Annotated in this window: 54 protein-coding genes and 1 pseudogene (1 of these 55 cut by a window edge); 11 read left to right on the top strand and 44 right to left on the bottom strand. The window is 54.8% G+C overall.

Annotated elements, in window-relative coordinates; translation table 11 throughout:
- Positions 1-84 precede the first annotated feature (84 nt).
- Positions 85-1,128, bottom strand: a complete 1,044-nt coding sequence (locus XYCOK13_RS06835; protein ID WP_213411123.1) for a GerMN domain-containing protein — start codon at positions 1,126-1,128, stop codon at positions 85-87.
- 133 nt (positions 1,129-1,261) lie between these two features.
- Between XYCOK13_RS06835 and XYCOK13_RS06830 the strand changes: the two genes are divergently transcribed.
- Entirely contained in the window at positions 1,262-1,762 is a 501-nt protein-coding gene (locus XYCOK13_RS06830; protein ID WP_213411122.1) for a phosphatidylglycerophosphatase A family protein, read from the top strand.
- Between the two features lie 38 nt (positions 1,763-1,800).
- Here XYCOK13_RS06830 and XYCOK13_RS06825 read toward each other — a convergent pair whose 3' ends face one another.
- From XYCOK13_RS06825 to XYCOK13_RS06805, 5 genes are all read right to left on the bottom strand, one after another.
- Positions 1,801-2,745, bottom strand: coding sequence for an MBL fold metallo-hydrolase (locus XYCOK13_RS06825; RefSeq protein WP_213411121.1), 945 nt, complete (start codon positions 2,743-2,745; stop codon positions 1,801-1,803).
- A gap of 16 nt (positions 2,746-2,761) precedes the next feature.
- The gene (locus XYCOK13_RS06820) at positions 2,762-3,565 is read right to left on the bottom strand and encodes a class I SAM-dependent methyltransferase (RefSeq protein ID WP_244865042.1); all 804 of its coding nucleotides are present in this window, start codon (positions 3,563-3,565) and stop codon (positions 2,762-2,764) included.
- 123 nt (positions 3,566-3,688) lie between these two features.
- A complete protein-coding gene (locus tag XYCOK13_RS06815; protein WP_213411120.1) occupies positions 3,689-5,269 on the bottom strand; it encodes a GMC family oxidoreductase in 1,581 nt (526 codons plus the stop codon).
- Between the two features lie 42 nt (positions 5,270-5,311).
- A complete protein-coding gene (locus XYCOK13_RS06810; RefSeq protein WP_213411119.1) occupies positions 5,312-5,905 on the bottom strand; it encodes a gluconate 2-dehydrogenase subunit 3 family protein in 594 nt (197 codons plus the stop codon).
- 15 nt (positions 5,906-5,920) lie between these two features.
- Positions 5,921-6,319, bottom strand: coding sequence for a hypothetical protein (locus XYCOK13_RS06805; RefSeq protein WP_213411118.1), 399 nt, complete (start codon positions 6,317-6,319; stop codon positions 5,921-5,923).
- A 107-nt stretch (positions 6,320-6,426) separates the two neighbouring features.
- Here XYCOK13_RS06805 and XYCOK13_RS06800 point away from each other — a divergent pair, with 107 nt between their 5' ends.
- The gene (locus tag XYCOK13_RS06800; protein WP_213411117.1) at positions 6,427-7,545 is read left to right on the top strand and encodes a mandelate racemase/muconate lactonizing enzyme family protein; all 1,119 of its coding nucleotides are present in this window, start codon (positions 6,427-6,429) and stop codon (positions 7,543-7,545) included.
- Positions 7,546-8,009: 464 nt separating this feature from the next.
- On the opposite strand, the gene XYCOK13_RS06795 is transcribed toward XYCOK13_RS06800, so the two are convergent.
- The 3 genes from XYCOK13_RS06795 to XYCOK13_RS06785 form a co-directional block, all read right to left on the bottom strand.
- Positions 8,010-8,234, bottom strand: coding sequence for a helix-turn-helix domain-containing protein (locus tag XYCOK13_RS06795; protein ID WP_213411116.1), 225 nt, complete (start codon positions 8,232-8,234; stop codon positions 8,010-8,012).
- 192 nt (positions 8,235-8,426) lie between these two features.
- Positions 8,427-10,064 (bottom strand): MDR family MFS transporter, encoded by a 1,638-nt coding sequence (locus XYCOK13_RS06790; RefSeq protein WP_213411115.1) that lies wholly within the window; start codon positions 10,062-10,064, stop codon positions 8,427-8,429.
- A gap of 5 nt (positions 10,065-10,069) precedes the next feature.
- A complete protein-coding gene (locus tag XYCOK13_RS06785) occupies positions 10,070-10,504 on the bottom strand; it encodes a MarR family winged helix-turn-helix transcriptional regulator (RefSeq protein WP_213411114.1) in 435 nt (144 codons plus the stop codon).
- Positions 10,505-10,966: 462 nt separating this feature from the next.
- Here XYCOK13_RS06785 and XYCOK13_RS06780 point away from each other — a divergent pair, with 462 nt between their 5' ends.
- Entirely contained in the window at positions 10,967-11,680 is a 714-nt protein-coding gene (locus XYCOK13_RS06780) for a YceI family protein (protein WP_213411113.1), read from the top strand.
- 175 nt (positions 11,681-11,855) lie between these two features.
- Here XYCOK13_RS06780 and XYCOK13_RS06775 read toward each other — a convergent pair whose 3' ends face one another.
- The gene (locus XYCOK13_RS06775) at positions 11,856-12,629 is read right to left on the bottom strand and encodes a YhcN/YlaJ family sporulation lipoprotein (protein WP_213411112.1); all 774 of its coding nucleotides are present in this window, start codon (positions 12,627-12,629) and stop codon (positions 11,856-11,858) included.
- Positions 12,630-12,733: 104 nt separating this feature from the next.
- Positions 12,734-13,474: a peptidoglycan-binding protein gene (locus XYCOK13_RS06770; protein ID WP_213411111.1), complete on the bottom strand. Its 741-nt coding sequence runs from the start codon at positions 13,472-13,474 to the stop codon at positions 12,734-12,736.
- Positions 13,475-13,697: 223 nt separating this feature from the next.
- Here XYCOK13_RS06770 and XYCOK13_RS06765 point away from each other — a divergent pair, with 223 nt between their 5' ends.
- A complete protein-coding gene (locus XYCOK13_RS06765; RefSeq protein WP_213411110.1) occupies positions 13,698-14,669 on the top strand; it encodes a ketoacyl-ACP synthase III in 972 nt (323 codons plus the stop codon).
- Positions 14,670-15,521: 852 nt separating this feature from the next.
- Here XYCOK13_RS06765 and urtE read toward each other — a convergent pair.
- From urtE to urtA, 5 genes are all read right to left on the bottom strand, one after another.
- Positions 15,522-16,217, bottom strand: a complete 696-nt coding sequence (urtE, locus tag XYCOK13_RS06760; protein WP_213411109.1) for an urea ABC transporter ATP-binding subunit UrtE — start codon at positions 16,215-16,217, stop codon at positions 15,522-15,524.
- A gap of 3 nt (positions 16,218-16,220) precedes the next feature.
- Positions 16,221-16,901, bottom strand: a complete 681-nt coding sequence (gene urtD, locus XYCOK13_RS06755; protein WP_444545986.1) for an urea ABC transporter ATP-binding protein UrtD — start codon at positions 16,899-16,901, stop codon at positions 16,221-16,223.
- A 28-nt stretch (positions 16,902-16,929) separates the two neighbouring features.
- The gene (urtC, locus tag XYCOK13_RS06750) at positions 16,930-18,066 is read right to left on the bottom strand and encodes an urea ABC transporter permease subunit UrtC (RefSeq protein ID WP_213411107.1); all 1,137 of its coding nucleotides are present in this window, start codon (positions 18,064-18,066) and stop codon (positions 16,930-16,932) included.
- A gap of 23 nt (positions 18,067-18,089) precedes the next feature.
- Positions 18,090-18,989 carry an urea ABC transporter permease subunit UrtB gene (urtB, locus tag XYCOK13_RS06745; protein ID WP_213411106.1) on the bottom strand — a complete coding sequence of 300 codons (900 nt, stop codon included), beginning with the start codon at positions 18,987-18,989 and terminating at the stop codon, positions 18,090-18,092.
- 73 nt (positions 18,990-19,062) lie between these two features.
- The gene (gene urtA, locus XYCOK13_RS06740; RefSeq protein WP_244865041.1) at positions 19,063-20,340 is read right to left on the bottom strand and encodes an urea ABC transporter substrate-binding protein; all 1,278 of its coding nucleotides are present in this window, start codon (positions 20,338-20,340) and stop codon (positions 19,063-19,065) included.
- A 284-nt stretch (positions 20,341-20,624) separates the two neighbouring features.
- On the opposite strand from urtA, the gene XYCOK13_RS06735 reads away from it, so the two are divergent.
- Genes XYCOK13_RS06735 through XYCOK13_RS06710 form a run of 6 tightly spaced genes read left to right on the top strand, consistent with a single transcriptional unit; the run spans position 20,625 to position 25,552 of the window.
- Positions 20,625-20,927, top strand: a complete 303-nt coding sequence (locus XYCOK13_RS06735; RefSeq protein WP_213411105.1) for an urease subunit gamma — start codon at positions 20,625-20,627, stop codon at positions 20,925-20,927.
- Positions 20,928-20,964: 37 nt separating this feature from the next.
- Positions 20,965-21,348, top strand: coding sequence for an urease subunit beta (gene ureB, locus XYCOK13_RS06730; RefSeq protein ID WP_213411104.1), 384 nt, complete (start codon positions 20,965-20,967; stop codon positions 21,346-21,348).
- A complete protein-coding gene (gene ureC / locus XYCOK13_RS06725) occupies positions 21,332-23,062 on the top strand; it encodes an urease subunit alpha (protein WP_213411103.1) in 1,731 nt (576 codons plus the stop codon). The genes ureB and ureC overlap by 17 nt, the downstream gene beginning before the upstream one ends.
- A 46-nt stretch (positions 23,063-23,108) precedes the next feature.
- Complete coding sequence (locus XYCOK13_RS06720; RefSeq protein ID WP_213411102.1) at positions 23,109-23,801, top strand: urease accessory protein UreF; 693 nt, start codon at positions 23,109-23,111, stop codon at positions 23,799-23,801.
- Positions 23,802-23,859: 58 nt separating this feature from the next.
- Positions 23,860-24,588, top strand: coding sequence for an urease accessory protein UreG (ureG, locus tag XYCOK13_RS06715; RefSeq protein ID WP_213411101.1), 729 nt, complete (start codon positions 23,860-23,862; stop codon positions 24,586-24,588).
- The gene (locus XYCOK13_RS06710) at positions 24,575-25,552 is read left to right on the top strand and encodes an urease accessory protein UreD (RefSeq protein WP_213411100.1); all 978 of its coding nucleotides are present in this window, start codon (positions 24,575-24,577) and stop codon (positions 25,550-25,552) included. The genes ureG and XYCOK13_RS06710 overlap by 14 nt, the downstream gene beginning before the upstream one ends.
- A 147-nt stretch (positions 25,553-25,699) precedes the next feature.
- On the opposite strand, the gene XYCOK13_RS06705 is transcribed toward XYCOK13_RS06710, so the two are convergent.
- The 23 genes from XYCOK13_RS06705 to XYCOK13_RS06595 all read right to left on the bottom strand — a co-directional run bounded on the left by XYCOK13_RS06705 (position 25,700) and on the right by XYCOK13_RS06595 (position 48,288).
- Positions 25,700-26,650 (bottom strand): aldolase catalytic domain-containing protein, encoded by a 951-nt coding sequence (locus XYCOK13_RS06705; protein WP_213411099.1) that lies wholly within the window; start codon positions 26,648-26,650, stop codon positions 25,700-25,702.
- 236 nt (positions 26,651-26,886) lie between these two features.
- Positions 26,887-27,837, bottom strand: coding sequence for a glycosyltransferase family protein (locus XYCOK13_RS06700; protein ID WP_213411098.1), 951 nt, complete (start codon positions 27,835-27,837; stop codon positions 26,887-26,889).
- 45 nt (positions 27,838-27,882) lie between these two features.
- On the bottom strand, positions 27,883-28,767 hold the full coding sequence (locus tag XYCOK13_RS06695; protein ID WP_213411097.1) for a DUF4855 domain-containing protein: 885 nt from the start codon (positions 28,765-28,767) through the stop codon (positions 27,883-27,885).
- A gap of 12 nt (positions 28,768-28,779) precedes the next feature.
- On the bottom strand, positions 28,780-29,787 hold the full coding sequence (locus XYCOK13_RS06690; RefSeq protein WP_213411096.1) for a glycosyltransferase family protein: 1,008 nt from the start codon (positions 29,785-29,787) through the stop codon (positions 28,780-28,782).
- Between the two features lie 24 nt (positions 29,788-29,811).
- The gene (locus tag XYCOK13_RS06685; RefSeq protein ID WP_213411095.1) at positions 29,812-30,750 is read right to left on the bottom strand and encodes a DUF4855 domain-containing protein; all 939 of its coding nucleotides are present in this window, start codon (positions 30,748-30,750) and stop codon (positions 29,812-29,814) included.
- A gap of 97 nt (positions 30,751-30,847) precedes the next feature.
- On the bottom strand, positions 30,848-31,858 hold the full coding sequence (locus tag XYCOK13_RS06680; RefSeq protein ID WP_213411094.1) for a glycosyltransferase: 1,011 nt from the start codon (positions 31,856-31,858) through the stop codon (positions 30,848-30,850).
- A gap of 3 nt (positions 31,859-31,861) precedes the next feature.
- Complete coding sequence (locus tag XYCOK13_RS06675) at positions 31,862-32,863, bottom strand: glycosyltransferase family protein (protein ID WP_213411093.1); 1,002 nt, start codon at positions 32,861-32,863, stop codon at positions 31,862-31,864.
- A complete protein-coding gene (locus XYCOK13_RS06670; RefSeq protein WP_213411092.1) occupies positions 32,844-33,854 on the bottom strand; it encodes a DUF4855 domain-containing protein in 1,011 nt (336 codons plus the stop codon). Before XYCOK13_RS06670 ends, XYCOK13_RS06675 begins: the two co-directional genes overlap by 20 nt.
- A 17-nt stretch (positions 33,855-33,871) precedes the next feature.
- Positions 33,872-34,888, bottom strand: coding sequence for a glycosyltransferase family 4 protein (locus tag XYCOK13_RS06665; protein ID WP_213411091.1), 1,017 nt, complete (start codon positions 34,886-34,888; stop codon positions 33,872-33,874).
- Positions 34,889-35,058: 170 nt separating this feature from the next.
- Positions 35,059-36,612, bottom strand: coding sequence for a DNRLRE domain-containing protein (locus tag XYCOK13_RS06660; protein ID WP_213411090.1), 1,554 nt, complete (start codon positions 36,610-36,612; stop codon positions 35,059-35,061).
- Between the two features lie 15 nt (positions 36,613-36,627).
- The gene (locus XYCOK13_RS06655; protein ID WP_213411089.1) at positions 36,628-37,941 is read right to left on the bottom strand and encodes a nucleotide sugar dehydrogenase; all 1,314 of its coding nucleotides are present in this window, start codon (positions 37,939-37,941) and stop codon (positions 36,628-36,630) included.
- Between the two features lie 5 nt (positions 37,942-37,946).
- Positions 37,947-39,056: a DegT/DnrJ/EryC1/StrS family aminotransferase gene (locus XYCOK13_RS06650; RefSeq protein WP_213411088.1), complete on the bottom strand. Its 1,110-nt coding sequence runs from the start codon at positions 39,054-39,056 to the stop codon at positions 37,947-37,949.
- Entirely contained in the window at positions 39,049-40,038 is a 990-nt protein-coding gene (locus XYCOK13_RS06645; protein WP_213411087.1) for a CgeB family protein, read from the bottom strand. Before XYCOK13_RS06645 ends, XYCOK13_RS06650 begins: the two co-directional genes overlap by 8 nt.
- Positions 40,039-40,040: 2 nt before the next feature.
- Entirely contained in the window at positions 40,041-40,775 is a 735-nt protein-coding gene (locus XYCOK13_RS06640; RefSeq protein ID WP_213411086.1) for an acyltransferase, read from the bottom strand.
- Positions 40,772-41,791 carry an NAD-dependent epimerase/dehydratase family protein gene (locus tag XYCOK13_RS06635; protein WP_213411085.1) on the bottom strand — a complete coding sequence of 340 codons (1,020 nt, stop codon included), beginning with the start codon at positions 41,789-41,791 and terminating at the stop codon, positions 40,772-40,774. The genes XYCOK13_RS06640 and XYCOK13_RS06635 overlap by 4 nt, the downstream gene beginning before the upstream one ends.
- Positions 41,788-42,828 (bottom strand): Gfo/Idh/MocA family protein, encoded by a 1,041-nt coding sequence (locus XYCOK13_RS06630; protein ID WP_213411084.1) that lies wholly within the window; start codon positions 42,826-42,828, stop codon positions 41,788-41,790. Before XYCOK13_RS06630 ends, XYCOK13_RS06635 begins: the two co-directional genes overlap by 4 nt.
- Before the next feature lie 257 nt (positions 42,829-43,085).
- Positions 43,086-43,424 (bottom strand): hypothetical protein, encoded by a 339-nt coding sequence (locus XYCOK13_RS06625; protein WP_213411083.1) that lies wholly within the window; start codon positions 43,422-43,424, stop codon positions 43,086-43,088.
- Entirely contained in the window at positions 43,421-43,726 is a 306-nt protein-coding gene (locus tag XYCOK13_RS06620) for an alpha-helical endospore appendage domain-containing protein (protein ID WP_213411082.1), read from the bottom strand. Before XYCOK13_RS06620 ends, XYCOK13_RS06625 begins: the two co-directional genes overlap by 4 nt.
- 17 nt (positions 43,727-43,743) lie before the next feature.
- Positions 43,744-44,040, bottom strand: coding sequence for a hypothetical protein (locus tag XYCOK13_RS06615; protein ID WP_213411081.1), 297 nt, complete (start codon positions 44,038-44,040; stop codon positions 43,744-43,746).
- Positions 44,037-45,086: a GT-D fold domain-containing protein gene (locus XYCOK13_RS06610; RefSeq protein WP_213411080.1), complete on the bottom strand. Its 1,050-nt coding sequence runs from the start codon at positions 45,084-45,086 to the stop codon at positions 44,037-44,039. Before XYCOK13_RS06610 ends, XYCOK13_RS06615 begins: the two co-directional genes overlap by 4 nt.
- A gap of 12 nt (positions 45,087-45,098) precedes the next feature.
- On the bottom strand, positions 45,099-46,280 hold the full coding sequence (locus tag XYCOK13_RS06605; RefSeq protein ID WP_244865040.1) for a glycosyltransferase family 2 protein: 1,182 nt from the start codon (positions 46,278-46,280) through the stop codon (positions 45,099-45,101).
- Positions 46,277-47,041, bottom strand: coding sequence for a glycosyltransferase family 2 protein (locus tag XYCOK13_RS06600; RefSeq protein WP_244865039.1), 765 nt, complete (start codon positions 47,039-47,041; stop codon positions 46,277-46,279). Before XYCOK13_RS06600 ends, XYCOK13_RS06605 begins: the two co-directional genes overlap by 4 nt.
- A gap of 95 nt (positions 47,042-47,136) precedes the next feature.
- On the bottom strand, positions 47,137-48,288 hold the full coding sequence (locus XYCOK13_RS06595; protein ID WP_213411079.1) for a glycosyltransferase family 4 protein: 1,152 nt from the start codon (positions 48,286-48,288) through the stop codon (positions 47,137-47,139).
- Between the two features lie 242 nt (positions 48,289-48,530).
- On the opposite strand from XYCOK13_RS06595, the gene XYCOK13_RS06590 reads away from it, so the two are divergent.
- Positions 48,531-49,634, top strand: a complete 1,104-nt coding sequence (locus tag XYCOK13_RS06590; RefSeq protein ID WP_213411078.1) for a YheC/YheD family endospore coat-associated protein — start codon at positions 48,531-48,533, stop codon at positions 49,632-49,634.
- Between the two features lie 67 nt (positions 49,635-49,701).
- On the opposite strand, the gene pflA is transcribed toward XYCOK13_RS06590, so the two are convergent.
- The 5 genes and pseudogenes from pflA to XYCOK13_RS06565 all read right to left on the bottom strand — a co-directional run.
- A complete protein-coding gene (pflA, locus tag XYCOK13_RS06585) occupies positions 49,702-50,469 on the bottom strand; it encodes a pyruvate formate-lyase-activating protein (RefSeq protein ID WP_213411077.1) in 768 nt (255 codons plus the stop codon).
- A 130-nt stretch (positions 50,470-50,599) separates the two neighbouring features.
- Entirely contained in the window at positions 50,600-52,852 is a 2,253-nt protein-coding gene (pflB, locus tag XYCOK13_RS06580; RefSeq protein ID WP_213411076.1) for a formate C-acetyltransferase, read from the bottom strand.
- A gap of 64 nt (positions 52,853-52,916) precedes the next feature.
- Positions 52,917-55,539: pseudogene (gene adhE / locus XYCOK13_RS06575) on the bottom strand (bifunctional acetaldehyde-CoA/alcohol dehydrogenase).
- Between the two features lie 333 nt (positions 55,540-55,872).
- A complete protein-coding gene (locus tag XYCOK13_RS06570; protein WP_213411075.1) occupies positions 55,873-57,522 on the bottom strand; it encodes a b(o/a)3-type cytochrome-c oxidase subunit 1 in 1,650 nt (549 codons plus the stop codon).
- Between the two features lie 18 nt (positions 57,523-57,540).
- A protein-coding gene (locus tag XYCOK13_RS06565) for a cytochrome c oxidase subunit II (protein WP_213411074.1) crosses the window boundary here: on the bottom strand, positions 57,541-57,671 show its end. 337 nt of this gene lie beyond the right edge of the window; the window shows 131 of its 468 coding nt (coding positions 338-468); its start codon lies beyond the right edge, outside the window; its stop codon occupies positions 57,541-57,543.

Raw genomic sequence — 57,671 nt, 5'->3', positions numbered from 1 at the left:
CTCCTATTGTAACAAACTGATCCGGAAAGCAAAAGAGAGCGCCCTTCCCTTAACGGGCATGCAGCGCTCCCTCTAATATCCCAATCAAAATTCCAGCTTATTCAAATGAACAGGGCGGTTGACAGGCAACGTATATGCCTCTTCCTCGGTGCTGATGACTTGCGTGCTGCCGGCCACCATGATTTGCACCTGCTCCGCCTCCAAGGAATCGGACAGCGACATGACTACGGCGCGCAAGCTTTCGGCCGGCACCCGCTCATCCGGACCGCGCACCTCTTCGCTCAAATCTACGGTTACGAGCCCATCTTGAACCATCAGGTCAAGCACTTCGACGTCCGGCAGCATCACCGCCGACAAGTTGCTGTTCTCGGCGGGTCCCGCAATCAGCTGCTGCATGACGGCTTCAGCCAAATTGTCCGTTCTCGGGATCAGTCGCGTAACCGGAACCAGATAGCGATAGTCTCCTGCCGCCCCTTCGAAGTATACGGTTACCGGCGTGGCCTGACCGACGCTTACGCCCGGACTGCGCTCGAGGTTAATGCCCATTATCCTCGACAGCGGAGCATCGAGCGGCGTCCCCGCAACCGGCATCTGCTTCAACGGGTGCCCCTCTACCCAAAGTTCAACCTTATCGATCGTAGGGAAGCTCGTCAGTGTCCAAGTAATGGCCTCCAGGATTTTGCGCTCATCCTCTTTTGCATATTGCTCGAACGCTTGCGAGAAATTGACAGTAGCCAATTTCTGCTCAGCGTCAATATTCATGCCTTTCACTTCCGTTCCGGCCGGCAGCAGCGACCGAAACCCGGCTGGCAGTGCGGCTTCGCCGGGACCGCCTTCCACCATGTATGATAGTGCCTGTTTGCCTACCCACTCGACCTTCGGCAAATTCATGGTCACCGGCGCAACGAAGCCGTTCGCATCTTCAAAATACAGGGTAACCTGCTGCTGTTCCTGCGCTTCCTCAACCTGTGCTGCCGTCGGGGTCACGCTGTCCAGCGGCGTCGGCTCCCCTGCGGGCGGCGGGTCGATCGCGCCGGAATTCCCGGAGCCGCCGAGCGAGCAGCCTGTCGCCGTCATGCCGATCAGCGCGATCGCCAGCGTCAAGCGAATCCATTTGGAACGTTTCATGGTTCATTTCCTCCCCACATGTTTTGTACTACTATGTATACGAGCCCGGACTTGTTTTATAACTACTTTTTCCCTGTGCCGGACATACTAATGCCTGCCCCAATAGGACAGGAGAAAAAGGAGCGAAACGACCATGAATTATCGTTTGAACAGCGAGGCAGTAACCGCCGCCACATTCCGCTTGCTGGATCAACGGGGAGTCCGGCTTGAGGGTATTGCCGAACTCGTCTATTTCTTGCAGAAGGATTATGTGGAAGGATTAACCATGGACATCTGCTTGGACAACGTGAAGCGTGTCCTGAAGAAGCGTGAGGTGCAGAACGCCGTGCTGACTGGCATCCAGCTCGACATGCTGGCGGAGGAAGGGAAGCTGCTCGATCCGCTGCAGGATATGATCAAGCACGATGAGAGCTTGTACGGGGTTGATGAGGTGCTGGCGTTCTCGATCGTCAATGTGTATGGCAGCATCGGGTTCACCAATTTTGGCTACATCGACAAGCTGAAGCCGGGGATTCTGGAGTGGCTGAATGACAAGCAGGACGGGCACATCCATACGTTTCTCGATGATATTGTGGGCGCGATCGCAGCGGCGGCATCCAGCCGTATAGCCCATGCCCATGCAGGCACCAGCTAGCTCCCATGGCGCCGCCCGAACTGCTTTTCTTGCACCCGTTACTGGGGTTCCGGGCGCTTGTCCAGATAGACCAGATGCGCAATCGTCTCGCCCATTGCAAATCGCAGCTGGTGAATCGATAACCGCGTGCCGAACAGCTCCCGGCAAAGTTCATACGCCGTCATGCCGGACTTTCGCAGCGCTGCGATGTGCGCCAGCCGCTCCTCATGGTGACCGATCAGCTCCAGCGTCCGCTCCCGGAAATGCTGGAACGGGTCCCGATGTCCGGGGAATGCTTGCCGCACCTGCAACGCAGCCATGCGCTGCAAGCTCTCCATAAAGGAAAGCAGCGGATTCTCATCCAGCCCCGGCAAATAACTGACGTTGGGGGTGATGACGGGAAGTACATGGTCGCCGCAGAACAGCGCCTGGTGCTCACGCTGATAGAAGCTGAGATGTCCATAGGCGTGTCCATGTGTCTCCATCAGCTCGTAGACGTGATCGCCAAGCATCAGCGTCTGTCCTGGCTCCAGCAGCTCCACCTTTCCCGGCTGCGGGGTTACTTGATCGATAAATCCGCGCATATTGGCCTCAACCTGTTCGAGGGTAGCCTCATCCATCCCATGCTCCCTGTAGCAAGCGAGCAGCCCGGCATTCATGGGGTAAGGCTCGTGCCAAAGCTGCTTCACCTGATTATAGCCCTTGCCGGACATGTAAACAGGCGCCCCGCTTGCCTCCTGAAACCATCCGCTCAGACCGTAATGGTCAGGATGGTGATGGGTCAGCACGATTTGGCGAATATCGCGCATGGCGATGCGCTGCTCCTTCAACCAGGCTTGCCATGCTTCACGCGCAGCCTCTGTATGCAAGCCGGGATCCAATATCGTGTAGCCCTCTTGTCCGCGAATGATGTAGCTGTTCACCCATCTAAGCGGAAAAGGCACGGGCACTTTCAAGCGCTGAATCTGACGAAAAAATGTATCGGCGGTTGTCGCGGTGCTCATCGGAACGCCTCCCCTCTCATTCGGCTTGCTTGTGCCCGATCATAATCATGCGCGGCGACCGGAGGCGATCATATGCCGTCTGATCCGGTCCGCCATATACGGCATCCAGTACCAGACCGGCCTCCTTGAGCATGCGTTTGAAATCATCAAGCTCATACAGCCTAACTTTCTCCTCATAACGGCGTTCCTTGCTCCCGGGCTCCCGCAAAATGATGGACTTGCGGACATAGCCTGCCGCAATCGTCCGAATTTCTTCAATTTGTGTGATGCCATCTGCCCGCACGGAATGCGGGACAAGGGTTTCCCGAACGTACGCCGGATTCAGAAAATCGATGATCCAGCGGCCTTTCGCATGCAGCAGCCTCGCTATTTCCATGAGCACCCGGGCGTTCTCCTCATGGTGGTCAAAATAGCCGAAGGATGTAAACAGGTTCACGACTGCGTCGAATGGGCCAGTGAGCGGCACCTGCCGCATATCGCCGCGAATCCAATTGACCCGCCGCCCCTCCTGCCCGCCATCGTCGTGCCGGATTGCCTCGGCGAGCAATGTCTTGGACAGATCCATGCCTGTCACATCATAGCCAAAATCGCGGAGCGCCATGGCATGTCTGCCCATGCCGCAGCATAAATCCAACACTTTGGCCCCCTGGGGCAAAGACAGCCACCCGACCATCGCCCGTACTTCCTCATAAGCGCCCGCCTTGTCCCGATGTTTGTAAACGAGCAGGTAGTCTTTGCCGAAGCTGCGATTGTACCAAGCTTCTTCCGGCTCGCCCGGGCTGTGCCCCGGGCCGTATGATGGCTCATGCGTTTCACCCACTGCGTCCAACTCCTCTCCAGCAGCACTGCGTTTTCTGTCTTCCTATATTGTACCTTCTCTGGAGAGATGCTGCCACTTGGAATGTCCATGTCCGCTTTCGGCAAGCCCCGGCCTGCTTCTTGTTTACAGTTCTTGGCGTTTGGCTTTATCGATGATATGCGCCGCAGTCCGTGCCGCCAAAGCCATGACGGTGTGGGTCGGGTTACTCCCGCTCGATGTGACGAAGATGCTTGCGTCACAGACATACAAGTTCGGAATATCATGGGATTGCCCGTAGGCGTTGACGACGGAGCGGTCCGGCTGATCCCCCATGCGGCAGCCGCCCATCAAGTGAGCCGTGTCTGGATGAACGAAAGCCACCTTGCCTTCCTCCGCCTCCAGAATAGCACTCATATTTTCCACAGCTTCCTTAATCAGCTTTCGGTCATTCTCTCCATAGCTGAACGTCACCTTGGCACGAGGCAGTCCGTATTCATCCTTTTCCTCAGCCAGCGTGACACGATTGTCCGGATGAGGGAGCACCTCGCCGACCATCGTAATTCTTCCATAATAATTGTAGTCCAGCATCGCTTCACGCAGCTGCTTGCCCCATACTGTCCCGCGTTCGTCGCCGATGATCCCCTTTACCGTCTCCAGCGGACGCGCGCCATGCGCATGCAAGCTGTAGCCGCGAGCAAATCCCCGCTCCTTCGGATTCGAAGCGTAAAATTCCTGCGTAGTCGCGAGTACCGGCGTTCCCTTGTAAATGCGAATTTCCTTATCGAATTTTGCCATGACATCATAGCTGGAATGCGGCATAATGGCTCTTCCCACCCAGCCGCTGCTGTTCGCAAGCCCGTCCGGGAACCGGGCATTGGCCGAATTGAGCAGCAGACGGGGCGTTTCCACAGCGTAGGCGCTCAGAATAACCACCCGCGCTTTTTGTACATGCGATTGGCCATCGTGCGTGAAGGCCACCCCCGAGACTTTCCCGTCAGGGGCCATCAGCACCTGTGTAGCCATACAATCAGGCAGCACTTCCGCTCCCGCAGCCACTGCCTTCGGAATATGCACAATCAGCGTGCTGAATTTGGAGTTCGGCATGCAGCCCTGGTTGCAGAACCCGCGGTTGATGCACGGCGGCCTGCCCTCGAAAGGCGCGGACAAGATGGCCAGCGGCGCCACCGTAGAGCGAATGCCCAGCTTTTCGCAGCCTTTGCGGAACAAGTAGGCGTTCGGACTCAGCGGCTCCCGCTCCGGATAAGGATAAGGGCCATGATATTCTCCCCAAGGGAAATGCTTGGGACCGGATACGGCAACCTCCTTCTCGATCTTATCGTAATACGGAGCAAGCTCCTCATAGGTAATCGGCCAATCCTCGCCTACTCCATCCGTCGAAAACGTGCGGAAATCGTCCGCATGAAAACGAAGAAAAACGCCGGTAAAATGAACCGTACCGCCGCCAACCGAACGCCCCGAATTGTTGTGCCCCATCGTCAGCGGGTCCAATCCGTCCACAATGCGGGTGTCCTGCCAGCCGAGTTTGCGCATCGTCAGCTCATCGCTGGCAAAGTCATGCTGCGGGTCCAGCATCGGGCCTGCCTCCAGCACCACCACTTTCATCCCGGCCTCGCTGAGCTCCTTGGCCAACACGCCGCCCGCAGCTCCAGCGCCAACGATGCAGACATCCACTTCATCCTGTGCATATTTCCGATGTAAAGTCATCTTGTCCTCCCCCTCATGTGGCCTTATTTGCGACCACGCAGCTTAATGCGCTTTCGGTTCCCAAGGATCTGTCTGCCCCAAATTCGCCCTTACATAACCGCGCGGATACGCAGGCCCGCCATAGCCAATTTCCGACCAGATGTCCGGATGGGAGTAATACCCGTCTGCAGCCATGGACAGCGCTGTATGAAAGAACGCTTGTTGATCGAAGCTTTCCCACACCTCGACGGGCTCTGCCCTCCCTTCATTCAGCTGCGACAGCAGCTGCTGAAGAACCGTCAGCTCTTGCGTATCCATGGCGGCAAAGTCGTGGAACAGCGAGCTCAGGCGTATCCGCTTCAGTCCTTCGCGAATCAGCCGCTTACGCGGGAACAGGCCCGCCTTCCGCTGCGATTCTCCAATCGGCGAAGCCAAAGCCTGATCCATATGCGCCACCACAAAAGCGATGATTTCGGAGCGGGTTTCATCCAGCAGCACACGGCAAACTGACCGAAGCAAATGCTGCTCGTCCACTTCCAGAAACTGCATGCTTGCCGTCTCCTCCAGCCTTCCTCGAACGATGCCGCGCGTATGCGGGTCCCATGCCTCTTGTTCATCCATCACGTTGTAAAACGGGTAGTGTGACTGGCTAGCCATCTTGCTTCCTCCTCCTTAAACCCAGTCCCATAGAGCTGCGAGCAATCCAAGCGCGCTGACGGCCGCGTACGTAAGCGGCAGCATAACAGGCGGGCCAATCATGAAATTTCTCAGCTTGTATCCCTCTACACGCTTGCCCACACCGCGCATATGCATATAGAAGCCAATCAGGCCGGATACCGTTCCGATGCCCATTAACAGCGCGAACAGAATGAGCAGCCAGTCGGCGTAGACCCAGACCAGAATCAGCCCGATCAGCGCAAACAATGGGGACTGCACGACAGGCAGCCACATGGACTTGTCATGGAAGTTTTGCCGATAGTGAAACAGCGTCACCTGTATGCCGATCAAAATGAAAGCCAGCGCAGTAAACAAAATCAATATGCGGTCTAGCGACCACGACTCCCAATGCATCTTGGCATAAATTCCTTCCTGTCATAAATTTCTTCCTGCATTATTCAGATTTTCCCGGCAACACTTGTAACATACCCGTGAAAAGCCAAAAGGAGCGAAAAGAAGCCGTGCCCAAAATTAAGAGCGTAGATCTGTTTCCTGTTTTTTGTAAATTAAAGCGCCCTTACGGAGACGCTAACGGATGGAAGACGCACCGTGCGGCACTGCTTATCCGAATTCGGACCGAATCCGGCATCACCGGCTGGGGAGAAGCGGTAGACTGGTTGCCCGCTTTGGTGCCCTTGTTTGAAAACAGAATTGTGCCGGAGCTGACCGGACTAGATGCGAGACAAATACAGACAGCGGTACAGCAGGTAGCAAAGTGGAACCAGAGAGCCGCGTCTGCAGTCAGCATGGCGCTGACTGAAATTGCAGCGAAGCAGGCGGGATGCTCGGTATGTGAATGGTGGGGCGGCGAGCAGCATGCGCAAGTGCCGGTATACGCCTCCTATCAATCCTATGCCCCAGACGCCCAATGGGAAAGATTGGCGGTAGACCGGGTGCTCGCCGCTTATGAGGCAGGATTTCGCCAATTTAAGGTCAAGGTTGGAGGAAAAACGTTGGAAGAGGATCAGCGGCATATCCGCTTGCTGCTAGGCGAGCTGCCGGCCGGAGTCCGGCTGGCGATCGATGCCAATGAAAGCTATGACGCGGCCACGACGAAAGCCTGGATTCCACTGCTTGCCCAAAGCGACGGGTGGATGTGGTTCGAGGAGCCGATGCCGGTCAAGCACGCTTCCGCCTACAGCGAACTGAAGCAGCAGCTTCCTGTTCCTGTTGCGGGCGGCGAAAATATAGCCCGGCCCGAGGAGTTTCTGCCGCTGCTGCAGCAGCGTGCCTTCGACATCATCCAGCCGGACCCGATGCATCTGGGAGGGATCGAGACTTACCGCCACATGCTGTCTATGGCGCGCACGCATGGCTTGCGGGTTTCGCCGCATACCTTCGACGGAGCCTTGAGCAGGCATTATGCCGTGCTTGCACAGGCTTGTCTGCCGGCATGGAGCAAGATGGAAGGGGAGGAGCTGGAGCCAGTGGAGTGGGATGCGATGGAGAATCCGCTCGGACAGCTGCTTTCCGTCAAGCCGAACCACGGGCATGTCACGATTTCTGGCGAGCCGGGAATCGGCGCGGATGTGGACGAACAGCTGCTTCAATCGCTTAGATGGGATGGCAGCGCTTATTAAGCAGAATTCGGCTGCTATTGACCGCAGCACTCCTTGTATTTCTTTCCGTTGCCGTACGCCTCCTATCCGCAAATAACGTCGCCATCTGCAAATGTCCGCTGCCATTATGGTAGCGGTACTATTCTTTAATGGTACAAAACTCATTATTATGGAGAACCCGAAGCGCAAATCGCTCCATTATTTACTTTCTTACTATAAACAGTTACACTGGCTTCCTCTAAAAATAGTAAAAGGGCGATAAATCCGCAACTTCAAGCGCAATCCCCTTGGGATTATTTACTTTTCGACGCATAATTAATGGTAGTCGGTCATAAAGCCCTCCCGGCGGGTGAAGCTTCCTGACACAGTGCGGATGCAAGCGACAGTCTGCATCCACTCAACTCAGGAAACCCTCTTCGCTGCCGAAGCGCTAGGACCGGCTGACGTTCGGCAGTAAGAGGGTTTGGACGAGTTTCGGATGGTGCTTAGATTGATAGTTCTCCGAGTCTGATTAGCTCGACAACCGCTTGAGAACGACCTTTCACGTTCAATTTTTGCATCACATTGGATATATGATTGCGAACGGTTTTTTCGCTAATAAACAATTGCTGCGCTATTTCCTTGGTCGTTTTGTCCTGCACCAATAATTCAAATACTTCGCGTTCGCGGTTTGTCAATAAAAATTTGTTATGATGGTCGCTACCCTTCAATTAGTCACCCCTCCTTGCTTCGGGCCTTATCGTGACAAGGTCAAGGGATACAGTCAAATTTAGTGTATGAAGGGGCGGAAGGGATGGTGCTTTAGCGGATGAAAATGGGCGTTCTTATTTCCCGGCTTCATTCATATACTTGTTGATTGCGATAAGAGTATGCCGCCGACGCGCAAGCGGTCTGTCCGATCTCTAACCTTCCGTCTTCAGAGGCGGCCGCAATTGCTTGTCACCGTCCTCTTCGGAGGAGGACGGCTGTTTGTTGGCAGTACGGAGCGGGATCTCTTTCAGCAAGAAGGTTAGGACAAAGGCCAGCGCAACAAGAACGGCGCCGAAGAGAAAAACGCCGGACAAAGCATAGCTCATCGCCTCGCGCAGCAACTCGACCATCTGCTCAAACAAACCGTGAAGCTCCGGCGCCAAGGATTGGCGGGCAGCCGCCATCTTATCCGGATCCATTAATATTTGCGGATTCGCCACCTCCGCAAGACTCTCCCCTGCTGCCTCTGACGGCATGGCGGAGCCAGCCCCCTCAGAGGACGCGGCCATCAGCTCCGCCATTCTCGTATTCATCCGGTTGGTCAAGATCGTTCCCATGATGGAAACGCCGATCGTCCCGCCCAATTGACGAAACAGCTGCGCAGAGGATGTGGCAACGCCAAGCTCGCGGTCAGGCACGGCATTCTGAACGGTCAAAGTAAAAATCGGGAAGGCAATGCCCAAGCCGATGCCCACCACCATATTGAACCAGATCGCCGTCCAATTCGTCGAGGATCGGTCCATCGTATACAGCAGCAGCATGCCCGCAACCATAATGAGCAATCCGACAAGCGCCAGCACTTTATATTTCCCGGTTCGGCTTATCAGTTGGCCGCTCAATGAGCTGGCTACAACCATGCTCAAGGTCAGCGGCATCATCACGTAACCGGAAATCGTTGCTGAAGTGCCCAAGACACCCTGTACGAAATAAGGCATGTACATGATCGCGCCGAACATGCCAGCACCCATAAGAAAGCCTATGATATTCGAGAGGGTGAAGACGCTGTCTCTGAACAAGCCCAGGGGCAGTACAGGATTGCGTGCCGCCTTCTCAGCCCATAAGAACAGCGCAAGCGAGATTGCCGAGCCGACGAACAAACCGATGATTACCGGTGAGCTCCAGGCATACTTTTCGCCTGCCCAAGAGAAGGCAAGCAGAAGCTGGACAATCAAGATGGTAAGCCAGGCCGATCCGGCATAGTCGACCGACTCGCCCTCACGCTTCGCTACAGATGGAAACAGGAACAAAATCAGAGCCAGCGCGACAAAACCAAAAGGGAGAAACACCCAGAAAATCCAATGCCAATCCGTGTGGTCCACAATGTATCCGCCGAGCGTCGGACCAAATACACTGGCCAGACCGAATGTAGCCGCCATAGCGCCTTGCCAGCGGCCGCGCTCGCGGGGCGCGAACAAATCGCCGACTACCGTAAACGCCGTCGCCATAATGACACCGCCGCCCAACCCTTGAATACCGCGGTACAAGATCAGCTGAATGATGTCTTGAGCCAATCCGCACAAAAAGGAACCTATAATAAAGACGGCTATCCCAATAACGACAAATGGCTTGCGGCCGTAAATGTCTGACAGCTTCCCGACCAGGACCGTGGTCACAGTTGCAGCCAGCATATATACCGTAAATATCCAGCTATAATACTCCATGCCGCCAAGATCGGCTACAATTTTCGGCAACGCCGTGCCCACGATAGTCTGATTGAGCGCGGCGAACAACATGGCCGCCATCATCGCCCCCAGTATCGTCAGCTTCTTCCTCCTATCCAAGTGCTGCATACGATTTACTCCTTCTTTCTCTGTAAATTGAATAATACTTTCTCAAAAATATGTATTAAGCTGCGTATTTCTTCCTCACTCAAACCTGCAAAAAATTCCTCGACTATTTCTCTTCGCAGCGCGCTGACCCGTTGCAGGGCCTCCTTGCCGGCATCAGTGATGTCTATATAAACAACACGTCTGTCGCTTTGCGCCCGCTGACGGGAAACGTAACCGGATGCGATGAGCTTGTCGCATAAGCCGGTAACCGCGCCAGTCGTAATGTCCAAGTGAGACGCCAATTGCGAAATCTTCTGCTGCCCTTCCTTGTGCAGCTTCTGCAAGATCAAAGCCTGTGAGCCCGAAAGGTGCCGTTCCACACGCTTAAGAAATTCTTGCTTCATCATGCGAAATACGTCCGTGAAGACAGCCTCTAATTGATGCAGTCCTTCCTGGCCCAAGTCCACCCCGCCTTTCCAATTGCATAGTTCCCAAAATATTGGGTTACTAAGTATTTTACCCGCTAAAATATTGAATCGTCAATCGTCCCTCCCGTCCCTCTTGTAAATGAAACGCATTTAGCCAGATAGCCAGAAAAGATGGCAAAACAGACAGCGCAGAACAGCCGACATCTGCTCCTATAGACAGACCAGCTTACTCATGCGGACTACTATTGAACCGAAATGCGGAAATCAGACAGGCTGCTTCCTTTATTAGTATGTCCACTACGCTACTCCTTGTTTGCTTCAGCATCAAATAACTGCGCTTTTGAACTAGGACGGTTGGAACCATAGCCTGATTTGGCTAGTCAAATGGGAAAAAATTGATGAATCCTGTCACAGTTCCCAATTCGCTCATGTATAATTGAAGGAACACCTTGCGGAGGCTCGGGTGTAAAAACGCGATATAAAGGAGGGAATTGATTGAAGAAAAAAGTTTGGTCCGGGTTGGTTATCGGCGTCATCGTCGTTGGAGCAATCGGGTATGTAACTTATGACTATTTCGTCGGCAATCATGTCCAAATTCGTTCCGTATTAGGTCAGAGCCAGGAAGAAGGCACTGCGATGCTGTCTGCGGATTGGAGCGAAACATTCCCGTCTGAATGGAGAATCGATCCGGAGTCTAGCGTGTTCTTTTCAGTCACGACATCCAAGGAAAAGGTGAATATTGAAGCGAGCGATGTTACAGGAACCTGGACCTTGCCCGACGGGGAAGGAGCAAATTCCCAAGCAAGCGCAGTCGTCAAACTCGATACGATTGATTCGGGGAACGGCAAGCGGGACGGACATATCAAAGAAAGCGAATATCTGGATGTTGCACAATTTCCCGAGGCGAGCTTCACCATGACCGGATTGGCGGAATGGCCTGAGGATTTGCCGCACAATGAATTATTTGAATTTACTGTAACAGGCGATTTAACGATAAAAGGCGTCACGAAAGAAACCGTTTTCCAAATGAAGGGAATCGCCGAGGAATCCAGCATTCGTTTGGACGGCAGCGCAACGATTTTCTTCGAAGACTACAATGTTAAAAAGCCTGACTCTGTCATTTCCAGTTTGGACGAAGAGATAGCGCTTTCCCTGCAGTTAATACTCGTCCCTGCCATGCAAGACACTTCTTCTGAAGAAGCCAAGTAACGCACAGGTGTTTGCCAGTTACAGACATGCTTTTTGCGCCCGCCTCCAGTGTCCAGCTGCACGCTGAGCTTCTTATTCGCATAAGGAAGCAGACCGCAGATTTCTGATCTTGCGGTCTATTCCTTGTGGCTGCCATCTTTCGTTGGCCTTGACATGTGCTGATGCCTCAATCAGTCTAATCCCAGTCCGAACGATCGGCCTGCAGTCCGGGCGTCAAGTCATTGTCGCCTGTGCGGGGATCGATCGGGAAGATACGGTCCGCTGCCTCATTGAAATCATGAATGATGCTGCGGGCAGGACGGCCTAATTCCAATTCCTTAATGAAACGCTTCATACTTTCAAGGTGTTCCGGGTTTGCCGTTACAAATACATGGCTTGTGCGGGGACTAAGCGACATGACGGTACGCATCACATTTTCCTTCAACCCGCCTGCGAGATCATTCTCTCCCCAATTCAGCTTGCTTCCTCCGTAGCTGTGCGTTTCCATTTCCACGAAGCGATCTCCGTCGAAGTTGGAACGTGTAGAAAATCCCCGCGGCCTTGTCGCCAGCCCATCGCGCAGTACAAGTGTCACATATGCATTGCGGTCCGTCAGGATGACATCTGCCTCCTGCACGGCATCCAGCATTTCGAGCTGATCTGCAATCGTACGCCCCAGACGCACATTCGTATTTGAATGGCCCCCTATCAGCCGGGTATTCTCCCTCATGCCAAACCCTCTATCCCGATATTGCCATGGGGACAAATCCTTGCGGCTTTCACCCAGAAGTCCAAAGTCCCGGTCACCCTGGAGATTACGGAAGCGACGGATTTCATACCGCTCTACTGCGTTCGGGCTCATCCCCTGATCTTCAGTTGTGTCGTCGCGGTCGCTCGCCGAGCCGCATGCGGCCAGGGAGAAAACAAGCGCTGACATTACGGCCAGCTTTAGCGCATTGGATTTCAGCATTGGATCGAACCTCCATGACCAAGAATGGACCGGATTCCCCGGTCCTTCTTATCATGGTTCACTTACAGCCGTCGAAACCGTATGAATCGATGCCAGTTCGCATGTTATTTGGCAATAAACATTTGCGTATACATCTGGCCGCACATGCCTCCATCGACGATCCCGACCCCTATTTCCGTATACGTGGCATTCAGAATGTTCGCCCGATGTCCGGGGGAGTTCATCAGCGCTTCATGCGCGGCGTCAACGCTTGAGTTGCAAGCAAGGTTTTCTGCCGCAGCCCGATACGTTATGCCGAAATTCCTCATCATATCAAATGGCGAACCGTATGTGGGCGATTCATGAGCAAAGTAATCGTTCTCGATCATGTCAGCGCTCTTGAAGCGAGCCACTCTGGAAAGCTCCGTGTTAACCTTCAGACCATGCAATCCGGCCTTTTGCCTCTCCTGATTCACCAAATTCACCATACGCTGTTCAGCGGTACTGATCGACGGAACTTTGCCAGGCGGCTGCGCTGGCGGCTGCTCCTTTGCTGGCGGCTGTGTCCGTTGAGGAATTTTGGCCTCAGCATACGCCCACAGGATCGACTGGAGCGTCTGGGTATCAACCGCCCCGGTTGCCGGCAGTCCGTATCTGCTTTGGAACAGACGCACCCCCCGTTCAGTCAAGGGTCCATATTGACCGTCAATCGGTCCGCTGTAGTAGCCAATCGATTTCAGCATCGCCTGTACTGCATACACATCCGGCCCGCTTGCTCCTTTGCCGAAGCCATGCACAGTAGGATGGCCAAGCACTAAAAACAAAGTGATCGCGGCCAATGCCGCAACACGTATTCGCGTATGCATATCCCTTCTGTCCTTTCTGTACTAAATCAGTTTCACATGTAGAATCCCCTAATTCTTGCTGACGTTGCAGACGCATATCCTGTTAATTTTTGGTGATGGGACGTTGACAACAGGGAGTCGCTCCATTATGATGAAACTAAAATTAGTATCTGGTACTATAACCTTGTCCTAAAAACTCTTTCCAATCAATGCCCCACATCAATAAGAAAGCAGGTGTTAAGCCATGTTAGCTACACATATTCAAGCGTTGGCTGCCTATGCGCCGGATAGGAAATTGACGAATGCGGATTTGGAGCAGCTCGTGGATACTAGCGATGAATGGATTGTCACAAGAACCGGAATTCGGGAGAGGCGTGTTGCCGAAGAGGATAGATATACAAGCGATCTGTGCGCTGCGGCAGTCGAGAAATTACTCACACAGAAGCCGGATATTCTGAGCGGCGTAGAGCTTGTCATCGCTGCGACCCATACGCCGGATTACCCTTTTCCCGGCGTTGCCTGCTTGCTTCAGCAGCGCTTCTCCCTGCATCAAGCCGGCGCACTTGATTTGAACGCCACCTACGCCCTTCACTTGGCAGATGGGCTGCTGGCAGCCGGCAGGCATCGCAAGATACTCGTAGTCGCCGGCGACACCATGAGCAAAATAACGGATTATACAGACCGCACCACTTGCATCCTGTTTGGCGACGGCGCAGGAGCCGCGGTGCTTGAATCGCGCGACACGGGTGCGGGCAGCCGCTTATCGGAAGTGCTGGCCGCCCACCTGGGAAGCGACGGCAGCATGGGCAAGGCATGCTACCGGAGCGGACTGAAAGCGGATTGGCAGGGCGAGGCGCTTCAGAGTGAAGGCTGCTTTGTCCAAAATGGCAGAGAAGTCTACAAATGGGCGCTGTCTCATGTGCCCGAAGGCATAGCGGAGCTGTGCCGCAAAGCAGGCATTGCGCTGCAGGACGTGGATTGGTTCATTCCGCACAGCGCGAACCTGCGCATGATTCAGGCCATCTGTGAACGAAGCGGGATGCCGATGGAGCGCACCTTGACCAGTGTGGAGTACAACGGCAACACATCCGCCGCCTCGATCCCGTTGGCCTTGGCTAGAGGCATTGAGGATGGAAGGGTTCAGCGCGGCCAAGTGTTGCTCCTGTACGGGTTTGGCGGCGGCATGACCGAAGCCGGACTGTTGCTTCGTTATTAGTGCGCTTCCGTGAAGTTGTACGGCTGATCGTCGTGCGCGAATGAGGGAAATGGCTGGCGTCACACGCGAATCGGATTTGGCGCGCGCGGGCGTCGCCTATGCGGGCGGGCCTCCACGCGAATGCGAGCTTGCGCGGCGGGCCTCCACAGGTTTATGTCCGATTTTGCCTGTCCGCGAGTTCACGCCCGACTTCGCCTGTGCTATAGATAAAGGTGTTTCGTGGTCCTATTTGGGCCGGAAGCGGATCTGCCGAACGAATAGAGGAAATAATCGGACTTATTGCACCGTCTACACCTCATATTCTGATGAAGCCACATGAATAAAACCAACAAGTTCCGCTATTTCATTCGGATCACCGATTCGTTGCTGCATAAGTCCAGAAATTCCCGTCATTGAGGCAGCTGGCGACTCAGTTCAGAAATTCCCGTTATCGAGCAGCTGGCGACTCAGTTCGGAGATTCCCGTTATCGAGCAGCTGGCGACTCAGTTCGGAGATTCCCGTTTTCAAGGCAGCTGGCGACTCAGTTCGGAGATTCCCGTTTTCGAGGCAGCTGGCGACTCAGTTCGGTAATTCCGTTATCGAGCAGCTGGCGACTCAGTTCGGAGATTCCCATTTTCGAGGCAGCTGGCGATGAACTCAGGGGCGCTAAGAGCTGGCATTTACGGCAGAGGTTAGATGCAGAAATTTTAAGCAGAAGTTAGAGGCAGAACGATTAGAAGCAGACGTTTAAAGCTGGTGGAAAGCAGCAGCCGGATTAAGACAAACGCTAAGAAGCTGTCCCAAAGTCCGCAGGACTTCAGGGACAGCTTCGCTCTCCACCGGCAGAGGCATTCCTGTCAATCCGTCTAATGCTAAACCACCAAATAGTCGCGAACCAACTTGTCCGTCAAATCCTCACGGCCCCCGTGAGCGACGACCGTTCCTTTTTGAATCACATAGAAACTGTCTGCGACTTCTCTGACGAAATCCAGACTTTGCTCAACGAGCAAAATCGCCAGGTTTCCGCTTGCTTTCAACGACTGAATGACATCTCGAATGCTGTCGACAATGGACGGCTGAATCCCCTCCGTCGGCTCATCCAGTATGAGCAGCGCGGGCGAGGAAGCCAGCGCCCGGGCGAATGCCAGCTGCTGCTGCTGCCCTCCGCTCAAATCGCCTCCTCTGCGGCTCATCATCTCGGTCAGCACGGGAAAGCGGTCAAGCACCTCCTGCGGCACGCATGCCCGCTTCTCCCTTGCCGCTTCCAAGCCAAGCAGCAAATTCTCGTGCACGCTCAGCTGCGCGAAGATTTCACGGCCCTGCGGCACATAGCCGATGCCTGCTTTCGCCCGTTTGTCAGCGGAAATCCGCGTCATGTCCAGCCCGTTGTACACCATGCTGCCGCTGCGCGGCTTCAATATGCCCATCATGCTTTTGACCAATGTTGTTTTGCCTACGCCGTTGCGGCCCATCAGACAGACCACCTCGCCGGGCTTTACCTGCAGGCTGATGTCGCGGAGCACCATACTTTCCCCATAAGCGACTTCAAGATTGCGGATATCCAGCATGCTTCATCCCGCCTTCTGTCCCAAATATACTTCAGCCACCCGCTGATCGCTTTGAATGTCCTCCATCGTCCCTTCCTTCAATAAGGAGCCTTCATGCATGACCGTTACCGTGCTGGAGAACGCCCGCACAAACTCCATATCATGCTCCACGACCACGACAGAGCAATTTTCCTTAATTGTCATCAAGAGCTCGCCTGTCTTCATCGTCTCTACGTCCGTCATACCTGCCACCGGTTCATCCAGCAGCAGCACGGTGGGCTCCTGAAGCAGCATCATGCCGATTTCCAGCCACTGCTTCTCGCCATGCGACAGGCTGCCCGCCCGCAACTGCGCCTTCCCGTCCAGTCCGATAAGCGCCAGCCCCGCCATAATCCGCTCCCGCTGCTCTGACGTAGTCGGACGAAATAGCGATGCCCATACGCTTCGGTTCTGCTTCAATGCCAGCTCCATGTTTTCGAATACGCTAAGCGGCTGAAAAATCGACGGTGCCTGAAATTTGCGCGCGATGCCCAAAGAAGCGATCTGGTGCTCTTTTTTCCGAGAAATGTCCATCGTGCCGCCATACAGCACTTTGCCCGAGGTTGGCTTTGTCTTGCCGCAGATCATATCCAGCATGGTTGTTTTCCCTGCGCCGTTCGGTCCGATCAAAAACCGCAGCTCTCCCCGGGCCAGGCGAAAATCCATCTGATTAACCGCCACAAATCCGTCGAAATCAACGGTTAGTTTTTCGCAGGATAGAATCCATTCCGCTTGTGCCAATATGCCCGCCTCCTTTGGCTGTGTCCACTTTCGCCTTCCGTCCGGTTCGCAATCGCAACAGCGCTGCCGCTTTGTCCTTCAAACTCATCATTCCGCCAGGTAAAAAAACGACGACAATGACAAACAGCGCGCCCATAAAATAAAGCCAGCCGTCCGGATAAGCTTCGCTGAAGCCGGTCTTCGCCGCATTAATCAGGATCGCGCCAAGGACAGCGCCGATCAACGTCCCTCTCCCGCCGATAGCCACCCACAATACCATTTCAATCGATGGTACAATCCCCATCATCGAGGGCGAAATAATGCCGACATGCAGAACGAAGAGCATTCCAGCCAGTCCGGCGAGCGCAGCGGACAGCGCGAACACGACCATTTTGTACGTATCCGGGTTGTATCCGATGAAGCGGAGCCGGTTCTCGCCGTCGCGTATCGCCTGCAGCGCACGGGCAAACCTGGTGCCGACCAGCCATTTCGCAAATAGGAAGACGATGATCAGCACAACCGCTGTAATCAGATACAGCACCAGCTGCACGTCAGGATCGGACAAGGAGTAGCCGAAGATGTGGCGAAAACCGGTCACTCCGTTCGTCCCGCCCGTATAGGCTTGCTGTCCTACGAATAAAGTGACCGTAATCAAAACAAGAGCCTGAGTCAGAATAGAAAAGTATACGCCCCGAATTCGACTTCGAAACGTGACATATCCGAGTATTACGGCCAATGCTGCCGGCAGCAGCAAACCCAGCAGTACCGCTAACGGAAAGGAATGAAATGGCTGCCAAAACCACGGCAGCTCCGACAAGCCGCTCCAGCTCATGAAGTCCGGCAGTTTCCCGTCTGTTGAACCCAGCTTCAAGTGCATGGCCATACAATAAGCGCCAAGGCCAAAGAACACCCCTTGCCCCAAGCTCAATATACCGGTATAACCCCATATCAGATCCAAACCAATGGCCAAAATGGCAAAGCTCAAAAATTTGGCCAGCAAATTCAATCGAAAATCAGATACAAACAATGGCGCTGACAAGAGTGCCGCCGCCAGCAGCAAATAGCCGACGGTACTCTTCGATTGCAAGAAACGAGCCGTTGCTGTCCGCATCCGCGAGCGCCTCCCTTCTATAGTTAGTCCAACGAACGAGTGCGCATGGCCACCAGACCTTTCGGCCTCCACTGCAAGAAGGCAACAATCGCAGCGAATACCACCACCTTGCCTATGGAGGCGGACGTCCACGATTCAAACAGCGTATTCGTCACGCCGATGCCGAACGCGCCGGCTACGGTTCCGATTAATTTGCCTAAGCCCCCCAGCACCACCACCATGAAGGCGTCCACAATATAGTAAGTGCCTGTCGATGGCCCAATCGGGCCGAGCAGTGCGACCGCACATCCGGCTACGCCCGCGATCCCGGAGCCGATCGCAAAAGTCGCAGCATCTACTCGCCGGGTTGAAATGCCCAAGCATCCGGCCATTTCGCGATTTTGCATAACCGCGCGCATTCGTCGGCCCGCTGCACTCCGATAAATATAGAGGTACATGAGGAGAAGAACAACAGCGACCATCCCCAGAATAAACAAACGCTTGTAAGGCAGGACGACCATGCCGAATTGCAACCCGCCATTCAGCCACGCCGGACTCGTCACTGCGACGTTCGGAGCCCCGAATATCGTGCGGGCCAGCTGCTGCAGAATCATGCCAACCCCCCAGGTGGCCAGCAGACTGTCAAGCGGGCGGCCGTACAGAAATCGGATCAACAGCCATTCCAGAAGCAGACCGATCAAAGCAGCCACGATGAACGCCACCGGCAGCGCTACGAGAAAATATGCGTCAAACCAGGCGCCAGGGAGCAGCGAGAATGCATGCTGCGTCACGTAGACACTGTAAGCGCCGATCATGATAAACTCGCCATGCGCCATATTAATGACATTCATCAGTCCGAACGTGATAGCCAATCCGAGTGCAATCAAGAGCAGAATAGAGCTGGTGCTGATGCCATTGAACAAAAGCTGAATCGTCGATTCCATTACCTTCCCCCCTTGGGAAACGGAAAGCGCAGAGGATCGGTCCGGCCGACCGTCCTCTGGCCTACCTATCGAATTATTGACCTTCCAGCCCTTGCGCCCAGTCGTAACCGGTCAAATGCGGATCTGGCTTGACAGGCTCAGGCGTGCTGTACACTTCCTTGAACATCCCGTCAGCTTCCACCTGGCCGATTCTCACCTTTTTGTAAATATGCTGCGTCTCCCCGTCGATCATGACCTCGCCTTCCGGCGCAGCAAAGGTGATGCCGTCTGCCGCAGCCTTGACTGGCTCGACATCGGTAGTTCCTGCTTTTTCTACTGCGGCCGCCCAGAGATATACGGCTATATAGCCGGCTTCAATCGGATCGGCGGTTACCCGGTCTGCGCCATACTTGGCCTTATACGCTTCAACGAATGCGGCGTTCTCCGGCGTATCTGTCGTCTGGTAATAGTTCCAGGCTGCGTAGTGTCCCGCCAATACGTCTGCGCCAATTCCGCGAATCTCTTCCTCCGCTACGCTGACAGACAGTACCGGGATATCGTCTGCTGTGATGCCCGCATCCCGCAGCTGCTTGAAGAATGCAACATTGCTGTCCCCATTCAAGGTGTTGTAGATGACATCAGGCTGTGCAGCTTTGATCTTGTTGATAATGGTGCTGTACTCGGTATGCCCAAGCGGCGTATATTCTTCACCAACCGTCACTCCGCCTTCCGCTTCCAATTGCGCCTTAATGATCATATTAGCTGTGCGCGGGAAGACATAGTCCGAACCGAGCAGATAGAAATTCTCATGACCCTGCTCCAGCAGCCAACTGACAGAAGGAATGATCTGCTGGTTGGTCGTTGCTCCGGTGTAGAAGATGTTCGGCGATGTTTCCAGCCCCTCATACTGCACCGGATACCACAGCAAGCCGCCCAATTCCTCGAATACGGGAAGCATCGCTTTGCGGCTGGCAGAGGTCCATCCGCCGAATACGGTCGCCACTTGATCCTGCTCGATTAATTTCCGCGCCTTCTCTGCGAAGGTCGGCCAGTCAGAAGCGCCGTCCTCGATGATCGGCTCCAGCTGCTTGCCCAGCACTCCGCCGTTCGCGTTGATCTCCTCAATCGCCAGCAATTCCGCATCCTTGACCGAGACCTCACTAATTGACATGGTTCCGCTTAAGGAGTGGAGAATACCTACCTTGATCGTGTCCCCGCTGGCCACGGTCTCTTCTCCTGCTGCGTTCTCTCCCCCTGTGTTTGCAGTCGTTCCCGCATTGCCGCCGTTTGAGCAGCCTGCTGCTACCATTACCAACGCTAATGCCAGCAGCAAAAACATGTTCACTCTCTTTTTCCGAACGTTTCTCTCCATTTCCCCACTACCTCCCGCTATATCTCTTTCATTCCCGAACGTTGAAGCGACTCCATCCATCAACTGTTCGTTGTTACATATTATATAAAGCGAACAAATTTAATGTCAATATATTTTACATTTCTCGATAAATTAAAATGACACAAGGCAGAAAATTTAAGTATTTTTCTTAGTCCCCCCCCCCGTATCCGTTGATAAACGATTCTTTTTTCTCTTTACACCCACATTCATGTGAGTTATTATTACATCATATTGAGAGAAGAAACATGCAGGGAGGAATGCGAATGCATCTCACGCAGCGGGAAAAAGAGAAGCTGTGGATATCCTACGCCGCAGACCTTGCCCGGAGAAGACTGGCGAGGGGCGTCAAGCTGAACGTTCCGGAGGCGACAGCTATGATTACTTCCGAAATTATGGAGGGTGCGCGCGATGGCAAATCCGTCGCTGACTTGATGCAATATGGCGGCACAATCCTGACCAGGGAGGACGTCATGGAGGGCGTCGCGGAGATGATCGCCGAGGTGCAGGTTGAGGCAACCTTCCCCGATGGAACGAAGCTTGTAACGGTGCACGAGCCGATACGATAACGTCAGCTGTTTCACCGCAAAGGAAAGGAGCATCTATATGATACCTGGCGAATACCGTCTGCAATCAGGTGAAATCGAGATCAACGCAGGAAGACAAACCCGCACCGTCGTCGTGGTCAATATGGGAGACCGGCCCGTCCAAGTCGGCAGCCACTATCATTTTTTTGAAGTCAATGCGCTGCTGTCCTTCGACCGCCAGGCTGCCTTCGGCATGAGGCTGGATATTCCGGCCGGCAACGCCGTCCGCTTCGAGCCCGGGGAGGAAAAGCCGGTGACACTGACCGAGTTCGGCGGCAGCAGGCGCATATACGGCCTGAACGGTCTGACGAACGGTCCCATCGATCCTAAGCCAAATTCAGCAGAATTGAACGACCGAATCCAAGCATGGAAAGGAAGATTGTACGATGTCCAGCATGACTAGAGCGCAATACGCCTCCATATTCGGACCGACCGCGGGAGATGCGGTCCGGCTCGCCGATACGGAGCTGTGGGCTGTTGTTGAGCGGGACTTCACCGTATATGGAGACGAAAGCAAATTCGGCGGCGGCAAGGTCATCCGCGATGGAATGGGCCAGCAAGCTCATATCCCGCGCGGCGCCATTGGCGATCCCGGCCCGGTCTTGGATACGGTCATAACGAACGCGGTCATCGTCGATTATTGGGGAATTGTCAAGGGCGATGTCGGCATACGCGACGGCCGGATAGTCGGCATCGGCAAGGCAGGCAATCCCGACACCATGGACGGGGTAGACCCGTCCTTGATTATCGGCGCCTCGACTGAGGTGATCGCCGGTGAAGGCATGATCGTCACGGCGGGCGGCATCGACACCCATATCCATTTCATCTGTCCGCAGCAAATCGACACAGCGATTGAATCCGGCATCACCACGATGATTGGCGGAGGAACAGGACCAGCGACCGGTACGAACGCCACCACCTGCACCCCCGGCGCCTGGCATATCCATCGCATGCTCGAAGCAGCGGAAGCCTTCCCCGTCAATCTCGGCTTTCTAGGCAAGGGCAATGCTTCATCCCCAGCACCGTTAGCCGAGCAAGTGGAAGCTGGCGCGATCGGACTGAAGCTCCATGAAGATTGGGGAACGACACCGGAAGCTATTCGCACTTGTCTCGATGTGGCCGATCAGTACGACGTTCAGGTTGCAATTCATACCGACACCTTGAACGAAGCCGGGTTCGTGGAATCGACGCTGGACGCCATAGGCGGTCGCACCATTCATACGTATCATACGGAGGGTGCGGGAGGCGGACATGCGCCGGACATCATCAAGGCGGCCGGATACCCGCATATTCTCCCTTCTTCCACGAATCCGACCCGCCCGTTTACGGTCAATACGATCGAGGAGCATCTGGACATGCTGATGGTATGCCATCACTTGGATAGCGCCATTCCGGAGGATGTGGCGTTTGCTGATTCCCGCATTCGTCCCGAGACCATCGCCGCAGAGGATATTTTGCACGACCTGGGCGCATTCAGCATCATAAGCTCGGATTCCCAAGCGATGGGACGTGTAGGCGAGGTCGTCACGCGCACCTGGCAAACGGCCGACAAGATGAAAAAACAACGCGGCCCCTTGCCCGAAGACACTGCTGGTCGGGACAACTACCGCATCCGCCGCTACATCGCCAAATATACGATCAATCCTGCCATTGCACACGGAATCGGCCATATTGTCGGCTCAATCGAACCGGGCAAGTGGGCTGACCTCGTCCTGTGGCGTCCTGCATACTTCGGCGTCAAGCCGGACCTGGTGCTTAAGGGCGGCATGATTGCCTGGTCGCAGATGGGCGATCCGAATGCGTCCATCCCTACCCCTCAGCCCATACAGGGGCGGCCGATGTTCGGCGCGTTCGGCAAAGCGCTGGCCGCAAGTTCCATCACATTCGTCTCGCAGGCCGCTTTGGATGGCGGCATCCCCCAAAAGCTTGGTCTGGAGAAGCATGTCCATGCAGTACGGGGCTGCCGTACGATCGGGAAGAAGGATATGCTGCTGAACGACAGCACGCCGGATATTACAGTCGATCCCGAGACGTATACCGTCAAGGCGGATGGCGCAGCACTGGTGTGCGAGCCAGCTTCTGTTCTGCCCATGGCACAGCGATATTTCCTGTTCTAATTGCCTGTTCGCCGCACATGGCCGATAGCGAAAGGAGGATAAGCCGATGAACCGGGATGCCCGATTTCTTGCGTATGTCCAAATGCTTGACAGCGCTTTGCCAATCGGCGGGTTCTCCCATTCTTTCGGCCTCGAGACCTATGTTCAAAAAGGGGCGATCGGCAGCCTGGCTGAGCTTGAGCAATACATGAACAGCCAGATTCACTGCAGCCTCGTCCGCCTCGAAGGGCTTGCCATCAAGGGAATGTACGCGGCGATTGAAGAAGCGGATATGCGCCGTTTCTGCCGCTTGGACAGTATTCTGCACGTCCAGCGCCCAGCCTCGGAATCGCGTGAAGGCCAGCACAAGATGGGCAGACGGCTGCTGACGCTCGCTCGCAAGCTGTATCCGTGGATGGCGCTCGACGAATTGGAGCAAGCGTTGTCCGACTATCAGGCATACGGCACCTTGCCAGCCGTCCATGCGTGGATTGCCTGCCGTTTGGGCATCCCCATGGACGATGCGGTGCGGGGCTTTCTGTACACCGCTGTATCCGCCATCGCCGGGAGCGCCCTGCGGTTGATGTCCGTCGGGCAAACGGAGTGCCAGCTATTGATCAGCCGGGGTACCGAGCATATTGCCGAGGAGTGGAGCAAGGTGCGTGAGCTGCCGCCGGACCTGCTGCACAGTTTTTCACCTTTGCAGGATATTTGCGCCATGCAACACGAAGGCCTGTATTCAAGACTGTTTATGTCCTGATTTATGTCCCAGCTGGAAAGTTTGCCGCTAACCCAATTTATAAATGGAGGAGATTGCCATGTGTCAAGGTGCCAATCATTCGCATGATCAATGGGAGACGCCCGTATTGGAGCGGGACCGCCCCCTTCGAATCGGCATTGGGGGACCGGTCGGTTCCGGCAAAACCGCTCTGGTAGAAAAAATATCGAAAGCCATGCGAGACCGCTACAGCTTGGCCGTCATTACTAACGATATTTACACGAAGGAGGATGCGGACATCTTGACCCGTGCCGAAGCGCTCCCCTCCGAACGAATAATCGGAGTAGAAACGGGGGGATGCCCGCACACGGCAATCCGCGAGGATGCGTCGATGAATTTCGAAGCGGTGGAAGAATTGGAAAGGCGATTCGCCGATCTGGATATGATCTTGATTGAAAGCGGCGGAGACAATTTGGCCGCGGCATTCAGTCCTGAGCTGGTTGACCGGTTCATCTACATTATTGATGTGGCCCAGGGAGAAAAAATCCCGCGCAAAGGGGGACCCGGCATTATGCGCAGTGACTTGCTCATCATCAACAAAATCGATCTGGCCCCCCATGTAGGCGCAAGCCTGGACGTGATGCGCAAGGACACGCAGACGATGCGCGGCGAACGCCCCTATGTCATGAGCAACCTGATGGCCGGTGTCGGTCTCGATCACATTTGTCACTGGATCGAGCACCAGCTGGCAGGAGACGCGGCATCGGTCAATCTGCACACGCATGATATCGTAGAACTGCACGGCATGCATGGCGATGAGCCTCATTAAGCCTGCCGCTCAGCACGACTCCGCAGCAAGCATACCGGCTGCGCCAGGTGTCCGCGGCAAGCTGACAGGCCGCTTTGCGTGCAAGAACAAGAGGACCTTCCTGGCGGATCGCTATCATCAAGCGCCGCTGAAGATATCCAAGACCTTCCCAATGGAAGAAGGCGGGCAGCTGGCGGTATATATGATGGATGCTTCACCCGGCATGCTGGATGGCGACCGTTACGATATCAGTATGGAGCTGGAGGCAGGCGCAAGCGTCTATCTGACGAACCAGTCTTTTACGAAGATTCATCCGGCTTCCGGCGCAGGCTCGCGCCTAACCCAGCATTTTCAATTGGGGGCAGGCAGCCTGCTGGAATTTTTCCCCGAGCCGATGATTCCATACGCGCGAAGCAGGATCGACACGCACACGCGCATAGAGCTGGAGGAGGATGCGGTTTTGCTGTTCGGGGACGTGGTCACGCCGGGACGCACGCACCGGAACGAATTGTTTCAATACGGGCTCGTGGACAGCAAGGTGGAAATTTTCCGCAATGGAAGGCTGACCGTCTGGGACCGCTTTCTGCTCCAGCCGGCTGTCCACGATGTGCGCGGATTGGCTGCCTTCGGTTCCTATACGCACATGGCCAGCATGTGGATCCTGGCCCCCCGGGCTGATGAGCTGCTGCTGGAGCGAATTCGAGAGGAGCTCGGATTGGCAGAGAAAGCACCGGATTTCGACCTTCCCGGCCCATCCGCAAAAAGCGGGGAAGCGATTAGTGCAGCCGAGAGCGAGCCAAGCGCAACTTGTCGCCTCCCCGGCGGGGCTGCCTGCTTGACGGGGGCGAGCATGACAGCTGATCGCGGCATTGTCATTCGCGTGCTCGGTCATAATGTTTGGCAGCTGCAGCATCAGCTGTTCACGGCCCGCCGGGCAGCACGCCGTTATTTGTTCAACTGGGACACCGCGCCGGAACGCAAGTAACAATCGCCTGGAGGCGATAGAAACAAAGAAGCTGTCCCTGAGTCGTTCCAAAGCTCAAGGACAGCTTCTTTGCAGTTAACGAGCTGCCCTTCGGCATGCTCGGCTTCGTTATAGGATTCGCTCATCTGCCTCAGCGATCTCTATCCCTTACCGGTCAAACGCAGTTTCCGGCGATGTCAACCGGTCATAATATTCTACGTAATTGTCCTTGTCAGGACTGTTGCGCAGCGCCATGGCTGTGCGCGGATGCTCATTCAGCATACCCGTTATCATATAAGGAATGATGTAGCCCCACTCCACCTCATTGCGCAGCGGAATCATGCGGCGGCCAATGAAATCGAGCAGCGGGCGCACTTCATATTTCGGATTTTTCAAGTGGCTGACGATGAGCTCCGTATTGCAATTCCCTGCGGCACGGCCCATGCCGAACACGGAAGAATCCAGGAACTGCACGCCCTTCGATGCGCCAACCATCGTATTGGCGAAGGCCATCTGCATATTGTTGTGCATGTGCATGCCCAGCTCCTTGTCCGGCAACAGCCGCTGGAACTTGCTGACCAAATACTCGATGTCATCCGGCATCAGGCTGCCGTAAGAGTCGACAACATATACAACATCTACCGGACTGTTCCGGATCGCCTCCATCGCTTCGTTCAAATCATTCTCCATAACGTGCGACAGCGCCATGATGTTCAATGTCGTTTCGTAGCCCATCTGGTGGAACGTCTCTACCAGTTCCAGTCCCTTGTCGACATCTTTGATATAACAAGCGACCCGGATCATGTCAAGCAAGCTTTCCTTGCGGGGGACAATGTCATTCTCATCGACACGGCCGATGTCAACCAGGGCAGACAGCTTCGTTTCTGTCTTCTCCCGGATCACATCGCGCAGGAATGCCTCATCGATGAACCGCCATGGGCCGGCGTCTCCGCTCTTCAGCAGCTTGGGGGAATTTTTGTAGCCGACTTCCATATATTCTACGCCGGCCGCGCTCAACGTGCGGTACAGGTCCTGGACGAAATCAATGCTGAAATCCCAATTGTTCACCAAGCCTCCATCCCGTATGGTGCAGTCCAATATTTTGTGAGTTGACTTCATACGCTGTTCCTCCTATCGAATATAGATCGGACGATCCGGTTCCTCCACGGACAGCCGATATCCATAACGACAGCTTACCCGATTTCCCGCAGAAAGAAAAGCATCCATCCACTAGCAACGGCCCCGATTCTATCTGTCCCCCCGCCCGCGCAGTTCTCAAACAACAGGCAGGCATGCCGCGGCATCGCACAAAACGAGAAGCATGACAGGATGAGGCGCATGCTGCATGCTGCTTATCACAGACTCTGATAAATGCCAGTCAACTGCCTTGCAACCTTGGAAGCCTCGTGCACATGCTGCACATAAGCCCGGCCCTCCTTGCCAAGACGGCGGCGCCGTTCGCCATCCTTCACCAGCTCCTTCAACTGGTCGTAGAGCTGCCCCGGGTGAGCGGATGCAATCGGCGGCTTCGGATTCATACGCGCGTAAATGTCGGGTCGGATAAAGCAGACGACCGGCACTTCACAGGCCATCGCCTCCACGCTTATGTTGCCGTATGCACCGCATAGCACTTGATCAATGACAAGATCCGCCTGGGCGATCATCTGCCAGACCTCTTTTTGCCGCATGCGCTCCAGCAGTACAAAGTCGAACGGGATTTCCTTCTGCAGGCTATGGACGACCCGCTGAACGACTTCAGTCCCTTTGAATTCCCGACTCGTTGGGGCGTGAACGACCAATGGTCGGCCTCCCCTTTCCTGCCGCCGGACAGCAGGCTTGACGATGGAGGTATCAATCAGGCGCGGCAAAATATGCACTTGCTTATAGTAATCGGAGACATAGTCATACAATTCGTAGTCTTGCACAATGGCTGTGGACAGGTGCTTGGAGAAATAGCGCAATTGGTCGATGATTTGACTGGCCGGGAGGGAGCTGCCTGTATAGACGTAAGGGTTCCGCCTCCTCGCAGCCTCCGGGTGACGGACATCATTGCCCCTGTGATGCATAACTGCTTTTTTCCCCGCATGCAGGGCTAGAGCCACATCCGATTTGTCCGGATAGATCGTGTAGCCCGTATGATAGTGCAGGATGTCATAGATGCTGAACAAGTGCTCCAGGGCATTGGCCATCTCATAGGCATCCGATGCGACGATGGCTGGACCGCTCCCGATATAGTTGCTTTTACGCCAATTCAATCCGGCCGCCTGCACGCCAAGGAGACGCAGCTGCACGCATAGTTCACTCACTTGATTGCCCACCTCTAACGGGAGATGCAGAACCTTCATTTTCACTCAACCTCTGCCTACTATACTGTAGATAGCTTCATACAGCGGTGAGGAGGGCTTTATCCCGGCGTGCAGCGGCGGGAACAGAAAGCGGTGGACAATCGGCCCCTTCCCACCGGAATTGACGTATGCCCTAGCTGCGTCCAGATATTCCAGATAACAGTTCTCCGCAAATCGCAGACCGCTGCCATACACACATTGCAAGCCATTTTGATAATAGCAGGCGAAGGAGACCGTCGCCTCCAACCATTGCTTCGGATAGGGGCCCTTGCCTGTATAGTTGGAAAACAGCGCCGATTCCGCAAACCCGAGGTCCTTCCACTCGCTTACATGTGCGCTTCCATAGTTGGCCAGCCACATCGTGCTGAGCCCGCGTTTGCCGGCCCACCCGTTAAAGGCTCGCACCAGGGACACGTCTCCGTCCGGTATCGCTTCGCGTCCCCAAACCAAACCTTCCAGCCGGGGCCCGGATCGGCCGAATCGCTTCGCCCAGCGGCTGCGAACAGTGTCGGCCCAATCCGTCACCGCTTGAATTCTGTCCTTCTCCAGCTGTTCACTCGGATAGGGCAGCATAACCCACAAGGAAGGCGTCTCAACCCCATACCGGTTGGCATGCGCAAGAAACGTATCGACAACGCACCCTTCCCCCAGCAGCTGATGACTCCATGCCTCCCACTCTGCCAACGACGCAGGCAGCAGGCCGCTCCGCAGACCGGTCAGATAGCCGCCTTTGCTTGTGGCACCGGGACTCAGTATCCAGCGGGCAAAAAAAGCCTGATTCCCGTTCGGCCCGCGATACACGAACCACGGCAGCGCGCTTCGTCCCCATTCACTCTGCAAATAGTCGGTGTTTGTCGCCAAATCGCTTTCAAACAGCAAGATATGACGCATCTTTCCCCCTCCTTAGAGCTGCTTGTAAATGGCCAGCAATTGCGGAATCACAGCGCTCACATCATGTCTTTGCCGCACATAGTCCCGGCTCGCTTTCCCGATATGGCGCAGCTGCTCCGGCTGACTTGCGATCTGCTTCAGCACTGCAAGGATAGTTTCGGGCGCAGCCTGGATGATCGGCAAGGAAGGAGGAAGCGAGCGCCGGACATCCTCCCTTATATAGGCAACCACCGGTTTGCCCATTGCCATAGCTTCGACAGCAAGCATGCCGTATGTGCCGCACAGCAGTTGATCAATGATGAGATCGGCCTCGGCATACAGGCGTATCGCCTCTTGGTGGCTCATGTTCTGTATGCGCACATATTCCACCGGATGCTTTCGCTTCAAGTCCGCTATAGCCGCTTCCACATAAGACGTTCCTTTGAATGCAGGACGTGTAGGGGCATGCACAATGCGCAAGCGCTGCATGTCCGCCCTCGGATAGTTGGGCCGATAACGCCGGACATCCACAGCAAGCGGCAGGATATGCACATGGCGGTAGTAATCCTTCACATGCGGATAAAGTTCGGCATCCTGAACGATAGCGTGAGAAATCGATGCAGACAGCCGCTTCAGCCGTTCATGAATCTCTTGATCCGTCAAATATCCGGCAGGGAGCGGATAAGGATTCAGCTTGCGGGACAACGAGGCCGACCGAACATCACTGCCCCAATGATGCATGACCATCGGGTATCCTGCTGCATCCAAAAGCGGCAAATCCTCATTGTTCACCATAAGGCTGTTGCCATTGTGAAAGTGGAACAAGCATTCCTTTCTTCTGACATAATCCAATAATCCCATCATCTCATAGGCATCCGTCTGAAAGACGGCTGAGCCAGGGTAGTCGAGATAAGACTGAAACCAATTGAAACCGACAGCGTCCGCTCCAGTCCTTCTTAATCCCTCGCAAAGCGTATTCATCTGTCCGGCTATTTCCGATGGTGCGTGAAGAACGCGCAGCTGGATCACCTCCGATTTCACACAATTTTCCGCTAGGCATGCATGCTATCTGTTGATACGCGCAGCCTTGCCGCGGCGCCTGCGAATCCCGTGAACGACGTGGACCAAATCCCGATAAAGCTGCTTTCTCGTTCGGGCCAGGTCCACCAGGTCGGTTTCTTGGAAGACAAACATCAATGAAGCGCGATCCAGATAATCCAGGCGGCTGGGAACTCCTCTCCTCCAGTATTCATACGGATGGCCTCGGTCACATAGGCTGCCCTTGCCGCACACGAGCTGCAGCCCGCTCCCCACTGTTGAGGCAAAAAGCGCGGCATAGTCGATATACTCAACCGGAACATCAGATCGGCCATAATAGCCCGGATTGACATACATGAAATCAAACCCCATATCCTTCCATGCATGCACATGCGCAGAACCGTAATGTGCGAGCCACATAAACCGCAGGCCCTTGCTCCTAACGTGCCGCCCCAAGGCCCGAACGAGCGCCTCGTCATCCGCGACCAATACTTCCCGCGGCCATCGAAAGCCGCGCAGCTTCAGGGAATGAGCGAATGAACTGCGCTTCCACTTGCGCAAGCATGCATCCACCCACCAGAGCAGCGCCTCCAGACGATCTTCCGGATAGCGAAAGTTCAAGCTCGTGCCGGATGAGCGGCCGAAATCCGGCTGCAGCCGATCCGGATAAGGCAATGTGATCCATATATCTATGCTTCGCTTCGCTTCTGCTATCGCTTCATCCAGCGCATGCAGGAGCTGTTCCGGCGCAAAAAGCGCAACGAGCCATTCCAGCCAATCCCGCTCATCCGTCGGCTCCGTGAGGCCGAGATACAATGGATTCCAATACCGGCCATAGCTGGATTGCATCGGTGTCAACAAAACAGCGGAGAAAAGAGACTGCTCTGTTCTCCGCCGCTGATGTTCACTGTTTCCGTAAAGGACATATCTCCACTCTGCAGCATTCCAGCTGCGGTGCATTTCCATACGCGGCGCCCCCCAACCGAAGCATACCTCGACTATTGGGTTTTTGTAGCCGCAAGCTTGCGGATGGAGATAAGGCAACATCGTTCGCTCCTTTCGCTTACGAGTTTTCCACCACTTTGTAAATATCGACAAGCTTGGGGATTACTTTGGAAATGTCATGCACCTCTTCGGCATATTTCCTTCCCCGCTTGCCAAGTTTCTCCCGCTTGGCGGCATCCGTAATAAGCGGGACCAGCGCTTCTTGCAAGTTGGCAGGATTGGCGCTCACAATCGGCAAGTCGCCCGGGTAAGTCGAACGCAAATCATCACGGATATGACAGACGACCGGCTTCCCGAGCGCCATCGCTTCCACGGAAAACAAGCCGTAAGTGCCTACCAGAATCTGATCGATGACAATGTCCGCCTGATGATAAAGCTGCAGCGCTTGATCATGGCTCATGTTCTCGATCTTGTAGTAGGTGAACGAATAGCCCTGGCTCCAGAGCGATTGCAGGGCGGCTTCAATGATCGCCGTCCCCTTGAAGCTCGGCTGTGTGGGTGCATGCACGATCATCGGAACGCTGTTGCTGCGAAGCGGGTAGACAGGCACAGTCGTTTGAACGGGAAATGCCAGCGGCAATACGAATACATGCTTGTAATAAGGCTTGACATATGGCATCAATTCATGATCTTGAATAATAGCGGTTGGGATATAGGCCGACATATACTGCAGCCGCTGCACCATTTCCGCGTCGGACCACGGATTGCAAGGATCTGTTAAATAGGGACTAAACGTCTTGGCAAGCCCCGCGATTCGCACATCGTTGCCCCAATGATGCATGACCATTTTCTTGCCCTCCGCGGCATATGTCGGCAAATCGTACAGATTCCTGTCCAGTGTTGTCCCAAAATGGAAGTGCATAATCGGATAGCCAGCTTTTATCAGTTCATAGGACTCCTTGATATTATCCAAATACGTATTAATGATGTGATTGGAATAGCGCAAATAGTTGATAAACATATTGTAGCCTACCGCCATATGGCCATATTTGCGAAGTCCTCCCACAAGCATCCCCATCTGCCCCGCTATTTCCAGCGGGCTGTGAAACACATGAAAGGATTTGCTCATTCTTCATCCCTCCCGAAGGATTTCTTCATAAATTGCCCGCAATTTTCTTACAACAGGACGAATGTCATGATACGTTTCTGCAAATCTTCTGCCTTCCCGGCCTTTCGCTTGCCGCAGCGAAGCATTGGTAATCAATTCGCGCAACCGTTCCTTAACCTGCGAGGGGTTGGCGGAACAAATCGGGGGCGGAGACGGAAATCGACCAACCAGATCGGCCCGGATATATCCGACGACTGGCTTGCCCAAGCTCATCGATTCCACTGCAAGCATCCCGTACGAGCCGCAAAGAATTTGATCCACCACTATATCCGCTTCCCGATACAATTGCAGGGCTTCCTTGTTGCTCATCTTCTCGATGCGGCGGTAACGGAAGAGCAGTCCCTCCTGCCTCAGCTGGTCAATAGCCTCTTCCACATAGGCCGTGCCTTTGAACAGCGGATTGGTTGGAGCATGAATAATCAGCGGATTGGAAGTGTGCGGTTCCGGATAGTAAGGCTTCATCTTGCGAACATCCATGGTGATTGGCAAGACGTGGACCTTCTCATAATAGCGCTCCACATAAGGCAGCACTTCATGATCTTGAACAATCGCATGCCGGATGTAACGCGTCATGACCTGCAGCCTTTCGTCGATGACCTCCTCTGGAGGGGAATCGCCGGTATAAGCATAGCGGTTGTTGACAGTAGCCAGAGCGTGGGTTCGAACATCATTGCCCCAATGATGCATAACTATCGGCTTGCCCGCTTTGTACAGCAGCGGCAAATCCGCATACCCGTCCAGCAAGGTAGCCGCATAGTGAAAGTGAAACAGGTCAAAATGCCGCACAATATCGCGGAACATCCATTCCAACTCGAAGATATCCATATTGAAGACGTACTCTCTGTAGCCAAGGTAGGAATGGAAGGTATTGTACGCAATCGCCTCAACCCCTTGAGCTTTCAACCCTTGGCAAAGCATGCCCATCTGGCCGGCAATCTCAATCGGGCTATGCAAGACCTTCATCACGATGTTCACTCCCGCTCCTCATCGTGTTGCGGACGCCATGCATATAGCGGTACAGTAGGCCGTAATAGGGGTGATGATGCCGATGCCAGGAAGCAACTCGGGAAGCAGGCATTTCGTACACATGAACGCCGCCTGCATAATGCTCGTGGAGCGATGTCAGCCAAGCATCCAATTGAGCCCGGCGCTCCGCCGGTTCCCACACAACCAAGCCAAGCTTGTGCTCGCTCGCAAAGTCAGACGCATGCTTGATCCAGTCTTGCCCTCTGCTGCCACTGCCGGTAAAGGTTGGCCGCAAGCATATCTGATGAAAGCCGAGCTTTTCTCCCAAATGCGCATCGCTCGTACCATAATTGGCGCACCACATCAGTTTCAATCGCTGCTGGTCAAGCATCTTGGCAAGAGATGCGACGATTGTGCGGTCGTCACTGTCCATAGAATTTTTCACCCAGACAAATCCTCTCATTCTGCAGCGATGACCCGGATAGAGAGCGGACGTGCTGCACCAGCCGGATTCCACGGCCCTCACCCACCAGATTAAAGCTGCCAGCCTGCCATCAGGATTGCCGCTGAAGGCGATGTTTTGGCCTTGAATGCTGCCAAAGCTCTCCCATTGAGCGTCCTGCGGATAAGGCAACGCCGCCCAGCAATCGACATGTTCCCATGGCTTTAGCTGTCTGGACAAATTCATCACTGCCGCCATGTTTCGCCCTTCAGCAAAGAGCGCATCCGCGGCTTGCTGCCAGCCATCCTTTGAGGCTGGCCCGGCCATTCCCAAATAGCGGGGAGATATCATTCCCCCTCGCCGGTCACAGCCAGGTTCAAAAATGAATCCATCGTAATAACGCGCGCCCCTGACCGCATTTCCATCATGAACGACCAGGGGGAGCAGCTCCTGCTCGGTCCAAAGACGATACGATGTCTGCCGGGGGTTTCCGCCATAAGCGATCAGGCCAAGGTGTTTGTCAATTATCGTGTTCGCATACAGAGGCATACTCTCACCCTTCCTTGTTAGAATTTTGTTGCTGCCATCGTGGAGCCATACAGAGAAAGGAGTTGAAAGGTGACGGTTCTGGCATCGTGATGCGCTTTTGCATAATCTCTTCCTTGCCGACCCAGCTTCCTTCGCAGTTCGGGTTCGGATAGAAGGTGTGCCAGCACAGCCCTCAAAGTATCCGGGTTAGCTGAGACGACAGGCATTCCCGGCGGATAAGTGTCTGCCAATTCCGGATGAATGTAAGCGATCACGGGCTTTCCTGCCGCCATAGCCTCCACGCTGACGTTCCCGTAAGCGCCGCATAAGATTTGATCAATGACAATATCGGCTTGATGCAGATAACGCGTAGCTTCTCTATGCGACATCCGTTCAATAAGCACAAAAGCAAACTGATGCTTCCGCTGCAATTCTCGCACGGTTCGAATGATGATATCGCTGCCTTTGAACTGACGGTCTGTCGGTGCATGCACCACCAGGGGGATTCGCTTGTTGGCCGAGGGAAGCTGCAGAGGCACACGATCGATCTCAATCAACCGCGGCAACACAACGACCCTTTTGTAGTAGTCCTCTACATAACGGTACAGCTCATAATCCTGAACAAGCGCAAGATCTACATAGTCGGCGAAAAACCGCAAATTCCGGTCTATCGTTTCATCTGGCAAGGAGCTTCCCGTCCATACATAAGGATTGGCGAGTTTATTTCCCTGTTTCGATTGTCGCGAGAATCGCACATCATTGCCGCGATGATGCATAATGACGGTTTTCCCGCTTTCGCGCAGCCATCGAATATCGCGAAAATCGGTGAAGAAGCTCAACCCATTGTGGAAATGAAAAATATCAAATGCCCGGGCAGCACGGTGGAACATCTTCTGCAGCTGATAGGCATCGGTAACAATGCAACGATTCCGGTAATTCAGATAGGTTGGATAATAGTTGTAAGCGGAAGCGAAGCAGCCCAAACGGTTCAACTGGTCGCACATGAGTCCAGCCTGGCCTGCAATGTCAAGCGGTGCGTGAAGGATTCTATACAAGCTCCTCCCCTCCTTTCCTATGCTATGCGAAACGAGCCCCATTGTATGGGGAGACAACTATCGGCTTCGGAAAAAGGCGCCTGTCCTACAAAAATAGCCATCCCGCAGCAGGCATGCTGCGGAGACAGCTATTCATGGTATACCCCGGTTGGAATAGAAGAAAAATGATGTCACCCATTCGCGGTTACAATAAGCTTGGGCTGCCGCCACACAAATTTGGGTACAACCAGGCCATGATTGCCCAAGTGGTCTTCCGCCCACATGCGGGCTAATGCCGTACAATCCCATTCCAGCGTTCGTTTGACGCCCTTTCGGCGTGCGGAAACTTTGGCGCGGAACATAGGCTTCGGCATTCGTTTTGGACGCTGGCGCTTGGCAATGCTGGCCCGGTCCCATCCTTCGCGAATCCGATACACCCGTACGGGAGCACTGCCGGCTACAACCGGGAGCTGCAGCTGGGCATGCACGATTTGGTATCCTGGAGGAATTTCAGCGAGATTGAAGGAGAAGTAAGAGCGAACCTTCCTCCCCTTCTTGCAATAAAGTCTGTTCGGGGCGAGCACGAAACTGTTCGCCGTTCGCTCCGGCTCCTGTGCTGCCACCACCAGCTGTCCTTCCAACGCACTTCCCTCCAACGCAATTCTGCGCGTGGTAGGATGAAGCGCGTAACGAATGCGGTCAGGTCCCATGCAATGGATGACCTCCGGCTCCGACGTCTCTTGGCCCGAGAGCAACCGATATTCCCGCTGATAGATCCAGTTCAAGTGACCTGCAATTACATTAGTGTCGTGATACTTTTCCGCATAGGCTCTGCCTTGTCTGCCTCGCGCCTCCCACTCCGTAGGAGCGGCAAAGAAATGCCGCAGCACACCTCGAATTGTAGAGGGGTTAGCCGAGAGAATGGGCAGATGCTCCGGAAGCCGGTACTTGATATCCTCGCGGAGATAAGCGATAACCGGCTTGCCCAGCGCCATGGCCTCTACGGAAAGCACACCGTGCGAGCCGCATAAAATTTGGTCGATAACCAGATCCGCACGCCTGTAGACTTCCCATGCCTCTTCATGAGACATTCCTTGAATCCGTTCATAACGGAAAGCGCAGCCTTCCGCACGCAACTCCTCCAACGCTTCCTCAATATAAGAGGTTCCCTTGAAATACGGATGCGTTGGTGCGTGCACAATCAGCGGCTCCGCGCGCTTGACTGGATAGGAAGGCTCGACGGCATGGATGTCTGTAGCGACGGGCAGCACATAGATGCGGTTGAAATAAGGCCTCACATAATCGGCGACCTCGAAATCCTGCACGATGCAGGCGTCGAACGTCCGCTGTGCCAATTTCAAGCGGTTCCTGATATCCTCGTCGGATTGGAACAGGTCGATTAAGCGGGCATACGGATTTTTGACGAGCGCGGCTGCTTCACTGCGTACGTCGTTGCCCCAGAACTGCATAATTCGCACTTTTCCGCTCTGCTTCAAGTAAATAAAGTCTTCCCCGGCAGTGCTGATCGGATCGCCGTAGTGATAGTGGAAGATGTCTACACTGTCCCTCGTCGCCTGAAAAATTTGCCACAGGCTTTCCTTGCTCACCTGCTGAATATTTTCCTTGTAGCCCAAATAATTTTGCTCGACATTGTACGAAGCCACTTCATAACCGTGCCGCTGCAGACCCTTCGTATTCAGGCCCATCTGGCCGGCAATTTCGATAGGTCCTTGAAAAACCTTCATCGAAGTGGACACCTCCTATAATTTGTAATAGTGGCCTTTGCAGTTGCGGTGGACCATGCAATTGCGGGTATCGAACAGAGCTGGCGCCTTTTCGGCCAGCATGTCGTAATCCAATTGGTCATGGTCTGTCGTAACCACAACCAAATCGTAATGCGGCAACGTCTGCTCCAACAGCGGCACGCTGTGTCTCACATCGTTTCCTCTGCGAATTTGCGGGACATGCGGATCATGGAATTGCCATTCCACCCCGTATTGGTCCAGCCATTGAATAATGTCCAGTACCGGGGATTCCCGCAAATCGGACACATTTTTCTTATAGGCCGCGCCCACAAGCAATACTTTTGAGCCTTTCATCGGCTTGCCGAGCTCATTCAAAATCATGGTCATGCGGAACACGACATACTCCGGCATGCTCTCGTTAATCGCAGCCGCTTTCTCGATCAATGCGGTGGTGTAATGATATTCTTTGGCTTTCCAGGTCAGGTAGTACGGATCGACCGGGATGCAGTGGCCGCCAATGCCTGGTCCGGGGTAAAAGGGCAGGAAGCCGTACGGCTTCGTACTGGCCGCCTCAATAACCTTCCATATATCCAGCTTCATGCGATGGCACAGCACAGCCAGTTCGTTCATCAAGCCGATATTCACCAGGCGGAACGTATTCTCCACGATTTTCGCCATTTCCGCCACCGCCGGTCCGTCAACCTGAAACAGCTTCTCCTTGAGAACCCGTTCATATAGCTTCGCCGCCAGTTCCGTGCACTGCGGCGTCATACCGCCGACAACACGAGGAATGCCCTTGATTTGATAGTTGCGATTGCCCGGATCGATTCTCTCCGGGGAATAAGCCAGAAACAGCCGTTCCCCGATGCGCTGTCCCGCTTCCTCCAATATGGGCTTGACGATCTCCTCCGTTGTGCCCGGATAGGTGGTGCTGCTCAATATGACGAGCGCCTGCTGCGGCATATGATCGCGAATCGATTGGGCCGCCGCCAGCAAGTGATCCATGACCGGCTGTTTGTGCTCGTCAATCGGGGTTGGCACACAAATGCTGACTGCATCAACTTCCGCAAGCAAGGCGAAGTCCGTTGTGACCTCCAGCCGATTGTTCATCCGCTGTTCGCGCAGCTCCTCGCTGCTCACATCGGATATATAAGACTGGCCCTGCCGCAATGCCTCCACCTTGCCTGCATCCACATCGAATCCGATTACCCGGTAGCCGGCCTGCGCTTTGGTGACGGCTAGCGGCAGGCCTACATAACCGAGGCCGATAACGCCCAGCACGGCCTGGTGGCTTTCGATCTTCTTCATTAACTGTTCATAGGCGGACACAGCTCTCAACTCCCTTCATAGAATTGGCGTATTTGAGCAGCAACCGTTTCCGCTTGCTTGCTCGTCATGCCTGGAAACATCGGCAGCGACAAGCTGCTTCGCACCAAATCCTCTGTATGGGGAAACTCTCCTTCCTTGTAGCCGAGCTTGCGCAGAGCCTCCTGGCGGTAGAGCGGCACAGGGTAGTAGACACCGCAGCTAATCCCTTTGCTGTTCAAATGCGCCTGAAGCTCGTCACGTCTCTCGGCCTGGATGGTGTACAGATGATAGACCGGCAGCGCACGAGCATCCACGACCGGCACGGTCACCGGCAAATCGTTCAGTAATGAATCGTACAGCGCTGCTATTTCCCTGCGCTGCTCATTCCAAGCGTTCAGCCTCTTCAGCTTGACGCGAAGAATTGCTGCATGCACTTCATCCAACCTGCTGTTCCAGCCGATTTCATCATGATGGTATTTTTGACGGCTGCCGTGAACCCGCAGCCGGCGCAGGCGTTCAGCCATATCGCGATCATTGACTACGATCATGCCTCCATCCCCGCACGTTCCCAGGTTTTTCGTCGGGAAGAAAGAGAACGACGCGCCTTGGGACACGGCTCCCGGACCGCGCCCCTCCCATTGGGCGCCGATGGCCTGGCAGGCATCCTCGAGCACCAACAGCCGATGCGCATCTGCCAGCTGCACGATCGCGGTCATATCTGCCATCTGTCCGAACAAATGAACAGGAAGAATCGCCTTCGTCCGGGGCGTTATCCGCCGGGCGGCGTCCTCTGCGTCCAGATTGAACGTATCCGGCCGGACGTCGGCAAATACCGGCACAGCGCCGACCTGCATAATGGCTTCAGCTGTCGCAAAGAAAGTGAACGGTGAGGTAATCACCTCGTCGCCGGGCCCAATCCCCAATGCATACAGATGCAGCACCAAGGCATCTGTCCCGTTGCCCACGCCTATCCCGTAGGTAGCGCCGCATTGGGCGGCAACCTCTTCCTCCAGCTTGCGCACTTCATCACCCAGAATGAACGCGCCTTTCTTCAACACGCGACTGAATGCTTCTTGAATTTCCTTCTCCTGTTCTTTCCATTCATGCTGAAGATCAATGAATGGCACATTACCCAACCGCGGCCCCTCCTCTCTGCCGAATATGCTGTGCGATCGTCTCCAGTGCAGGCGGCAAGGTCACGCTATAGGAAAATTTCTCTCTGGCCAGCTGCATGCCGTTCATCGCAATTCGCCTGCGTTCATCTTCGTGATTCAAGTAGTAATGAATTTTATCCAGGGTTTCCTCTGGTGAATTGGAAACTTCGCAGCACAGCCCCGGCTGCAGCAGCTTATGAACCTGTGCTGTGCCGGAAGTGAGCAGAAATCCTCCGCTTGCCATAATTTCATAGGTCCGGTTGCTGATTTGCTCTTCGATGGATTGCACGCCGATATTGATCTTCGCCGAATTGAAAGCGGCCGGTGTACGATGGAACGGCAAGTTTCCTTTGTGCATGCCGGGTGCCGGCGACGTCCCGTAGTACTCTGCCGCATGCTCCCAGTCTTTGCCCCACAGCTGTACATGCAGACCGGACTGAAACAGGGGCACAATCAGATCGCGAATGCTTCTTCTTCGGTATATATCCCAAAAGTGCTGTACATTGGCGATAGCGGAAACCTCACACTCCAGCTCGGGAGACGGGGCAACCGGACGATGAAGCTGCTCGTTGCACCCCACATCCAGATAACGGGACGGGATTCCCATGGCCTCGTACATGCCAACACATGCCTCTCCCCGCGTCAGGACGAAATCCGGCTGTGTCCACTCTATATAGCGCTTCGACCAATACTCGAAATGCAGGCCGTCCTCTTCAGCGTAATAAACATGGAAGACGCCGTGGCGTTTCAATACTGTGCGAATCGCCTCGACTTTCAACGGATCGCAATGTTCCGCGTCCCATCCCATATCGATATAGAAGTCCGGTTTGTGCATGCGCACTGCCTCTTCCAGCGATTGCTCGCTTGCATCATTCAGATGGTACACACGGTGACCGAGGCTTTCCAGCGCCCACCCCATGCTCAATCGAAATACATCCAATGAAAACTGGGCTAAAATTCTCAAGTCTATTCTCCTTTCTTCTCCTGTGAGCTAGGCTTTAGCGGCCGAGCCGGATTCCCTATCCAAATTTGTCCGGCCGGCACCGATTTGCTGACAACGGCCCCGCCTCCGATAACGGCTTCTTCACCAATTTCGATGCCCGGCAGCAGTGTTGCATTGTTGCCAATTGCAGCCCCCTTGCGAATGATCGCCCCTTGATAGGCATAAGGCCGCTTGCCCATATATTTGTCATTCGAGGTGGAGACACGCGGACCTATAAACACATCGTCCTCGATCGTCATATCCCCGGTAATATAAGCCCCGGTTTGTACGACTACGCGTGAACCGATTGTGGTGTTCAGTTCAACCGTAGCCGCTCTGCCGATGACAGTTCGACTGCCGACACGAGCATTCTCCCGAATTGAGGCATGGTCGGCAATGAAGACATCCTCGCCAATCTCGCTTCCCGCGTAGAGAACGACGTTCGCGCCAATCGCCGTCCCGTCTCCAACCTGCAGCGGGGACAGGGCTGCAGGCTTCCGCTTGATTCTGGCATTGGATGAAGGCTGCTTGCCTACTACGCTGCCCGGTCCAACCTTGACGCCCGCCCCGAGACGGGTGCCTGGACCTATCACGGCATGATCGCCTATCTCCGTGCCATCCCCCAGCACCACATCTTCATGAATCACCGCATACCAGCCAATTCGGCAATTCGCCCCTATGCGCGCTGATGGATGAATCGAATGAACCGGTTCGCTCATGCCTCATCTCCCTTTCGTACGTTTGCTTCCTGTCTATACCACTCCCATGTTTTCAGAAGGCCTTGATCCAACGAATGCCGAGGCCTCCACCCGGTTGAAGCCTGCAGACGCTTCATGCTGACGGCCCGGCGCTGTACCGTATCGATTCTGCGCTTCTCCACATATTCGCGAGGGTAATTGTCGGGCATGCCCGTTACGGCGCAGACACGCTGTGCCAGCTCATTAATCGTCGTTTCCACACCTGTGCCGATATTGCAGACACTCCCCTTGGTTGCGGGGCTGGCCGCAGCATCCAACACGGCATCCATCGCATCATCCACATAGGTGAAATCCCTTGTTTGCTCGCCATCGCTGAAAATTTGCAGCGGCTCTTGGCGAACGAGCCGCTCCATGAATTTCGTCACTACTCCGCAATATGGATTCGTGCTCACTTGACCTGGACCGAAAACATTAGAGAAGCGCAGCGCGGTAAAGGGAATGCCAAAGCTTTGCCCATAAGCGATGCCCAGCAGCTCGCCGCACATCTTCGAAGCGGCATAGGGCACCGTCACGTTGTACTGGTCCTCCTCTGCCGGCAGCCGGGAAGCATTGCCGTAAATCGAAGAGGTCGAGGCGTAAACGAACCGCCGCAGTCCAATGTTCCCTGCGCTTTCCAGCAGCATCTGCATGGTTCCCTTTGCGTTTACCTCGAAATCGCTCGCCGGCTGCTCCATGGACAGCACAATATTGCGCGCCGCGAAGTGAAAGATGTAATCCGCTCTTTGCAAGTACGGTCTGATCGCGGGTCCGTCTGCAACACTTACCTGCTTGAAGGAAACATTCGGCGCGGACGGGACAACATCCCGGCGACCGGTATACAGATCATCAATTACGACAATGTCCGCTGCGTAAGGGAGCAGGCGGCGCACAAGATTGCTGCCGAGAAATCCAGCTCCGCCTGTTACGACAATGCGGCACCCTCCAAAAATCCGGGCGTAATAGCGATGCTGACCGTTCTCAGGGTTGGTCCGCTTCATGATTCCATCATCTCCATCGTTGAGAATTGCTCCAGCGGCAAATCGATCGTCCTCCGTTCCTTTGCTGCGCGGTAAACCGCCAAAATCCATTCCAGCGCAATCATGCCTTCCTCCCCGTTCACAAGAGGTTCGCGATTCGTTTGCACAGCCTGAACCAAATCGGCATAAAGCGCAGCGTAGCCATCATCGGCGGGCTTCCAATCCGGCAATTCGACTCCTGGAACACACCAATCGGTGATTTCTGCCAGCTGCTTGCCCGTCAATTCGATCGTGCCCTTTGAACCGAGCAGCCTTAGACGCTCCTCTGTATGCCCGCGCGCAGCGCATACGGTTGCATGCACTTGCACAATGCCGCCGGGTTCCGTCTCCGCTACAGCTGACGCCGTATCCTCCGCTTCGATCGGACGCAGCAGTCGACCGATGGCTCCTGCCGCCGAACGGGGTTTCCCGGCGAACCAATACAGCAAGTCGATATTATGAATAGCTTGATTCATCAGCACCCCGCCGTCCATCTCCCAGCTTCCTCGCCAGGGAGCCTGGGCATAATAAGCGTCGTCCCGATTGATCCGCAACGTCATTTCGGCATGGATGATTTGGCCAATGCCGCCACTGGAAAGCAGCCGCTTTAGTTCCTGCAAATGCGGATAGAAGCGCTTCTGATGGCATACGGCCAGCTTGCCGCCGAACATGCGGGAAAGACGGTTCATCTCCCGTGCCTCTTGCACGGATAGTGCCATAGGCTTCTCAACGACTACATGCTTGCCTTGAATCAGCGCTTCCTTCGCGATGCGTCCGTGCAGCCCGCTTAAGGTGGACACCACAACAATGTCTACATTTGAGTCAACCAGCAGTTCAGCATATTTTCGATAAGCGTTCACCCGAGCAGCCGGGAAGAACGATTGATAGCGTTCCACTACAGCCTTCATCGCCTCGTCGGATACGTCGCATACCGCGGCAAGCTGCAAGTCGGAGGAATCCATGACTGCTTCCAGGTGCTTTCTTCCTATAAATCCGCAGCCTATTAATCCGACATTCATTTCCACCACCTCCAAAACGAATATGCGCTTGTAGAACAATTCATCTTATGTTGATTTCCGTACAAGCGAATAGACCATTGGACGGGTATGCGTCAATTTAGGCAGAGGTGGAGCATGCCTTGCTCTTAACCAAGGTCAAACCCGCAGCAACCAACGCCGAGCTTTGGAAGCGTGCTTTGCCCGAAAGCCAAAAAGAGCACGCCGCACTGTTTCAGCTATGCGGGTGCCCTCCACCGGCTCTGCACATTTCCCATGTTTCATGATCCTGCCCGAAAAACCCCATCTGCCAACCATGGGGACGCCGGTCGTTTGCGCAGGCGTCTCCGACGAAATGAGGTCCCTTCAGACTCATCCATCTGTTCCCGACCGTTCCTGGCAACAACTGCTCCTGCAGCCTGCCTCAGCCAATCGTCCAGCATCGAGGCCGCAGAACGCTGCTGCATAGCCAGCTCCTCATCGGGGAACGGCAGCGAACGGCGAAGTTCGGCGGTATGATCCAGCAAATCGGCGATGGCGTACTGCGAACGGACGAGCGCCGCAAGCAGGCGCTTCTTCAGCAAGCTGTTGTCCAGGTCAGCGCCATGCAGCCCAGTCATGACGGTTCTTCTCCCTTCCCGCCGAACATATCCATGCCGCCGCCCGATTCTTCTTCCCCGAGCAAGATTTTCAAGTGGCCGACAATGCCGCTTTCCACCCGTGCAATGCCTTCCAGCATCTCTACAACCTGCTCGTGCACGGCGAGGCATGGTTTTAACGGGTCCCCTTCTGCCAGGCAGCCGCACAGCCAATTGCGGGCCTTCTCCGCTTCCAGCGCTTTATGCGCCAATATTTCCGCCAGCTGTTCATGCATGCGAATGGTTGACAGCAATAGCCGCTGCTTTTGCGTTTCCTCTCTCATGGTCCCCCTCCTGCCGGTTATTCTTCGTCTTCGTCCTCATCTTCCTCTTCCTCCCTAAGCACTAATCCGGTATGCTCAGCCAGCACTTCCAATACGCCGGCTATGCCATTCAAATATGCAATGACATTCTCCTGAATCCGCCCTGCATGCTTATATGCCCTCTCGGCGCCGACCGCCGCACCGCGATGGTTAGGCAAACCATTGGTCTGAGCGGCCATGTGAGCCGCTACGGTCTTCTCCGCTTCCAGCAATCTGGCCAACTGGTCATGCGCGTTGGCCAGCTGCTCGAGCAGCCGCAGTTCATTCTCATTCAAAAGCCTTCCCCTCCTTTCGTATAGCGGTCGGCCATATGGCCGAAATCAATGGCCACCTTGCCCATGACAGAACGAATATGCGATACAATGGGCACTGCGGCGATTCCGGCGGAAACAAGGGCAAAGTCGAAGGAGTGCTTTTCCACGTCTGCCAGCACGCGCGGCACATCCGCCATGCCGCGAACAGGGTGTACGGCTCCACTGACCCGGTTGCCGTTGCTGCGCAGCTTCTCGGCCACATCATGGGCCAGGTTTCCGACGACCAGCACGCGCCCTGCTTCAAGCAGCCGGTTGATGTAGCCTTGGCGATAAAGCTCGTAGTTCACCAGCGAGTGGGTCAGCGGCAGCGACCGATAATCCATGCCGTGGGCGCGCAGCACTTGAAGGAAAAGCGGTTGAAAAGCCCGCTTGCGCGACAACGGAATGCCGATCGCGTCGGCTTTGCGGATACCGGCAAGAAGAAGGTCGCGAGCGCCGCGGTCGGGAATCTCAACTCCCGCATACGGCAGGAAGAAGCCCAGCCTTCGTATCTCGCTGTCGGACATCGCGGTTTCCTGCGCCATCGTTAACAGTTCGCCATCTCCCAACCGGATCAGCCCGTAAGGAGTGGCGGACTGAACCGCCTGCAGCAGCTGTTCGCCGATTTGCGCCGGCGGTGTTACAGAATAGAGCGAATCCTTGTATTGCCCCAAGCCTGCCTCTATCAGCTTTTCCATCGGCACGTCAGCCAGCATCGTATTCGGAGGCAGCAGCTTCTCCACCCAGGATTCGGCAGCCTCATATACGCCTTCATCCTTGCCGGCGGCAAGTCCGAGCTGATACGTATCGGTCGCTTTCAGGCCATCTTGATAGCCTTCCCCGTAGCCCCTGCCGTGCGCCTGGTTGTAGCCGTCATCGTAGCCGGAGTCGTATCCTGTCTGAAATCCTTTCAAATAACCGCCGTCAAAGCCCTGATTAAAGCTCATGCTATTCTGTCTGGCAAGGCGCGCTGCAACCCCCTTACGCCGCTTCAGCTGCAAATGCCTGCCTTTCTTTTGCGATTTCATGCTATCCCCCCGTCATCTTCGCCTTTGGCGTACCGTATCGGCATAAGCCAGCCTCGGTCCCTTCAGCTTGATCAACTGGCTGAGCGCTTCCATATGATCGCCGATAATCATCTCCGCCACCGGATTTTTCGCACCGGTATTGCTTGTGCGAAGCCGATTTTGCTTGACTACATTGACATGCCCGCCCTTCCCGACGCGCAGCCCCGCTTCGAGAGCAAGCACCTGCGCGAGCGGCGGAACAGCCAGCTTCTCCAGCCCGATCCTCCATGCTGCCTGTCGGGTCATCACATGCGGCACCGCTGTCAGGGAATTGACCGACAGGTCGTTTCGGTCCAGGACGCGATTGAGAAATTCCTTCATAATGGTCACCTCATCCCTGCGATCGAAACGATCAACGAACGGAGAAATATCATTCAACACAATGTCCGCCCCGTTGCGAATCTCCAGAAAAAACGGCAGCAGCAATTCACCGGGTACAGCGAAATCCGCATCCATAAAGAGCAGCAAATCCCCTTGCGCCTCTTTGGCACCCAATGTTCTGCCGACATCATGCCCCAGCGCCTTCTCATAATGCAGCACCTTGACGCCTTCGAACGTTTCCGCAATATCCCTTGTGCGATCCGCCGAGCCGTTCACGACAACAATGATCTCTTGAAGCGGCATACGGACAAGCTGCTCCAGCACGCTGCCGATTGTCCTTTCCTCATTCATCGCGGTCAAGATGCAGCTGGCCGGGCGAGACTCTGGCAGCAGCAGCCAATCAGGCGGCTCCGGATTCCCCGCATGCGCGCCCCCGACAAAGGCGCGCATCAACGACTCATACACAGCCGGATGGACTTGACCCGGCACAACCTGCCCGAGCCATTCCGACCATCTCTGCTGCAGCCGGGCCTTGTCGACTGTCTCGCCTGAACCGCGAATGGCGGCCTCTGCTTCAGCCCCCGCCGTTGCGGCCAGCTGAAGCAAATGCGCATCCGCCTCCGGGCGCTTTTCCTGCTCGCTTGCGTCCGAATAGACGACGGCGATTCGTCCTTTGCTCCGAAGGTCCCGGCGGCCTCTGCTTCGCCCAATGCGTCTTTTCCTCCGAACAAGCTGCCTGTTCGCCAGCCTTCTTGCGCGTCTTTTCCGGCGCCGGCCGGGATGCGCTGCCTGTATGTGTCCTTTTTTTCGTCTTTTTCGCTTGTCGCTCTTCACACTAACCACTCCCGTCTTCGAATCTTGTCGATCCGATTCGCCCGGGGTCCTTTCATCGTCAGCAATTTGTGGATGGCTTCGGCATGGTCCCCCAATATCAAAAATTCCAGCGGATCTTTGCCATTCACTCGCTTGCGCTTGCGCGGGTTGGTGGAACCGACATTCACATGATGAACCGCCTCCACCTTCAATCCGTTCGCAACGGCGCGCACTTGGGCGCATGGGGGGACCGACAAGATATCGGCTCCAATTGTCCGCAGTGCGCTGCGGCTTAAGGCATGCGGAACCGTTGTCATGGAAACCCCCCGCAGATCCGATCGGCCCATAGCGATATTCAGCGCATGCTTCGCCAGTATGACCGAATGCACTTGCGTGCGATGAACAGGTCCGGCATAACGGTTCAGCGCCACATCTACGCCATCCTCCACAGCCTTGATAAAGGGTATCAAGTCTGCCGAGGCTATCGGTATATCCCCATCCAGGAATAATAAAATGTCTCCTTTGGCGGCCTTCGCTCCAATGCTTCGGCCCACATCATGCCCGAGAGGCTTGGGATAGACCAGCACACGAGCGCCCGCCGCGCGGGCAATGCGCGCCGTACCGTCGGTCGATCCGTTCGCTACTACAATAATCTCGACTTGAGGATGAATCTTGGCTGCCCTCGCCATGACCCGACGTATTGTTTTGCGTTCATTCATGACTGGTATAATGACAGATACTTTGGGGCGGTTAGCATTGTGAATCAACTTCTTTGCCTTCACGACAGATCCCCACCTCCTCGGCATATTGTATGTGCGCACGCCAATGCGGACACGGCGCTTGTACCGGGAGCGGTGCGGCATGTTCGCGCATGCGGCTACAGACAACTGCGGTAAAGCTCCTGCAGCCTTCGGGCAGATGCTTCCCATGTGAAGTGCTCCGCAACCCGTCGCCTTCCCCCTTCTCCCAAAGCCGCCGCCAGCGGCTGATCCTTGAGCAAGCGGACAATGGCATCCGCTAGATTGTGCTTCAGCTGTTCCGGCGGAAGAAGAAAACCCGTTTGGCCGTCGAGCACCACTTCCGAGATTCCTCCCGAAGCGGCAGCTACGACCGGAACTCCTGCAGCCATGGCCTCCACATTCACTAAGCCAAACGCTTCATCATGGGTGGAAGGAACGACGCACACATCAGCCGCAGCATACCAGCGCGGCAGTTGATGATGATGGACGAAAGGCACAAACCGCACTGCATGCGGATAGCGGTTGCCGAGCCGGTGAAGATTCGCCACATAGGGTGTGAGGCTGTACTTGTTGTAATAGGGGCTCCCTACTATAGCCACCACGATATCCGGACAGTGCTCGATTATTTTCGGAACGGCTTCCAGCAGAAGATGCACGCCCTTCTGCTCGCGCAGTCTGCCGACGAACAGCACGACCTGTTTATCCCGATAGCCAAGACGAGAGAGCAGCTCCTCGCGCAGCTTTTGTCCTCGCGCAGAATGTCTGGGCACGAATTGGCCGGCGTCCACGCCCAAGTGATTAACCAGGATCTTTTCGGCCGGCAGCTCAAACTGCGACAGAAGATGTTCCTTTAAATAGCGGCTGTTTACAAGAATGCGATCCGCCGCTGCCAGCTCTTGCTGTGCCCGGGCAGCGGACAGCTTTGCGGGCTGGATGAAGGTAGTTGAATGCAGCGATAGCCATACGGGCGAGTGCTTCAGCTTTTTCTTGAACATGCGCACCCAGGAAGGGCGATTTTCAATTTGCAGGAGAGAGGGCTTGCATTGGCATGCTGCAGCCGCCGCCTTGCGGCAGTAGGCAGCTCCCGGTCTGGCGCGCAGTCGAATATGTTCGACGCCTTGGACCTCTTTCTTTCCGGCCTGACCAGGGAATCGGCGTGACACTACGCATTTGCGGCCGCTGACTTCCAAATGGGACGCAATTTCATGCACAGCTCTCTCGACTGAGCTGCTCCCTGCAGATGGTACAGGGAAGCTTCCGGGCGCGATCCACATGTAGGAACGTCTCATCGTTGTTCACCCCCTGCCCGGATGAACGTCCGGGTACTTCCTATTATCATATACAGATCCCCGTACGCCGGGAGGGCATATGCCCTGCGGCGAGAACCTAATTCCCGCACCTGCTCGGCTATTTGTCCAATCCGTTTGTTCTCCCTGTACATACTATTTTTAAGAAACCAAGATGGACGAAGCGGTGCAAGCAGCGCAACAAGCACAGCAGGGATGATGGGAACTGATCAAGGAGGTGGAGTATGGAGCAACCTCGAGTAGGAGTTTTAATCAGCAATCGCGTATATCGTAAAATGTGGAATGGGGAGAAGGACCGGGAAAGACTTGATTTCTATGTGGAAGCGGCCGCACGCTCCGGCGTACAGCTCTGTTTCATGCGACTCGCTGATATATCGCTGGACCGTCTGGAGGCGACAGCCTGCCTTCCCGGACCGCAAGGATACGAGCGAAAACGAATCCCATTGCCGTTCGTGATTCATAATCGCACCTTGTACTTTAAGCAGGCGTCCAAATTAAAGCTGAACAAACTGTCCGAGCTCTGCGTGGTGTTTAACGGGGGAAACCGCTACGGAAAAGTCTATATTCATGATTTGCTGATGGAGAATGACGCCTTGCGTCCCCATCTTCCGGGAACGAAGAGGGCAACGCGCGCCACGCTTCGCCAGTGGATGAAGCACTATGATGAAATTATTCTCAAGCCGGACAGCAGCAGTATAGGCAAAGGGATTTACAAGCTCAAGAAGAGCGGGAGCGCTTGGCTGTTTCAACCGGCTTCCGCCGGCAATGGACGGGCCAGACGGCGCATCCGCTTCCGCAAGAAACTGCCGCCAAGCCTGCTCAAGCTCATCCGTTCGCGGCCCTATGTTGTTCAGCAGTGTCTGCCGCTCGCCCATTATGACGACAAGCCGTTCGACATTCGCGTATCCGTACAAAAGGATGAAACCGGCGAATGGCAGGTGACCGGCATGGCGGTGAAAGTAGCAGCCAAAGGAAAATTCGTGACCAACGTTGCCCAAGGAGGGGCCGTTTATCAGCTTGAACATGTCCTGCAGGCACTCCCGCATCTGAACACCAATCAGGTGGAGCAGGATCTGCAAGCCTTCTCCCTTAGCGTTGCCGAACAATTGGATAAGCACTTGCCCAACCTGGCGGATATCGGGCTTGATGTCGGCATTACCAGCCAAGGTTTTCCTGTATTTATTGAATGCAACAATCGGGATCTTCGTTACAGCTTTGATAAGGCAGGATTGCCGGATGCCTGGCGATCCACCTATGCCAACCCGATCGGCTACGCTGTGTATCTGATCCAGCAAGCAGCCCGCAAATATGTACAGCGGCCGGGCTAACCGAGTTCGAGCTCGATATGAAAGCCCGCATTCCTGTCCTATGACTGGACAGAATGCGGGCTTCTTTTCATTCGCACTTGTTCTTCCGGCATTTTGGGTCCTGCGGATCGCCCGCTTCATCCCTCCCCCGGGAAATGAACCGGCAAGCTCGCTCTATGTCCTCCTCCGCGGGGGGCTCCACGTCTTCCAAAGTATATGGCAATCCAAGCTGCTTCCATTTATATACGCCCATGCGATGATAGGGGAGCACTTCTACCTTTTCCACGATCTCCATTCTCTCTATAAATTGCCCGAGCAATCGCAAATGCTGTTCCTCGTCGGTCCAGCCAGGCACTAGCACGTGTCTGATCCAAACCGACTTCCTGCTCGCTTTCAGCTCCTGAGCGAAGCGGAAAATCCGATCATGCGACTGGCTCGTCAACTGCCGATGCTTCTCCCGATCCATCTGCTTCACATCCAGCAGCACCAAATCAGTATGCGCCAGCAGGTCTCGTGCAAGCTCCGGCTCGCAGTAGCCCGACGTATCGAGGGCCGTGTGCAAATCCCAGCGCTCCTTCGCCTGCCTGAACAGCTCGGCTACAAAGGCAGCCTGCAAGGTTGGCTCGCCCCCGCTTACAGTCAGTCCTCCCCCCGATAACTTGTAGTAAGCTAGATACGGCTCTATCTCCGCCAGCACCTCCTGCACGGTCATGCTTTGCCCGCCCGTCTTGCTCCACGTATCCGGGTTGTGGCAATACCTGCATTGCAGCGCACAGCCTTGCATGAACAGGACGAAGCGAATGCCTGGTCCATCTACTGTTCCGAAGGTCTCCATCGAATGAATATGTCCGATCATGCTGTCACCCGCTTTCATTGAATTTCCGTTACGTTCTCTATCGAAAGGCCTGAGGCATATCAGCATGATTCGTCCAGGTAGGCTGGCACGCCCTCGTCAAGCAAGCAGCCAGGCTTTCTCTCGCCGCAGCTTACATCATGCCGTGGAACGTGCGATGGATCACATCGAGCTGCTGTTCCCGTGTCAGCTTGATAAAGTTGACGGCATAACCGGAAACGCGTATCGTCAGCTGCGGATAGTTCTCCGGATGCTCCATCGCATCGATCAGCTGCTCGCGGTCGAAGACGTTGACGTTAAGATGATGCGCGTTCCGGGACATATAGCCATCCAGCAGCGCTGTCAAATTGCGAATGCGCGCTTGCGGCTCCTTGCCAAGCGCCTTGGGCACAATGGAAAATGTGTTGGAGATGCCGTCCAAGCTATATTCGTACGGCAGCTTCGCCACAGAATTCAACGAAGCAAGCGCCCCCTTGCGGTCCCGCCCATGCATCGGGTTGGCGCCAGGGGCGAACGGCTCGCCAGCTTTCCGGCCATCCGGCGTAGAACCTGTTTTTTGGCCATACACCACATTCGACGTAATGGTCAGGACGGACATCGTTGCTGTCGCTTCCCGATAAGTCGGGTGCTTCTGCAATTTGCGCATAAACCGCTCGACTAGCTCGGTTGCAATCCGATCGACGCGCGGATCGTTATTGCCATATTGCGGATATTCCCCTTCAATCTCGAAATCGACAGCAATTCCCTGTTCATTGCGTATCGGTCTGACCAACGCATGCTTGATCGCGCTTAAGGAATCCGCGACAACAGACAGGCCGGCAATGCCGCATGCCATCGTGCGGAACACCTCCCGATCATGAAGCGCCATCTCCAAGCGCTCATAGCAGTACTTGTCATGCATATAGTGAATGATATTCAATGTGTTGATATACAGCTGCGCCAGCCATTCCAGCATCCGGTCATAGCTTTCCATCACTTCGTCGTAATCGAGCACGTCGGCCTGTATGGGCTTGTAAGCAGGCCCTGCCTGTGTGCCAAGCTTCTCGTCCACGCCGCCATTAATCGCATACAGCAGCGCTTTGGCCAAATTGGCCCTTGCGCCAAAAAACTGCATTTGCTTGCCGATCCGCATCGCCGACACACAGCAGGCAATGCCGTAATCATCGCCATAATATGGCCGCATCAGATCATCATTTTCATATTGGATGGCACTTGTTTCAATCGAAACCTTGGCGCAGTACTGTTTGAATTTTTCGGGCAAAGCGGTGGACCACAGCACCGTCAGGTTAGGTTCCGGAGCAGGTCCCAAGTTATACAAGGTGTGAAGAAACCGAAAGGAGCTGCGGGTCACCCTCGTGACCCCATTCAGGCCCATTCCGCCAATCGATTCGGTCACCCAAGTAGGATCGCCGCTGAACAGGTCGTTGTATTCTGGCGTCCGCAGAAACTTCACAATGCGCAGCTTCATAACGAAATGATCTATCAGTTCCTGCGCCTGCTCCTCAGTCAGCACGCCTTCCTTCCTGTCCCGCTCGATATAGATGTCCAGGAAGCTGGACACTCTGCCCAGACTCATGGCCGCGCCATTCTGTTCCTTGATCGCACCCAAGTAAGCAAAGTACAGCCACTGAATCGCCTCTTTTGCATTCGTCGCCGGTCCGGACAGATCGTAGCCGTACCCTAATGCCATCTCCTTCAATTCCCGCAGCGCGCGAATTTGCTCGCTGTGCTCTTCTCGCAAACGAATAAGCGCCTCTGTCATCGCTCCGCTCTCGAGCTGCTGCAAGTCCTGAAGCTTCGCTTCAATCAGCCGATCTATGCCATAGAGCGCCACCCGTCTGTAGTCGCCAATGATGCGGCCGCGCCCGTAAGCGTCGGGCAAGCCCGTGATAATGCCCGCTTTGCGCGCTATGCGCATTTCTTCCGTGTAGGCGTCAAATACGCCCTGGTTGTGCGTCTTGCGAATGTCGGTGAACAGCCTGACCAAGTCCTCGGGAATGGGAAAGCCGTAAGCCTCTGCGGCATCCACCACCATCCGTATGCCGCCGTAGGGCTGAACAGCCCGCTTGAACGGTTCATCCGTCTGCAGTCCGACTATTTGCTCCAAGGACTTATCGAGATATCCGGGCTTGAAAGCAGTTATGGTTGAAGGTGTGGCGGTATCTACATTCAGAACACCGCCGTTCTCCCGTTCCCTGCGTGTCAGCTCACGGACTATCTCCCATAGCTTGTTCGTAGAGGCAGTTGGTCCGGCTAGAAACGATTCGTCCCCGTAATAAGGAGTCAGGTTCTTCTCTATGAAGTCGGCTGCATCGATGCGCTCCATCCATTTCCCGGACGCGAAGCCTTCCCATGGATTCCGTCTGCCTTGTTTCTCTTTGCTCATTAGGACGGCCACTCTCCTCACACCTTTCATTCGTATGTTAAGAAATCAAAAACCAGTTGCGCATTCAGAATTTTCCATAGTAAGCATTGCGATAAATATCTGCAAGCTCTGTGACTAGCGGCATTTTCGGGTTGGCTGTCGTGCATTGATCCTCGAACGCGCGATCGGCCAAGTAATCCACTTTCGCTTCAAATTGTTCAGGCGGTATGCCCAAGTCTTGAAATTTCTCAGGGATGCCAAGCGCCGCGTTCAGCTTCCGGATCGCCATGATCAGGCTGTCTACGCCCTCCGCTGTCGTATGCGCCGGCAAGCCCAGGATCCGGGCAATCTCCGCATAGCGCTGATCGGCAACAAAATGCCCATATTTCGGGAAGGAGGCAAATTTGGTCGGCTGCTTGGCGTTGTAGCGAATGACATGCGGCAGCAGTATCGCATTCGTTCTGCCGTGAGCTGTATGGAACTCGCCCCCCCCATTTGTGCGCCAGACTATGATTGATGCCGAGGAACGCATTCGCGAATGCCATGCCGGCAATCGTCGAGGCGTTATGCATTTTTTTCCTGGCATAGGCGTCACCGTCACGATAAGAGCTTTCCAGATAATCAAAAACCAGTTGAATGGCCTTGATAGCCAGGCCGTCCGTATAATCATTCGCCATCACTGACACATACGCCTCAATGGCGTGGGTCAACACATCCATCCCGGTATCGGCAACTGCAGTTTTCGGCAGACTGAGCACGTAATCGGGATCAATGATGGCAACATCCGGCGTCAACTCATAATCAGCCAGCGGATATTTCGTATTTCCCAGCTTCTTATCCGTAATGACGGCAAAGGAGGTCACCTCCGAGCCTGTACCCGATGTTGTCGGGATGCCAACAAATTTCGCTTTTTGGCCCAGCCGCGGATACTTGTATACACGCTTGCGAATGTCCATGAATTTTTGCTTCAGCGAATCAAACTGGGTGTCCGGGTATTCATAGAACAGCCACATAGCCTTAGCGGCATCCATCGGCGAGCCTCCGCCCAGCGCAATAATGCAATCGGGCTGAAACGCTCTCATCAGCGCCGTTCCCCGTTCCACCGTTTCAACCGAAGGATCCGGCTCTACATCGGAGAAAACCTCAAGCGAAACAGGCGTCTGCCGTTTGCCCAGATAATAACTGACCCTCTCCACATAGCCAAGCTGCACCATCACAGGGTCGGTCACGATCAGAACGCGGGAGATGTCCGGCATCTTCGCCAAGTACTGTGTCGCCCCCCGCTCGAAATAAATTTTGTTCGGCACCTTGAACCACTGCATATTGACCGTGCGCCTGGCTATCCGCTTGATGTTAAGCAGGTTCACGGCACTCACGTTCGCAGTCGTGGAATTGCTGCCGTACGACCCGCAGCCCAGCGTCAGCGACGGAAGATTCGTATTGTATATATCGCCGATCGCCCCATGTGTAGACGGCGAATTGACGATCACCCTTCCAGTCTGCAGCTTGTCTGCGAATGCCTGAATGACCGCTTCATTGTTGGAATGAATGACAGAGGAATGTCCCATCCCGCCGAAGGCGACAATTTCCGCAGCGCGCGCGATGCCTTCTGCCGCATCCTTCACCCGGTAACAGGCCAGAATCGGGCTCAGCTTCTCTGCCGACAGCGGGTGCTTGCTGCCGACGCCCTTCAGCTCTGCTACCAGCACCTTCGTCGTTGGCGGAACCGCTATGCCGGCCTGCTCAGCGATTAGGACCGCCGATTGACCTACTATCGAGGCATTTACTGCGCATTTCTCCGGGTGAATGGCCAGCTCGGTCAGCTTCTCGATTTCCTCCTTCGACAGGAAGTAACAGCCGAGCTCCTTCATGAGCTTCTTGGCCTGTTCGTAGATCGGTTCCTCCAAAATGACTGCCTGCTCGGAAGCGCAAATCATGCCATGGTCGAACGTCTTGGACAAAATCAAATCTGTCACCGCCTGCTTCAAATTTGCGGATTGTTCGATTAGGCAGGGTACATTGCCCGGACCTACTCCAAGCGCCGGCTTGCCCGTGCTGTACGCTGCCTTCACCATCGAGGCTCCCCCGGTAGCCAGCACCAGAGCCACATCCGGATGATTCATCAGCATATGAGTCGCCTCCAGTGACGGCTGCTCGATCCACTGGATGCAATGCGCCGGAGCTCCATGCTTGATCGCCGCTTCATATAGCACACGGGCCGCTTCTCGCGAACATTGCTGTGCAGATGGATGAAAGGCAAAGATGATCGGATTCCGCGTCTTGATGGCGATCAGCGCTTTGAACATTGTAGTGGAGGTCGGATTCGTAACAGGCGTTACGCCCGCGATTACCCCAACCGGTTCAGCGACCAGACAATAATGCTCATATGGATTTTCCTCGATGATTCCGACCGTTTTTTCATATTTGATGCTGTGATAAATGTACTCGGACGCAAACAGGTTTTTCGTAATCTTGTCCTCATACACTCCTCGCCCGGTTTCTTCAACAGCAAGCTTGGCCAGCTTCATATGCTGGTCCAGTCCGGCCAAGGCCATTTCCTGAACGATCCGGTCAACCTGCTCCTGATTCAGCGCCATGAATGCCTGCAGCGCCTGCCCGGCACGAGATGCGAGCCAATCAACATGCGCTTGTACAGATGGCGTCGCAGCCTGCTCTTCCCCGCGCTTTGCTTTGTCAGTAATTTTCATGGTCAATCGCCTCCTTTAATCCGCTTCATCGGTAAAATGCTTGAGATCCTCCCATCGCTCGGCACTTCCGACGCGCCAGCTTTCCTTACACCCTCATCATAGGGGTTCGCACCGGCCTTATATGTGATAAATCTCACATCACGGACCGAAGAAAGCGCTAGCTTCTGTGACTTAATTGTGAATTGTTTCACAATATACGGGATAGGAAGCCGCTCTTTCTTTTTCCTATGCAGCGAAATCTTGTTATGAGGATGAAAAAACAAAATCGCCCTTCCGCGCGGAGTACCGCGACGGAAAAGCGATGTCTGGTTCGCATGCAGCCCGAGCAGGCTGTTACCAGGTCACAAAGCCCTTGGAGCCAGGGACATCATGCCGGATCATGTCCATGACGGGAACCGTGTAAGCCAGCAGGATCAGCACGACAACGAGCGAGATCCATACCCCCCACCGTTCGAACAGACGCGGCGTCGCCTCGGCGTGCTCCGTCACTTCGGCGACCGGATACTCCGTATAGCCTTGTGGCGTCCGCATCAGCGCGAACAGGTTGTATATCATCAGCAAAACCGCGACGAACAATATCGTGCCTCCGATTGCCATAGCCACATGGTACGGCATCCAGAACACGGCATCCGGGTGTTCGCCATAGGTCGTGTATGCTGTTCTGCGCGGCGAGCCGAACAGGCCGACGGTATGCATGGAGCCCGACATGAAGAACATGCCGATCGCCCACAGGATCGTCTGAATGATTCCCAGCTGATTCATCCGCGGCGTCAGCGTGCGGCCGGCCATCGCCGGCACGAGCCAATACGTGATGCCGAAGAAGGTCAAGGCCACGCTTGTCGCGACAGTCAAATGAAAGTGTCCCGTTACCCATAAGGTGTTGTGCACAACGGCATTCATCTGATTGCTCGCATTGATCAGTCCGCCAGCGCCTGCCGGAATGAAAACCAGCATCCCGACAAAGGGCGCAAAAAATCTCACGTCTTTCCACGGAAGCATTTTCCACCAACCGAACAGGCCCTTCGCCCCCTTCTCTCTGCCGCTGATCTCGAAAGTGGCGAATAAGGAGAAGGCCGTCATCAACGACGGGATGACTACCATAAAGGTAAGCACTACCTGCAGGTATTTCCAGAAGGGCGAAATGCCGGGCTCCATTAATTGATGGTGGAAGCCAACGGGTATGGAGAACAGCAGGAACAAGATAAAGGACAATCTGGCCAGCGCGTCGCTGAAAATCTTCCCGCCAATGATTTTGGGAATCATGACATACCAGCACATATAGGCCGGCAGCAGCCAGAAGTACACAAGCGGATGGCCAAAATACCAGAACAGGGTACGGCTCAGCATGACGTTAATCGTCTCTACCCAGCCGAAAGACCACGGGATAAGCTGCAGCAGCACCTCCAGGGCTACGCCAATCGTGGCGATTTGCCACATCAGCATGGTCACTACGGCCATGAAAGCCAGCAGCGGGGAAAGCTTGCCCTTGTGTTCCCTTCTCCATACCCGATACTGGTAGAACAGGCCGAACCCGCTCATCCAGCTTCCTACAACGACGAATACCAGCGCCACATAGAAGAAGGGCGATGCCTTCATCGGCGCATAAAACGTATACAGCACGGTCGCCTTGTTCAGCAGGATCATGACTGTTGCAAGCAGCGTCCCGAACGCCATATGCATGAATCCAAGCCAGCCCAGGTTTCGGGCTACTGGCAGTAGCTTGCCGCCCAGCGTCTTCGCAGCGGCAGAGTATAGAAAGCCGATAATGAAAAAGGTCGTGAAAACCAAAGCCATCAGCACACCATGTGCGGTAAGCAGCTGATAGTAGCCGATTCCGGCAGGCAGCTGGATCATGCCGCCCCTCACCAGCCCCTGCAGGAGACCGGCAATGCCGCCAATCAACAAGGCGATAAATGCAAATACAATATGGGTAATCACAAGTCTGGAATCTCTGCGGTCAAATTGATGCTCCATCTTGTTCATCCTTTCTGCTTGAGAGGTCTATTGCACGGTAATGACGGTTTTCATAAATTCATGCCCGCCGCCGCAGTATTCATTGCAGAGCACCAGATATTCTCCCGGCTCGTCAAAGGTGTGTGTAATGTGGCTGACCTCTCCCGGCACGATCATCA

This window comes from Xylanibacillus composti, assembly GCF_018403685.1.
Classification (GTDB): Bacteria; Bacillota; Bacilli; order Paenibacillales; family K13; genus Xylanibacillus; species Xylanibacillus composti.
The sequence above is the reverse complement of the archived record's forward strand: the minus strand, read 5'-3'. Positions and strand labels throughout refer to the sequence as shown.

Bases quoted from the DNA above. Each gene is read 5' to 3' on its own strand.
- XYCOK13_RS06815 (WP_213411120.1), bottom strand. From the start codon at position 5,269: ATGACTTTACATCGGAAATATGCACAGGATGAAGTGGATGTCTGCATC.
- XYCOK13_RS06610 (WP_213411080.1), bottom strand. From the start codon at position 45,086: ATGAAATCGCAAAAGAAAGGCAGGCATTTGCAGCTGAAGCGGCGTAAG.
- XYCOK13_RS06620 (WP_213411082.1), bottom strand. From the start codon at position 43,726: ATGAGAGAGGAAACGCAAAAGCAGCGGCTATTGCTGTCAACCATTCGC.
- XYCOK13_RS06825 (WP_213411121.1), bottom strand. From the start codon at position 2,745: ATGAGCACCGCGACAACCGCCGATACATTTTTTCGTCAGATTCAGCGC.
- XYCOK13_RS06735 (WP_213411105.1), top strand. From the start codon at position 20,625: ATGCATCTCACGCAGCGGGAAAAAGAGAAGCTGTGGATATCCTACGCC.
- XYCOK13_RS06680 (WP_213411094.1), bottom strand. From the start codon at position 31,858: ATGAGCAAATCCTTTCATGTGTTTCACAGCCCGCTGGAAATAGCGGGG.
- XYCOK13_RS06770 (WP_213411111.1), bottom strand. From the start codon at position 13,474: ATGCATACGCGAATACGTGTTGCGGCATTGGCCGCGATCACTTTGTTT.
- XYCOK13_RS06830 (WP_213411122.1), top strand. From the start codon at position 1,262: ATGAATTATCGTTTGAACAGCGAGGCAGTAACCGCCGCCACATTCCGC.
- XYCOK13_RS06765 (WP_213411110.1), top strand. From the start codon at position 13,698: ATGTTAGCTACACATATTCAAGCGTTGGCTGCCTATGCGCCGGATAGG.
- XYCOK13_RS06635 (WP_213411085.1), bottom strand. From the start codon at position 41,791: ATGAAGCGGACCAACCCTGAGAACGGTCAGCATCGCTATTACGCCCGG.
- XYCOK13_RS06595 (WP_213411079.1), bottom strand. From the start codon at position 48,288: ATGAGACGTTCCTACATGTGGATCGCGCCCGGAAGCTTCCCTGTACCA.
- XYCOK13_RS06775 (WP_213411112.1), bottom strand. From the start codon at position 12,629: ATGCTGAAATCCAATGCGCTAAAGCTGGCCGTAATGTCAGCGCTTGTT.
- XYCOK13_RS06590 (WP_213411078.1), top strand. From the start codon at position 48,531: ATGGAGCAACCTCGAGTAGGAGTTTTAATCAGCAATCGCGTATATCGT.
- ureC (WP_213411103.1), top strand. From the start codon at position 21,332: ATGTCCAGCATGACTAGAGCGCAATACGCCTCCATATTCGGACCGACC.
- XYCOK13_RS06630 (WP_213411084.1), bottom strand. From the start codon at position 42,828: ATGAATGTCGGATTAATAGGCTGCGGATTTATAGGAAGAAAGCACCTG.
- XYCOK13_RS06695 (WP_213411097.1), bottom strand. From the start codon at position 28,767: ATGCGTCATATCTTGCTGTTTGAAAGCGATTTGGCGACAAACACCGAC.
- XYCOK13_RS06660 (WP_213411090.1), bottom strand. From the start codon at position 36,612: ATGAAGGTTTTTCAAGGACCTATCGAAATTGCCGGCCAGATGGGCCTG.
- urtB (WP_213411106.1), bottom strand. From the start codon at position 18,989: ATGGAATCGACGATTCAGCTTTTGTTCAATGGCATCAGCACCAGCTCT.
- urtE (WP_213411109.1), bottom strand. From the start codon at position 16,217: ATGCTGGATATCCGCAATCTTGAAGTCGCTTATGGGGAAAGTATGGTG.
- XYCOK13_RS06640 (WP_213411086.1), bottom strand. From the start codon at position 40,775: ATGAGCGAACCGGTTCATTCGATTCATCCATCAGCGCGCATAGGGGCG.
- XYCOK13_RS06835 (WP_213411123.1), bottom strand. From the start codon at position 1,128: ATGAAACGTTCCAAATGGATTCGCTTGACGCTGGCGATCGCGCTGATC.
- XYCOK13_RS06705 (WP_213411099.1), bottom strand. From the start codon at position 26,650: ATGAAGTCAACTCACAAAATATTGGACTGCACCATACGGGATGGAGGC.
- urtD (WP_444545986.1), bottom strand. From the start codon at position 16,901: ATGGATTTTCGCCTGGCCCGGGGAGAGCTGCGGTTTTTGATCGGACCG.
- pflB (WP_213411076.1), bottom strand. From the start codon at position 52,852: ATGAGCAAAGAGAAACAAGGCAGACGGAATCCATGGGAAGGCTTCGCG.
- XYCOK13_RS06810 (WP_213411119.1), bottom strand. From the start codon at position 5,905: ATGGCTAGCCAGTCACACTACCCGTTTTACAACGTGATGGATGAACAA.
- XYCOK13_RS06685 (WP_213411095.1), bottom strand. From the start codon at position 30,750: ATGGAAATGCACCGCAGCTGGAATGCTGCAGAGTGGAGATATGTCCTT.
- pflA (WP_213411077.1), bottom strand. From the start codon at position 50,469: ATGATCGGACATATTCATTCGATGGAGACCTTCGGAACAGTAGATGGA.
- urtA (WP_244865041.1), bottom strand. From the start codon at position 20,340: ATGGAGAGAAACGTTCGGAAAAAGAGAGTGAACATGTTTTTGCTGCTG.
- ureB (WP_213411104.1), top strand. From the start codon at position 20,965: ATGATACCTGGCGAATACCGTCTGCAATCAGGTGAAATCGAGATCAAC.
- urtC (WP_213411107.1), bottom strand. From the start codon at position 18,066: ATGCGGACAGCAACGGCTCGTTTCTTGCAATCGAAGAGTACCGTCGGC.
- XYCOK13_RS06790 (WP_213411115.1), bottom strand. From the start codon at position 10,064: ATGCAGCACTTGGATAGGAGGAAGAAGCTGACGATACTGGGGGCGATG.
- XYCOK13_RS06625 (WP_213411083.1), bottom strand. From the start codon at position 43,424: ATGACTGGGCTGCATGGCGCTGACCTGGACAACAGCTTGCTGAAGAAG.
- XYCOK13_RS06670 (WP_213411092.1), bottom strand. From the start codon at position 33,854: ATGCCTCTGTATGCGAACACGATAATTGACAAACACCTTGGCCTGATC.
- XYCOK13_RS06805 (WP_213411118.1), bottom strand. From the start codon at position 6,319: ATGCATTGGGAGTCGTGGTCGCTAGACCGCATATTGATTTTGTTTACT.
- XYCOK13_RS06570 (WP_213411075.1), bottom strand. From the start codon at position 57,522: ATGAACAAGATGGAGCATCAATTTGACCGCAGAGATTCCAGACTTGTG.
- XYCOK13_RS06710 (WP_213411100.1), top strand. From the start codon at position 24,575: ATGAGCCTCATTAAGCCTGCCGCTCAGCACGACTCCGCAGCAAGCATA.
- XYCOK13_RS06720 (WP_213411102.1), top strand. From the start codon at position 23,109: ATGAACCGGGATGCCCGATTTCTTGCGTATGTCCAAATGCTTGACAGC.
- ureG (WP_213411101.1), top strand. From the start codon at position 23,860: ATGTGTCAAGGTGCCAATCATTCGCATGATCAATGGGAGACGCCCGTA.